The 57671-nt window shown below is 37.4% G+C and carries 45 protein-coding genes (1 of these 45 only partly in view); 22 read left to right on the top strand and 23 right to left on the bottom strand.

Features of this window, described 5'->3' with window-relative positions:
- The first annotated feature begins 5 nt into the window (after positions 1–5).
- The 3 genes from ACYQ0E_RS00410 (at position 6) to ACYQ0E_RS00400 (ending at position 3733) form a co-directional block, all read left to right on the top strand.
- Positions 6–608, top strand: a complete 603-nt coding sequence (locus ACYQ0E_RS00410; RefSeq protein WP_460186293.1) for a flavin reductase family protein — start codon at positions 6–8, stop codon at positions 606–608.
- Between the two features lie 340 nt (positions 609–948).
- The gene (locus ACYQ0E_RS00405) at positions 949–1578 is read left to right on the top strand and encodes a rhodanese-like domain-containing protein (protein ID WP_460186292.1); all 630 of its coding nucleotides are present in this window, start codon (positions 949–951) and stop codon (positions 1576–1578) included.
- A gap of 355 nt (positions 1579–1933) precedes the next feature.
- Positions 1934–3733: a Na/Pi cotransporter family protein gene (locus tag ACYQ0E_RS00400; RefSeq protein ID WP_460186291.1), complete on the top strand. Its 1800-nt coding sequence runs from the start codon at positions 1934–1936 to the stop codon at positions 3731–3733.
- Positions 3734–3934: 201 nt separating this feature from the next.
- Here ACYQ0E_RS00400 and ACYQ0E_RS00395 read toward each other — a convergent pair whose 3' ends face one another.
- On the bottom strand, positions 3935–4276 hold the full coding sequence (locus ACYQ0E_RS00395; protein ID WP_460186290.1) for an ArsR/SmtB family transcription factor: 342 nt from the start codon (positions 4274–4276) through the stop codon (positions 3935–3937).
- Between the two features lie 113 nt (positions 4277–4389).
- On the opposite strand from ACYQ0E_RS00395, the gene ACYQ0E_RS00390 reads away from it, so the two are divergent.
- The 7 genes from ACYQ0E_RS00390 to ACYQ0E_RS00360 all read left to right on the top strand — a co-directional run bounded on the left by ACYQ0E_RS00390 (position 4390) and on the right by ACYQ0E_RS00360 (position 12284).
- The gene (locus ACYQ0E_RS00390) at positions 4390–5325 is read left to right on the top strand and encodes an MBL fold metallo-hydrolase (protein WP_460186289.1); all 936 of its coding nucleotides are present in this window, start codon (positions 4390–4392) and stop codon (positions 5323–5325) included.
- Positions 5326–5334: 9 nt separating this feature from the next.
- Positions 5335–6330 carry a permease gene (locus tag ACYQ0E_RS00385; protein ID WP_460186288.1) on the top strand — a complete coding sequence of 332 codons (996 nt, stop codon included), beginning with the start codon at positions 5335–5337 and terminating at the stop codon, positions 6328–6330.
- A gap of 45 nt (positions 6331–6375) precedes the next feature.
- The gene (locus ACYQ0E_RS00380; RefSeq protein WP_460186287.1) at positions 6376–7017 is read left to right on the top strand and encodes an MTH895/ArsE family thioredoxin-like protein; all 642 of its coding nucleotides are present in this window, start codon (positions 6376–6378) and stop codon (positions 7015–7017) included.
- Between the two features lie 248 nt (positions 7018–7265).
- Positions 7266–8291: an ArsJ-associated glyceraldehyde-3-phosphate dehydrogenase gene (locus ACYQ0E_RS00375; protein WP_460186286.1), complete on the top strand. Its 1026-nt coding sequence runs from the start codon at positions 7266–7268 to the stop codon at positions 8289–8291.
- Between the two features lie 132 nt (positions 8292–8423).
- The gene (gene arsJ / locus ACYQ0E_RS00370; RefSeq protein ID WP_460186285.1) at positions 8424–9608 is read left to right on the top strand and encodes an organoarsenical effux MFS transporter ArsJ; all 1185 of its coding nucleotides are present in this window, start codon (positions 8424–8426) and stop codon (positions 9606–9608) included.
- Positions 9609–9649: 41 nt separating this feature from the next.
- Complete coding sequence (locus ACYQ0E_RS00365; protein WP_460186284.1) at positions 9650–10069, top strand: secondary thiamine-phosphate synthase enzyme YjbQ; 420 nt, start codon at positions 9650–9652, stop codon at positions 10067–10069.
- A gap of 151 nt (positions 10070–10220) precedes the next feature.
- Complete coding sequence (locus ACYQ0E_RS00360; RefSeq protein WP_460186283.1) at positions 10221–12284, top strand: M3 family metallopeptidase; 2064 nt, start codon at positions 10221–10223, stop codon at positions 12282–12284.
- Positions 12285–12457: 173 nt separating this feature from the next.
- Here ACYQ0E_RS00360 and ACYQ0E_RS00355 read toward each other — a convergent pair whose 3' ends face one another.
- The 3 genes from ACYQ0E_RS00355 to ACYQ0E_RS00345 form a co-directional block, all read right to left on the bottom strand.
- Complete coding sequence (locus tag ACYQ0E_RS00355) at positions 12458–13780, bottom strand: porin (protein ID WP_460186282.1); 1323 nt, start codon at positions 13778–13780, stop codon at positions 12458–12460.
- A 72-nt stretch (positions 13781–13852) separates the two neighbouring features.
- On the bottom strand, positions 13853–14341 hold the full coding sequence (locus ACYQ0E_RS00350) for a DsrE family protein (RefSeq protein WP_460186281.1): 489 nt from the start codon (positions 14339–14341) through the stop codon (positions 13853–13855).
- A gap of 37 nt (positions 14342–14378) precedes the next feature.
- On the bottom strand, positions 14379–14837 hold the full coding sequence (locus ACYQ0E_RS00345; RefSeq protein ID WP_460186280.1) for a DsrE family protein: 459 nt from the start codon (positions 14835–14837) through the stop codon (positions 14379–14381).
- A gap of 209 nt (positions 14838–15046) precedes the next feature.
- Here ACYQ0E_RS00345 and ACYQ0E_RS00340 point away from each other — a divergent pair, with 209 nt between their 5' ends.
- The 4 genes from ACYQ0E_RS00340 (at position 15047) to ACYQ0E_RS00325 (ending at position 19979) form a co-directional block, all read left to right on the top strand.
- Positions 15047–15619, top strand: a complete 573-nt coding sequence (locus ACYQ0E_RS00340) for an RNA polymerase sigma factor (RefSeq protein ID WP_460186279.1) — start codon at positions 15047–15049, stop codon at positions 15617–15619.
- 2 nt (positions 15620–15621) lie between these two features.
- On the top strand, positions 15622–16326 hold the full coding sequence (locus ACYQ0E_RS00335; protein ID WP_460186278.1) for a hypothetical protein: 705 nt from the start codon (positions 15622–15624) through the stop codon (positions 16324–16326).
- Between the two features lie 154 nt (positions 16327–16480).
- A complete protein-coding gene (locus ACYQ0E_RS00330; protein WP_460186277.1) occupies positions 16481–17800 on the top strand; it encodes an MFS transporter in 1320 nt (439 codons plus the stop codon).
- A 16-nt stretch (positions 17801–17816) separates the two neighbouring features.
- The gene (locus tag ACYQ0E_RS00325) at positions 17817–19979 is read left to right on the top strand and encodes an AMP-binding protein (RefSeq protein ID WP_460186276.1); all 2163 of its coding nucleotides are present in this window, start codon (positions 17817–17819) and stop codon (positions 19977–19979) included.
- Positions 19980–20083: 104 nt separating this feature from the next.
- Here ACYQ0E_RS00325 and ACYQ0E_RS00320 read toward each other — a convergent pair whose 3' ends face one another.
- The 12 genes from ACYQ0E_RS00320 to ACYQ0E_RS00265 all read right to left on the bottom strand — a co-directional run bounded on the left by ACYQ0E_RS00320 (position 20084) and on the right by ACYQ0E_RS00265 (position 36586).
- Positions 20084–21811 carry a BatD family protein gene (locus tag ACYQ0E_RS00320; protein WP_460186275.1) on the bottom strand — a complete coding sequence of 576 codons (1728 nt, stop codon included), beginning with the start codon at positions 21809–21811 and terminating at the stop codon, positions 20084–20086.
- Positions 21812–21816: 5 nt separating this feature from the next.
- Positions 21817–23952 carry a VWA domain-containing protein gene (locus ACYQ0E_RS00315; RefSeq protein WP_460186274.1) on the bottom strand — a complete coding sequence of 712 codons (2136 nt, stop codon included), beginning with the start codon at positions 23950–23952 and terminating at the stop codon, positions 21817–21819.
- 5 nt (positions 23953–23957) lie between these two features.
- Positions 23958–24983 (bottom strand): vWA domain-containing protein, encoded by a 1026-nt coding sequence (locus ACYQ0E_RS00310; protein ID WP_460186273.1) that lies wholly within the window; start codon positions 24981–24983, stop codon positions 23958–23960.
- Complete coding sequence (locus ACYQ0E_RS00305) at positions 24983–25510, bottom strand: DUF4381 domain-containing protein (RefSeq protein ID WP_460186272.1); 528 nt, start codon at positions 25508–25510, stop codon at positions 24983–24985. Before ACYQ0E_RS00305 ends, ACYQ0E_RS00310 begins: the two co-directional genes overlap by 1 nt.
- A 10-nt stretch (positions 25511–25520) precedes the next feature.
- Positions 25521–26456, bottom strand: a complete 936-nt coding sequence (locus ACYQ0E_RS00300; RefSeq protein WP_460186271.1) for a DUF58 domain-containing protein — start codon at positions 26454–26456, stop codon at positions 25521–25523.
- 107 nt (positions 26457–26563) lie between these two features.
- Positions 26564–27535 (bottom strand): AAA family ATPase, encoded by a 972-nt coding sequence (locus tag ACYQ0E_RS00295; protein ID WP_460188683.1) that lies wholly within the window; start codon positions 27533–27535, stop codon positions 26564–26566.
- 236 nt (positions 27536–27771) lie between these two features.
- Positions 27772–29502 carry a methyl-accepting chemotaxis protein gene (locus ACYQ0E_RS00290; RefSeq protein WP_460186270.1) on the bottom strand — a complete coding sequence of 577 codons (1731 nt, stop codon included), beginning with the start codon at positions 29500–29502 and terminating at the stop codon, positions 27772–27774.
- A 144-nt stretch (positions 29503–29646) separates the two neighbouring features.
- Positions 29647–30774 (bottom strand): PAS domain S-box protein, encoded by a 1128-nt coding sequence (locus ACYQ0E_RS00285; RefSeq protein WP_460186269.1) that lies wholly within the window; start codon positions 30772–30774, stop codon positions 29647–29649.
- 371 nt (positions 30775–31145) lie between these two features.
- Entirely contained in the window at positions 31146–32822 is a 1677-nt protein-coding gene (locus ACYQ0E_RS00280) for a formate--tetrahydrofolate ligase (RefSeq protein WP_460186268.1), read from the bottom strand.
- Positions 32823–32948: 126 nt separating this feature from the next.
- Complete coding sequence (gene glcF, locus ACYQ0E_RS00275) at positions 32949–34160, bottom strand: glycolate oxidase subunit GlcF (RefSeq protein WP_460186267.1); 1212 nt, start codon at positions 34158–34160, stop codon at positions 32949–32951.
- A 15-nt stretch (positions 34161–34175) separates the two neighbouring features.
- Positions 34176–35150 (bottom strand): FAD-binding protein, encoded by a 975-nt coding sequence (locus ACYQ0E_RS00270; RefSeq protein ID WP_460186266.1) that lies wholly within the window; start codon positions 35148–35150, stop codon positions 34176–34178.
- Complete coding sequence (locus ACYQ0E_RS00265) at positions 35150–36586, bottom strand: FAD-linked oxidase C-terminal domain-containing protein (protein WP_460186265.1); 1437 nt, start codon at positions 36584–36586, stop codon at positions 35150–35152. The genes ACYQ0E_RS00270 and ACYQ0E_RS00265 overlap by 1 nt, the downstream gene beginning before the upstream one ends.
- Before the next feature lie 101 nt (positions 36587–36687).
- Between ACYQ0E_RS00265 and ACYQ0E_RS00260 the strand changes: the two genes are divergently transcribed.
- Complete coding sequence (locus ACYQ0E_RS00260) at positions 36688–37803, top strand: pyridoxal-phosphate-dependent aminotransferase family protein (RefSeq protein WP_460186264.1); 1116 nt, start codon at positions 36688–36690, stop codon at positions 37801–37803.
- Positions 37804–37945: 142 nt separating this feature from the next.
- Here the strand turns inward: ACYQ0E_RS00260 and ACYQ0E_RS00255 are convergent, their stop codons facing one another.
- Positions 37946–41908 carry an EAL domain-containing protein gene (locus ACYQ0E_RS00255; RefSeq protein ID WP_460186263.1) on the bottom strand — a complete coding sequence of 1321 codons (3963 nt, stop codon included), beginning with the start codon at positions 41906–41908 and terminating at the stop codon, positions 37946–37948.
- A gap of 367 nt (positions 41909–42275) precedes the next feature.
- On the opposite strand from ACYQ0E_RS00255, the gene hrpB reads away from it, so the two are divergent.
- Together hrpB and ACYQ0E_RS00245 are read left to right on the top strand one after the other, a co-directional pair.
- Complete coding sequence (hrpB, locus tag ACYQ0E_RS00250; protein WP_460186262.1) at positions 42276–44831, top strand: ATP-dependent helicase HrpB; 2556 nt, start codon at positions 42276–42278, stop codon at positions 44829–44831.
- A 136-nt stretch (positions 44832–44967) separates the two neighbouring features.
- Positions 44968–46068 carry an HD-GYP domain-containing protein gene (locus ACYQ0E_RS00245; protein WP_460186261.1) on the top strand — a complete coding sequence of 367 codons (1101 nt, stop codon included), beginning with the start codon at positions 44968–44970 and terminating at the stop codon, positions 46066–46068.
- A gap of 334 nt (positions 46069–46402) precedes the next feature.
- Here ACYQ0E_RS00245 and ACYQ0E_RS00240 read toward each other — a convergent pair whose 3' ends face one another.
- Positions 46403–47374, bottom strand: coding sequence for a helix-turn-helix domain-containing protein (locus tag ACYQ0E_RS00240; RefSeq protein ID WP_460186260.1), 972 nt, complete (start codon positions 47372–47374; stop codon positions 46403–46405).
- A 182-nt stretch (positions 47375–47556) separates the two neighbouring features.
- Between ACYQ0E_RS00240 and ACYQ0E_RS00235 the strand changes: the two genes are divergently transcribed.
- The 3 genes from ACYQ0E_RS00235 (at position 47557) to ACYQ0E_RS00225 (ending at position 50105) form a co-directional block, all read left to right on the top strand.
- Positions 47557–48960 carry an ethanolamine ammonia-lyase subunit EutB gene (locus ACYQ0E_RS00235; RefSeq protein WP_460186259.1) on the top strand — a complete coding sequence of 468 codons (1404 nt, stop codon included), beginning with the start codon at positions 47557–47559 and terminating at the stop codon, positions 48958–48960.
- Positions 48960–49829, top strand: a complete 870-nt coding sequence (gene eutC / locus ACYQ0E_RS00230; protein ID WP_460186258.1) for an ethanolamine ammonia-lyase subunit EutC — start codon at positions 48960–48962, stop codon at positions 49827–49829. Before ACYQ0E_RS00235 ends, eutC begins: the two co-directional genes overlap by 1 nt.
- A 150-nt stretch (positions 49830–49979) precedes the next feature.
- Entirely contained in the window at positions 49980–50105 is a 126-nt protein-coding gene (locus ACYQ0E_RS00225; protein WP_460186257.1) for a hypothetical protein, read from the top strand.
- 473 nt (positions 50106–50578) lie between these two features.
- Here the strand turns inward: ACYQ0E_RS00225 and cmoB are convergent, their stop codons facing one another.
- The 5 genes from cmoB to ACYQ0E_RS00200 all read right to left on the bottom strand — a co-directional run bounded on the left by cmoB (position 50579) and on the right by ACYQ0E_RS00200 (position 56466).
- Positions 50579–51571 carry a tRNA 5-methoxyuridine(34)/uridine 5-oxyacetic acid(34) synthase CmoB gene (gene cmoB / locus ACYQ0E_RS00220; RefSeq protein ID WP_460186256.1) on the bottom strand — a complete coding sequence of 331 codons (993 nt, stop codon included), beginning with the start codon at positions 51569–51571 and terminating at the stop codon, positions 50579–50581.
- Positions 51572–52348: 777 nt separating this feature from the next.
- A complete protein-coding gene (cmoA, locus tag ACYQ0E_RS00215) occupies positions 52349–53086 on the bottom strand; it encodes a carboxy-S-adenosyl-L-methionine synthase CmoA (protein ID WP_460186255.1) in 738 nt (245 codons plus the stop codon).
- Between the two features lie 134 nt (positions 53087–53220).
- Complete coding sequence (locus ACYQ0E_RS00210) at positions 53221–54387, bottom strand: murein transglycosylase domain-containing protein (protein ID WP_460186254.1); 1167 nt, start codon at positions 54385–54387, stop codon at positions 53221–53223.
- 88 nt (positions 54388–54475) lie between these two features.
- Entirely contained in the window at positions 54476–55363 is an 888-nt protein-coding gene (locus tag ACYQ0E_RS00205) for a DNA/RNA non-specific endonuclease (RefSeq protein ID WP_460186253.1), read from the bottom strand.
- Between the two features lie 260 nt (positions 55364–55623).
- Entirely contained in the window at positions 55624–56466 is an 843-nt protein-coding gene (locus tag ACYQ0E_RS00200) for a methyltransferase domain-containing protein (RefSeq protein WP_460186252.1), read from the bottom strand.
- A 128-nt stretch (positions 56467–56594) separates the two neighbouring features.
- On the opposite strand from ACYQ0E_RS00200, the gene ACYQ0E_RS00195 reads away from it, so the two are divergent.
- Positions 56595–56942, top strand: a complete 348-nt coding sequence (locus ACYQ0E_RS00195; RefSeq protein WP_460186251.1) for a putative quinol monooxygenase — start codon at positions 56595–56597, stop codon at positions 56940–56942.
- Positions 56943–57043: 101 nt separating this feature from the next.
- Positions 57044–57671: the 5' portion of a helix-turn-helix transcriptional regulator gene (locus ACYQ0E_RS00190; protein WP_460186250.1), read on the top strand. It continues 338 nt past the right edge of the window; 628 of the gene's 966 nt are visible here — the first part of the coding sequence; it begins with the start codon at positions 57044–57046; its stop codon lies off the right edge, out of view.

Genomic DNA, 57671 nt, shown 5'->3' with positions numbered 1-57671 from the left:
TATTTATGTATATTGAAACCCAAAATGCAACTCCGCCAGAGCTTTATCAACTTCTTACTGGGGCAATAATACCCAGACCCATTGCGTGGATTAGCACGCAAAATTCTCAAGGCTTAAGCAATTTAGCCCCTTACTCTTTTTTTAGTGTTGCTAGCTGTAATCCACCTGTATTAACGTTTACCAACGTACCCTCACGTGATTTATTAACAAAAGATACTTTAGCTAATTTAATGCAAACAAAAGAGTGTGTGGTGCATATTGTGCCAGCAAATCAAGCCGACAATATGAATGCAACTTGCACCAGTTTTACGGCACAACAAAGTGAAATTGATGAGTTAAATATTGAAACTATTCCCAGTCAAAAAGTGAAACCACCTAGTGTAAAAGGTGTCGCTGTTCGTTATGAATGTAAATTGCGAGAAGCGATTACTATTTCAGAACAACCCATTGGTGGTGTGTTAGTTTTATTGGATGTTGTGGCGATATATGTCGATGATAAGGTTCTTAAAGACAATATAATTCAAGCGGATTTATTAGATACCATTGGTAAATTAGGAGGTAATGATTATTGCCATTCTCATGCTGATTTAACACTTATTAGGCCGTAGTAGTTAGATAAATACTTCATATGAAATAGATATAAAAGCAGCCAATTAATGCTATTTTTTTATTAAGAGCCAATCAAAATAATTTAACTTTAATAGAATTTAGTCATTTTGATTACAGTGAATTTTTAACGCTTAGTTTTAATTAATTTACACAGTTTAGTTATATTATTTTATTAAAAAAACACTGTATTTATAACTAAAACACGTTATTTTATATGGTTTTTATCTACAGTATTCATAAAAATCTTTTGCTTAAATAGAAAATTTTAATAAGCTTATTTCAGTATTTGCTAATATAATTGCGCAGAATTTTTGTTATTTAATTAAAGGATTATTTAGAATGAAACGTCAATTATTATCGGCTCTATTCTTGGTGGCAAGTATTGTAAGTACCTCAGCATTTTCTGCTGAAATGCTTGAAGGTGTTAAAACAGATTCAGCTGCAATAGAAGCACAACTTCCTAAAAAGAAATTAACGATAGCTCATCATTATTTAACGCCAAAACAGACTTATAATATTAAGAAAAATGGTGGTAAAAACGTATTATTTGTTGATATTCGTACTCCAGCGGAGTTGCAGCTTATTGGTCATGCCGCGTTAATTGACGGAAATGTCCCTTATATTACTTACGATTATTCTGCGTGGGACAAAAAGAAAAATACCTATAAAGCAGACTTTAATTCTGGTTTTGTTGGTCAAGTGGAAGACTTAATGAAAAAAACAGGAATCAATAAGGGTAAAAATACAGAAATTATTTTAATGTGTCGCTCTGGTGACCGTTCTGCACGTGCCGCTGATATTATGGTTAAAAATGGTTATACCAATGTTTGGAGTGCTTTTGAAGGGTTTGAAGGTGACAAAGCTAAATCTGGTGCACATAAAGGTCAACGTGCGGTAAATGGTTGGAAAAACGCTGGTTTACCTTGGACATATAAACTACCTCAAGATAAAGCGGCTTTTATTTTCTAAATAATCGGTAGATAAATCTACCTCAACCAGCTTTATTTTTTATTAAACCCCGCTATTGCGGGGTTTTTTTTGATTTAAACTTACTTAAAAGAAAAGGTATTTTCTATATAAACCTTTGCTTACCAATTTTGTAACCTTCCAGAGTTATTATTTACTTTTTAATTTGATTTCAGACAGAATTCTTTTTCATCACACCTTTTTAACTTATTTATCTTCTAAAACATCCATCATAATCGCCATTTTTATTTGTTTTTGATTGGTTAAAAGCCCTAAATATTAAATGGTTTATTTGTTTCTGTTAATGGTAGGGTTATTATGTAATAAGTTTATATATTCTAATTTTGCAGGCCTGGTCATGAAGCTTTCTTTTCTTAGTGTTCCTTTTATTATTTGCACAACAATTCTTTACGCTTCAGCAGCCTATTCACAGCAACAAAATATTGCGCAATTAGACTGGTTTACCATGATTATGTGGTTAACGGGTGGATTAGCCATGTTTTTATTTGGTATGGAACAGCTTATCAAAGGCTTGTTAGTCGTTGCAGGGGATCAAATGAAAAACCTGCTAGCTAAGCTGACGACTAACCGCGTAATGGGTGCTATTACAGGGGCAGGGGTAACAGCGGTTATTCAATCTTCATCTATTACCAGTGTGTTAACGGTTGGCTTTGTATCTGCTGGCTTAATGACGGTAGGACAAGCCACAGGCATTCTTATGGGGGCTAATTTAGGTACAACCATTACTGCCCAGGTCATTGCTTTTAAAGTGACAAATTTAGCTTTATTAATGATTGCTATAGGTTTTGGTATTCAATTCTTTGCGAGATTAAATAAAAAAATTGCCATCGGTCGGCTAATAATGGGATTAGGTTTTATATTTTTTGGTATGAATATCATGAGTGATGGGATGTCACCACTGAGTAATTATCAACCATTTTTAGACTTTATGATTGAAATGGAAAACCCGCTATATGGTATTTTGGTGGCGCTTGTTTTTACTGCTTTAGTGCAATCGTCATCTGCAACCATTGGTATTGTTATTGTATTAGCCAGTAATGGTTTTTTAACCTTACCTGCGGGTATTGCTTTGGCTATGGGGGCGCATATTGGAACGACTGTAACGGCAATGATTGCAACAATTGGTAAATCAAGAGAGGCCAAGAGAACAGGCTATATGCTTGTTTTAATCAATGTTTTAGGGGTTTTGGTTTTTATACCATTTATCCCTTATTTGGCTATGTTTGTTTCTGGGGAAAGCAATTTACATGACGCCAGCATTGTGCATTCTACTGTTTATTTAGCTGACAATGTTCCTAGACAAATTGCCAATGCAAATAGCTTATTTAACTTTATTGTTTTGCTTTTGTTTTTACCATTTATCTCTGTATTTTTATGGATAATCCATAAAATTGTTCCTATTATTGATGAAGAAAAAAATTCAGCAGAGTTTAAAACCGAATTTATAGACGATGCACTTTTAAGCACGCCATCTATGGCAATGAATGGCGTTAAGCAAGAATTAGAGGTTTATCAACAGAAACAATCGTTGTTTTATAAACGTATTATTGCTTTAGTAAGTGAACCTAATTTAGATAAACTCTCAAAAGAAGACTTAAACATTAGAAGGTTTAGAAGTTATCAAAGAAAAATATTGTCGTATCTTGGGCGATTAGGTCAAAATGAACTTACACCTGAAGAGCAAAATGAATACTTAAAATTATTAAATGTATTAAATTCGTTAGAAGCTATATTAGAAAGTTTTGAAACAAATATTTTTAATGTTTTACATAATATGATTCAAAATAGTACCAAACCAAGTGAAACAATGCTTCAACTGGTTGGTCAATTATCTAATGAAGTAGGTAAGTCACTTGATAAAGCTCTAATTAGTATTTATAAAACGGATAGTGAATCAGCCATGTCTGTATTAGCAATAGAACCAATTATTGATTTATTAATACAAGATGCTTTAAAACATCAAATTAAAAAATTTCAGCCAACAGAACAAAGATTAACGGTTTTTAGATATGAGATGCAATTAGTAGATGGTTTTAAACAATTGCATACTTTGGCAAAACGTATCGCTCGTTTAGAGTTAATACAAACCACGGTTGAAAATAAGTTACCTAATACTGATGCCGATAAAGTTGATTAAATTTTATAATTTCTTTCTTTTATAAGAAATAATGGCTTTCATTTACCTATGTTGTAGCCATTTTTAGAGCCTAGTTAATATCTTTTATTGTTTTTCTAATAAAAATTGAATAGTGAGGCTGTATTTAGATATTTTTGAGTAATTTATCTGTTTTTTTCTTAATAACCTTACGTAATTAATGTTTTTAGGTTTTGTGCAAAACTAATTTGCTGAACAGAATAAATTCCCTTTTTCTAATTTCTCATTGCCGCTGATAATCTCATCACAGTTTTCTAATTGTGACTTTAATTTTGCCAATTCTATAAATTCAATATTCTCTTTTTTAAGAGAGTAATGCATCCATACACCTTCACGCCAAGACTCAACTAACCCTGAATTCTTCATATAAGCCAAATGTCTTGATACGGTGCTTTGACCAATACCCAAAATTTCAACAATTTCGCATACGCAAAAAGAATCTTTTTTCATTAATAGATAAAGAATTCTTAAACGAATGGGGTCTGATAAAGCTTTAAATAGCTGACTAATTTCTTCGAGTGTCATAATTTTTTATTTTCTCAATATTTTATTTTTAGTTTATAGCTTGTAATTTACCATAATTAAGATAATAATATCAATATATACGTTTATGCGGATTTATACATTTAGGAGTTTATATGAAAATAAAAAGTTTATTTTTTAGCATTATATTATTGGTCAGTTCATTCGTTGCAGTACCTGTAATGGCTATGGATTTTAAATTTAATAAAGTAACAGATAATGTTTATGCCTATATTGGTCCTATAACTGATCGTACACCAGAAAACCTTGGGTTAAATGACAATATTGGTTTGGTTATTACTGAAAAGGGTGCGGTTTTAATTGATTCTGGTGCAGGTATACCATCAGCAAAAGCCTTAAAAAAAGCGGTTGAAGTGGTTACATCAAAACCTATTATTGCAGTTATTAATACAGGAAGCCAAGATCATAGATGGTTAGGTAACGGCTATTTTAAAGACCAGGGCGCTAAAATTTATGCACTTGAAAAAACGGTTAAAACTCAAAAAACGATGGGGGATGACCAGATTGCTAATATGACCAAAGTGTCTAAAAATTTTGCAGCAACCAAACCAGTAAGTTCAAGTGAACCTTTTGCAGGGGATAGTGCATCAATGACGATTGGTGGTGAGGTTTTTGAATTAAAACATTTTGGTGACGCACATTTTCCTGGCGATGCCGTGGTTTGGTTACCAAAACAAAAAGTCTTGTTTTCTGGTGATTTAATTTATGTAGACCGTATGTTAGGCGTACTTCCTTTTAGTCATGTTGCAACTTGGCAAAAAGCTTTTCATAAAGCTGAAAAGTTGCCAGCTAAATTTATTGTGCCTGGGCATGGTCAAGTTTGCAATTGGGATAAAGCGAGACAGGATACAGGTAATTATTTAGATAAATTAGTTACTGTTATGTCCGCTGCGGCTGATGACATGATTGGGGTACAACAAGCAGTGCAAGACAATAAAGATTGGCCAGAATTTAAACACCTTAAACATTATGATTCTTGGCATAAAACAATTTTAAATCGTACCTACTTACAGTTTGAAGAAGGCATGTAGGAGTTAATCATGTTTGAAATATTTACCGTTTTAGGAGATTGGGTTTCTTACGATTTATTAGGTTTATCACCTGAAACTCAAATGGGTTCTGCTGTACAGTTTTTTGTAATGGATACGGCAAAAATCTTCTTTTTACTGATAGCCATTATTTACATAATGGGTATGTTAAGGGCGGCCTTATCAACTGAAAAGATTAGAGATGTGGTTGCTGGTAAACCTAGGTGGGTAGGACGCAGTTTGGCTATCACCTTGGGTTCAGTTACCCCTTTTTGCTCTTGTTCATCTGTACCCCTTTTTATTGGGTTTGTAGAAGCGCGTATACCTTTAGGGATTACATTTGCATTTTTGATTGCCAGCCCAATGATTAATGAAGTGGCTGTTGTTTTGTTGATCTCACTATTGGGTTGGAAAGTTGCCTTAATGTATGTGTTAGCAGGCGTTACTGTTGCGTATATTGGATCAATGATTATTGAAAGATTTAATCCCGAAAAATGGGTAGAGTCCTATGTTTGGGATATTAAAATGAAAGGGCAGGGGTCTGCTGAATCTGTTCGATCAAGCTTTACAGAAAAACATGATTTTGCTTGGAGTGAAGTAAAGGTAATTGTTAAGCGCATTTGGTATTGGGTTGTTATTGGTATTTCAATTGGTGCTTTGTTTCACGGTTTTGTTCCTGAGGCTTGGGTTTCTCAAACCTTAACGGGTGCGGCAAGTTGGTGGAGTGTACCGGCTGCAGTTCTATTGGGTGTGCCACTTTATTCTGATGCTATTGGTGTTATACCTATTATTGAAGCCATGTTATCTAAAGGTGTTCCTTTAGGAACGAGTTTAGCTTTAATGATGAGTATTGCTGCTTTGTCTTTGCCAGAACTATTAATTTTAAGAAAGGTTATTCAGTGGCCAGCTTTAGCCATTTTTGTTGGAGTGTTAGCGGTATCTTTTACTTTAGTTGGTTATATTTTTAATTTTATTCAGTTCAATTTACCAGGCCTGGTAAATCTGTAATTGGTTATTTATTTATCTTTAAATTATCGTTTAAAAGGAGTTTTTATGAAAGGTAATATTATGATTCGCATGATTTCTATCATGATTATTGTGCCAATACTATTAGCGCATTTTACAGGGCAAGTTGATTTACTAAAACCCAACTGGTTATGGTTAACGTTGCTTGTAGGTCTTAATGCGTTACAAGCCACCTTTACAGGTTGGTGTCCAATGAGTGGTTTTTTACCTAAAGACTCAAAAACGGGTGCTTGTTGTATATCAGATACAACGGGTACTTGTTGTGCATCAGAAGAACCAAAATCAACGAATAATGCTTGTTGTGGTGATGATGTTTCACGTGAAACAAATAATAGTGATTGTTGTTCAGATGATAAAAAAGAACCATGTTGTTCGGGTTCTGCTACGGATGAAAATAAAGAGACAGCAACAGCGTGTTGTGGTGGTGAAGGTTTAGAAATTAAAGTGCTTGGAACAGGCTGTAAAACTTGCGCTAACGCGGTGAAATTAATTGAAACAACCGCAACAGAGATGGGTGTAACAGTATCGGTTATTAAGGTTGAAGATATTTCAGAAATTGCTTCATACGGTGTTATGAGTACTCCTGGTGTAGTCATCAATAATAAAGTGGTTCACTCTGGTGGTATGCCAACTAAACAAAACGTTAAAGATTGGTTGTCAGCTAAATAATCTGTATTACCGTTGTGTAAATAATTTTTAAGGGATAAGCCTCGTTATGAGATTACCCTTAATTTTTAAATAGTTTTATTTATTAATACGTTAGTGTCACAAAATCTTAATAAGGCCTTTAAATAAAACTTTATATAATCTTTTTATTTCATTCATACACAATCCCTTTTTAGTAAAAACTAGGGTGAGTTTTAAAAGTTATTAAAAATATAAATAATCAATAAATATTGTAAATTTTAGGAAAAGTTATGACGAATAAAGTAAGAGTCGCCATTAATGGTTTTGGTCGTATGGGCCGTTTGGGTATGCGTGTTGCATTTGATTGGCCCGAGATAGAAATTGTGCATATTAATGAAATAGCAACCGATGCAGTAGGTTCTGCGCATTTACTTAATTTTGATTCAGCACATGGTCGTTGGCACCATGAAGCGATTGAGCAAGATGGCAAAATTGTCATAGGTGATAAAGTCATTGGTTATTCCATGAATAAAGATATTTCTGAAACTCAATGGGGTGATTTAAATGTAGATGTTGTGATTGAATCAACGGGCAAATTTAGAACGATTGAAACCATTCAAGCTTATCTAGATCAAGGTGTTAAACAAGTGATTGTGGCCGCGCCTATGAAAGAGGGTATTAAGAATATTGTGATGGGAATCAATGATGACATTGTTGTACCAGGGCAAGATCCAATTATTACCGCCGCTTCTTGTACCACTAACTGTATTGCACCTGTCATTAAGGTGATGCATGAAAAGTTAGGTATTAAACACGGCATGATAACGACTTTGCATGATCGCACCAATACTCAAAAAGTAGTGGATCATGGGCATAAAGATTTACGCAGAGCGCGAGCGAGTTTTGAATCACTGATTCCAACATCAACAGGTTCAGCCACAGCAATTGGTACTATTTTTCCTGAGTTAAATGGCAAATTAAATGGTGTAGCTGTTCGTGTCCCTTTAATGAATGCATCTCTAACGGATTTAGTATTAGAGATGGAAAAACCAACTTCTGTTGAAGAGGTTAATGGTGTGCTTAAAGAAGCATCAGAAACCTATTTAAAAGATATATTAGGTTTTGAAACTCGCCCGTTAGTTTCAGTAGATTACAAAGGTGAAACCTGTTCTAGTGTGATTGATGCACCATCAACTATGGTTGTAAATGGTACTCAAGTTAAATTATTGGCTTGGTATGACAATGAAATAGGCTATGTTTCACGCATGATGGAATTAGCGGTTAAAGTGGCTAAGGATAATAAATTAGTGAGTTAAGTTGGTAATTGAAGCAAGCAATTTTGATAGCAAACTAAATTAGAATTGCTTATCTATTTGAAATTAACAGGCCTGGTTAAAACGCAATTTTACCAGGCCTGTTTAATATGTAATCTGTAAAAGGTTTTACACATGAACGCAACAAAACAATACGCTATTGTTACTGCAAATTATTGGGCATATACCTTAACTGACGGCGCTTTACGCATGTTGGTTTTATTGTATTTTTACCAGCTAGGTTACTCGCCTTTAGCCATTGCGATGTTGTTTTTATTTTATGAATTTTTTGGCATTGTCACTAATTTAGTCGGTGGTTGGTTAGGAGCAAGATTAGGCCTTAACGTCACCATGAATATTGGTTTGGCATTACAAATCGTTGCCTTGGTGATGCTTACCGTGCCGGATGAATGGTTGGGTGTTGTTTACGTTATGTTGGCTCAAGCTTTGTCCGGTATTGCCAAAGACTTAAATAAAATGAGTGCTAAAAGCAGCATTAAATCTTTGGCGAGCGATACTGACGGAACCCTATATAAATGGGTGAGTGTTTTAACGGGGTCAAAAAATGCATTGAAAGGGGTAGGCTTCTTTTTAGGTGCGGTGTTACTTGAATGGGTAGGTTTTGCTAATTCAATGTGGGTAATGTCTGCCATGTTAATGGTGGCTTTAACTGTTTCACTGTTGTTTTTGGATGGCTCAATAGGTAAATCTAAAAACAAAAGTAAGTTTGCTGAAATGTTCTCAAAATCACCCGCAATCAATTGGTTGTCTGCAGCGCGATTCTTTTTGTTTGGTGCTAGGGATATTTGGTTTGTGGTCGCCTTGCCAATCTATCTACAAGGTGTACTGGGTTGGAGCTTTCATGAAGTAGGCACGTTTATGGCCTTATGGGTAATTGGTTACGGGTTCATACAAGCCACCACACCAAAAATACTGGGGTTATCTAAAAAACAACACAGTAATCCAACAGTAAGTACCGCCATGAAATTGGCTTTAGCTTTAGCTCTAGTGCCTTTGGTTATGGCTTGGCAATTATCAGTCAATCCACAATGGGTCATTATTATTGGTTTGGGTTTATTTGCCCTGTTTTTTGCGCTTAACTCATCCGTGCATTCATATTTAATTGTATCAATGGCCAATGAAGATGGTGCTTCTAAAGACGTTGGTTTTTATTACATGGCTAATGCCGGTGGTCGTTTAATGGGAACCGTATTATCCGGTTATGTGTATCAAACATTAGGTATGGAAGCGTGCTTACTGTTTGCCGCTGTCTTTATTATAATTTCAGCAGGCCTGGTATTACGTGTGTCAAATTCTTAAAATAGTCTAGATCTATTTTTAAGTAAACTGAGGTCCCAGCTATGTGGATTCAAAAAACCATTACCCTAAAAGCACAACCACGAGGATTTCATTTAGTAACCAATGAAATCCTTTCTAACCTACCTGAACTGAGCGGTATTAATATTGGATTAATGCATATCCTTATTAAGCATACCTCAGCCTCACTTACCATTAATGAAAACGCCGACCCATCAGTACGAGATGATTTCGAGAGTTTTTTTAATGATGTTGTATCAGAGAATAAACCGTATTACACCCATATTGATGAGGGTTCAGATGATATGCCCGCACATTTAAAGGGTAGCCTTTTAGGTTTTGATTTAACGCTTCCCATTACCAATGGTTATCCAAATCTAGGAATTTGGCAAGGTATCTACCTTTGTGAACACCGTAATCATGGTGGATCAAGAACTATAGTCGTCACTATTCAAGGTGAGTAATTGTTAACAGAATAATTATTTAAATTTACCAGGCCTGGTAAATTGAGTTGAATTTTCAATAAATAGCCATACAAAGAGTTATATCCCAAATAATTAATCTCTAAAATAGAAATACATACCAATATAACCCAAACACAAAGACCGATACCTTATGACACAATCTTCAACAGCTGTAACTCAAAATCCTTTTTTATCAGATTCACATTTCCCAGAATTTACTGCGTTTCACGTGGAACATATTGAACCTGCCGTTTCACAATTATTGGCTGATAATAAAAAGGTCATTGATGAACTGGTTGCTTCAACAGAAGAACCGACTTGGCAAAATTTTGTAGAACCACTTGAAAGCATTGATAACCGCTTTGAAAAAGTATGGGGGCCTGTTGGGCATTTAGATGCCGTTATGAATAATGACGATTGGCATAAAGCCTATACCAATTGTTTAGAAAAGGTCACGCAGTATTACACTGAGAATGGTCAAAATGCAGGTCTGTATAAAAAGTTTAATGCACTTTCGCAAAGTGATGAATATCAGAATTACAACCTTGCACAGAAAAAAGTCATTGAAAACGCACTGCGAAACTTTAGGTTAAGTGGCATTGCTTTGCCTGCAGATAAACAAGCTATTTACAAAGACCTTAAACAACGTTTGTCACAAAACAGCAGTCAGTTTGGCAATAACGTACTTAAATCAACCCAAGCCTGGTCAAAACACATTGAAGACAAAAATGATTTAGCGGGTCTGCCAGAATCGGCCATGGGCTTATTACAGCAGTTAGCAGAGCAAAAATCATTAAGCGGTTGGTGTGTAACTTTAGATTTTCCTTCTTATTTAGCGGTAATAACTCATGCTGATAATAGAGCGTTACGTGCAGAAGTTTATAAGGCGTTTTCTACTCGTGCTTCAGATCAAGCTGATAATACTCAATTTGATAACAGTGAATTAATTGATATTATTCGTGCTGATCGCCATCAGTTAGCCACGCTATTAGGGTTTAAAAATTATGCAGAATACTCTTTAGCCACCAAAATGGCAGAGTCAACCGATCAGGTTTTAGGTTTTTTAAGAGATTTAGCGGTTAAGTCAAAACCGCAAGCTCAACAAGAATTAGAAACCCTAAAAGCTTTTGCTAAAACTGAATTAGGGATTGATGATTTTCAACCATGGGATGTAACCTATGCATCTGAAAAGTTAAAAAATAAAACTTTATCTTTGTCGCAAGAAAAACTACGCCCTTATTTTCCGGTAGAAAAAGTGCTACAAGGCCTATTCTCAATTACTCAAAAACTGTTTGGTATTAATATCAATGTTAAAAATGATGTTGAAACTTGGCATAAAGACGTGCGATTTTTTGAATTAACCGATGAAACCAATCAAGTTGTGGGGCATTTTTATTTAGATTTATACGCACGTGAAAATAAACGTGGCGGAGCATGGATGGATTCAGCCATTACTCGTTGGCAACATCCTAAAGGCAAATTACAAACGCCCGTGGCCTATTTAGTCTGTAACTTTACGCCACCAATTGGCAACAAAGAAGCGTGCTTAACTCATGATGAGGTGACCACGTTATTTCATGAATTTGGTCATGGTATTCACCACCTATTTACCAAAATGGAACAATTAGATGTTTCTGGTATTGCTGGTGTACCTTGGGATGCGGTTGAACTACCATCACAGTTTATGGAGAATTTTTGTTGGGAGAGAGAGGGATTAGATTTTATCTCTTCACATGTAGAGACGGGTGAAACCTTACCGAGTGATTTATTTGAAGCACTGCAAAAAGGTCGTGGCTTTCAGTCAGCGATGATGATGTTGCGTCAGATTGAATTTTCTTTAGTTGATTTTGAATTGCATACTTTTTATAACCCCGATTCACCTGAAAATGTTTTGGATATTGCTCAGAGAATTAGAAATGAAGTGGCTGTGGTACAACCACCAAAATTTAGCCGACAACTTCATAGCTTTAGTCATATTTTTGCTGGCGGTTACGCAGCAGGGTATTACAGTTATAAATGGGCGGAGGTATTGTCTGCAGATGCGTTTAGTCTGTTTGAAGAAACCGGTATCTTAAACCCAGAAACAGGTATGCATTTTAAAAATACCATTTTAGCAGCAGGGGGGTCAATTGACCCAATGGTATTGTTTAAAACCTTTAGAGGCCGTGAACCTGAAATTGATGCTTTATTAAGGCACAGCGGTATTGCAAGTTAATTGTAATGATCGTTACCGTTTAGCAGACATAAAAAAAGCCCTTACACCAAGAAAGTGTAAGGGCAAGTTGGTTTATCTTAGGCTAAAATGAACCAATACAACGAGAAAATGTTAATAGGCTTTCATCTGTTTTGCAGTGAAAGCCTTTTTTATTTGTGTTTGGTAAGTTTTAATTAAAATACCATCATTAACTGAGCAGAGATGCGGTTGTCTATACCATCTAAAATATCGTGAACTGGTGCACTTGAAGGCGCATCTGGAGCATCTATATTACGAATCTCATAGTTCAAACGGGCAGATGTCTTTTTATTAAAGAAGTACTGAGCACCCAGTGTTGTGGTGGTAAATAAACGATGTTTATCTGCATTTGTGCCAGATTGTGAGTCGTTAGCCGTTGCACTGTCTAATACGTCATAACGAGCATTTAATTCAAGATTTGGTTTAATGCGGTAACCAAGGTCTAATTGGTAAGCGTCCGCTTTTTGGTCAGTAAATACTGTTAAATCATTACCTGCTACACCACCAACTGGGCCACCAAAAATCATACCATCCGCTGTAATGTATTCTGCTGCTACTCGGTATTTACCATCAAAATAAGTCATACCAAGCCCTGCACGATTACGGTCAAAATCCGTGTTGTTGTAGGTACGTTTACCTTGGTCTGACCAGGCATACATTTTTAAGCTGTGACGTCTTGCGCCTTGAGAGTTATCAAAGATTTTTTCTGTTGAAACATATAAATAAAGGTCTTTGCTTTTGTTGTCATCTGAAACAGCTAGGCCATTACCATTTCCGTATTTAATGGCATAACTGTTTTCCCAGTCACCATTTTTAAAGCTGTCAAATACTTGAATACCAGTATCTCGTCCGGCAAAAACACCATCAGTTCTTACGCCTGTACCTACGCCTGTTGTACTGTTATAACTGGTGCTATCATCAATTTTTCGTTCAAGTAATAGGCGGTCTGTTCCACTTGTAAAGTTGATATAGTTAAAAACAGGAATCCCTTTAAACATTTCTTCAGAACCTGGGTTTTTAAATAAACCCACTCTTACACGTGCGCCTTTTATGTGGTTTAGGGTAATACTGGCGTCAGTTAACTGGCCTTGTGAACCATTTTTACCGGTAGTAATCCCGTTATTACCAAATTCCATCATTAAAAAGTAGTTCACATTTTTATCTAATGGGAAGTTAGCTCCTCTAACGCCTATACGCGCACGTTTTACGTCAAATGTACTTGAGCTACTTAACTGCGGTGTAATTTGATTGAATGCTGCAGATTTACCAGTGTTAGGGCCTGCTTGAATTTTTGTATCATCAGTTTGTTGATAATTAATTTGAGCAAATCCCCATAGTTTGGCAGCAGGTGCTTGGTCAGGTTTTTCGGTACCTTGTAACATTAGCCAGTTAGCAGCATGAGCAGCTGGTGCTGCCATAGCGCAAGATAGCGCGATTAATAGGGCTGATTTTTTTAAAATATGTTGTTTGTTGTTCATTGTTAATCCTCTAAGATTATTTGTTTTTTTATTATTTTTAGCTTTATAAATATTTACGTTTATTACTTTTTGTTAAGGTCTAAGGTAAGTAAAACCTTCGCTTTCTAGCAGCGATAATTCCGCAACACCACTTGGTACGATGTCATCTTTATTAACGTCATATAGGTCTTTATTAATATTAATACCTTGGCTTTTAACGGTATTAGCGCAAACATCAAACTTAACGCCTTGTAGTTTTAAGTTATCAATTTTTTGTTTAATCGCTTGGTTTGCATTACCTGCAGAAACATGTGGTAGATGACCTAAAGCATCAGGTTTAACAATAAGTGTTAGCCCTTTACCGTGCATAACCACTCTAACGTCTAGGTGATCTTCGCCTACCGCATTAATATGGTTTTGAATATTTCTTAACGCACTAGATTGTCTTTTAGCGTCATCGTAATTAATGTGATAAACCACTTTTTGTGTGCCGTATCGGTCACTTGAAGCCATGCTTGAAAAAGATTGACCAATAAGTGCTAGAAAAAAGATCAATGGAAAAATGTGTTTGATTTTAGTCATGATGTTGCCCTAAATAATATGAGTTATGGTTTAAGAGTTATGGTTTAAGAATTTGCCAACCAGCGGCATTAAGTTGTAATACTCGGCCTGCACCTGCAGGAGCAATGGCAATGTTTTTTTGTATTTTTGGCGCATAGCCCAGTTTTTTTGCCATGTTGTTGATTGTGTTTTGGCAAGCGGTAAAACGTACACCAGAGTCCATTAAGGTAGTAATACGAGTAGAATTTACATTTCCGTCGAACATCAAACGTACACCAGGGCCAAATGCCACTACTTCAATATCTACATTGTCGGCACCGTAGTAACGTTGCAGATTACCCGCTACGTTTAATATCAATGTTTGTTTAAAAGGATTGCTATCACTGATTTGTAAAACTACTTTATGTTCTGCAAATGTTTCAGGAAGTGGTAGCTCCGTTTGTGCAGCAAAGCTAGGTAGGGCAAATAACAAGCCGAACACAAAAGCTATAACGTTAACTAATTTGTTTTTTTGCATAAATATTTCCTTCGATAATTAGGTTCAAATTTCAGCGCGCTTATCTAGTAAACGTTTGGAGTCTTGAAATTATTCCACTGACTTGAGATGAAAGAATTTATTGCCCTAATAGCCCGGTTAATATCGTAAATTGCTAATATACAAAAGGTTTTACAATTTGGAATTTATCGACTAATATCGAAAAAGGCTAATTTGAATAAGATACAACGATGACATTATCATTAACGGTTACAAACCTGTTTGGTGACAAACATAAAAAAAGACAATTAAATGCTTTATTTGCAGAAAAGCATCTGACATTATATAGATTGGCATATGCCTGGTGTCATCAGGCTTCTCAGGCAGAAGATTTGGTGCAGGAAACTTTTTTAAAAGCATTAGAAAAGTCTAAAGATATTGCAGATTTAGAACATTTAGATGCATTTCTCGTCACAATTATGCGAAATACCTTTTTGGATATTATGCGTTTTAACAAACGTTGGCAGTGGACAAACGAAGATGAAATAGATGAATATTTTGCTCAAAATTGCAGCGAAACAGAGATGATTGCAGAGCAAAAAGCAGACTGTTTATTTAAAGCGATGGCAAGCTTACCGTTTGAGCAAAGAGAAGTTATTGCTTTAGTTGACTTACAAGGGTTTAGTTACCAGCAGATTGCGCAAATTACAGATACTCCAATAGGTACTGTAATGAGCAGAATATCACGCGGCAGAGAGAATTTATTAAAACGTATGAAACACATTGAAAAATATGGAACAAACATTGTTCCTATGCGGAGATAGAGATGAAAGATTCTATTGAAACATATCATTTACACGCTTATTTGGACGGAGAACTAAGTCAAAAAGAATCTTCGGAATTAGAATCTGTTCTAAAAAGTAATAAAGAAATTAATAAAAAACTTCAAGAATTAAAACAACTTAAAGCAAAATTGAGTACGGTTTATACGCACCAGATTCCAAACCCACCGGTTAATAAATCAAAAGAGTCTGTTTCTGCTGTTAAATCAATATGGTCATTACCTAAGGCTGTAGCGGCTTCATTGTTCTTGGGTTTATTGATCGGTGCAGGGGCTTTAAAAGCCTATGAATTTAGTCAACCATATCCTCAGATGATACAACTTTCTTCGGTGGCAAAATCTGATAACTTTTTGGTACATATCGATTCTGATCTACCAGACAAGCAACAGTTAGCAATTAAAGAAATTGAGAGTTTATTAGAAAATTCGCCTGAAAAAGTAAAGGTAGATTTAATTTCAAATAGCAATGGTATCGAGTTACTTGATGTTAATAACCCTAATAGCAAAGAGTTAAATAAGTTATTAAACAAGTATGATAATTTGACCCTTTATGCCTGTAAAAGAGCATTAGCAAGAGCGAGAGCACGTGGTAAAGTAATTAACCTTTTACCTAATGTCAAACACGATAAACCAGCCATTGATGCAGTTGTAGAAAGATTAAATTCGGGTTGGAAATATATAAAAATCTAGATCTATAGATGGATTATTGCTAATTATTTGTATGTATTTGCCATAATCAGGTAAATTTATTGCATTTTTTTCATGCAGCTCACTCTTGCAAAGGGTTCACTAAAGATATTTTATGCATTGAATAATGCAGGTTTTTACCAAAATGAATGCATAAATGATTGATCACTCAATAAAAAAGCAAAGAAGCTTACTACTTAATAAAAGTTTTTACCCTCTGTTTTGGGTACAGTTTTTGGGTGCCTTTAACGATAATCTTTTTAAAAACGCCATGGTGATGCTCATCACCTTTAAATTAACAAATAGTGCGGCTGATACAGGGTTATTAATTACCTTAGCCGCAGGTTTGTTTATTTTACCTTTCTTTATCTTCTCGGCTCTTGCTGGGCAACTTTCTGATCATTATCCTAAAAGTGATTTGATTAAAAAAATCAAACTCGCTGAAATTTTTATTATGTTTCTGGGCGGTTTAGCACTCATTTCTCAAAATCTGTGGTTATTGTTTATTACTCTATTTTTAATGGGTAGTCAGTCGTCTTTTTTTGGGCCAATTAAATATTCTATTTTGCCTGAGATTTTAGATGAAAAACATTTGATTAAAGGAAATGGCTTATTTAGTGGTTCAACCTTTATTGCTATTTTAACGGGTACCATTTTAGGAGGCCTGGGTGTGCTGGTTGACGGTGGCTTATGGATTATGGCAGGCCTGGTCATTTTGGTTGCTATTGCGGGTTATTTATTTAGTTTACGCGTTGAACAAAGCCAACAGTATGATGATAGTTTAGTGATAAATTGGAATTGGTTTCGTAGTACCTATGAAGTGATACAAGAAAGCCGAAAGCATCATATAGCTTTTTTTGCGATTATGGCTATTTCTTGGTTTTGGTTTATTGGTGCGGTGATGTTAAGTCAAATTCCGGCTTTGGTTAAATACGATGTTTTTGCCGACGATAAAGTGGTTATGTTATTTTTAACTTTATTCTCAATTGGCATTGCATTGGGCTCAGGTCTTGTGACCAAAATAATGCCGATTAAGGCAACCCTTAAATGGCATTGGAGTATGGTTTTGGGTATGTCAGTGATGATAATGTTGGCGGTATATTCTATCTCTAGCGTTCACTATCCACTTGCAGTTAACCCCGATGTTTCACATGAAACATTATTAACGATGAGCCAGTTTTTAACGCAATGGCCATCTAATTTATCTTTAGTCTTTTTTTCATTAATGGCAGTATTTGGTGGTATGTATATCGTGCCGCTTTATACTATTTTGCAAACCCATACGCCTGTACACCTCCGTGCTAGAATAGTGGCCGTAAATAATATTGTAAATGCTCTCTTTATGGTGGTTTCTGCCGTATTAATAATGATTGGATTTGCCTTGTCTCTAAGTTTATTAGAGATGTTTGTTGTGCTGGCTTTAGTTAATATTTTAGTCGCCAACATACTGTATAAAAATAGATTAAAAGAACAATAAAAGGTACTAAAAACACATGAAATGGTTGTTTAAATTTGTTGTAAAAAGGCTATTAAAGTGGGTTTACCGAGTTGAGGTAAAAGGGCTAGAAAACTATCAGCAAGCCGTTAATAGTGAGCGTCCATTATTAATTATTGCTAATCATGTGTCGTTATTGGATGGCCCTTTACTTGACTTATTTATACCAGGCGAAACCACTTTTATGGTGGATACATCGCATACTAAAAAATGGCATGAACGCTTTATTTTATCGATGAGTCATTTTTTTAAAGTTGATATTCATAGTCCCTATGCGGCAAAACATATGATTGATGAACTGAAAAAGCACAATCAATGTATGATTTTTCCAGAAGGTCGCATTACTACAAATGGCTCATTAATGAAGGTGTATGAAGGCACAGGATTAATTGCCGACAAAACGAAAGCCGCTGTATTACCTATTTATATTAGTGGTGCGGTTTATAGTCGTTTTTCTTATTTAGATGGGACTAAATTCGCCTTTATTAAACGTATGTGGTTTCCAAAAATTCAACTTCATATTCAGCCACATGCCACTATATCCGTAGAAAAAACACTTAAAAGTCATGAGAAACACAAACATTACAAGCAAGTCGTTTTTAATTTATTACGTGATGCAGGGTTTAATGCAAGCGTAGTTGAACATTCGTTATTTGCGAGTCTTATTGCGGCTAAAAAGCGGTTTTGGGCTAAAGACATTTGTATTGAAGATATAAATAATCAAAAACTTAGCTTAAAAAAATTAACTCAAGCTTCAGTTATTTTAGGTAAAGCGCTACATAAAAATTTACAAGATCAAAAACGTGTTGGTTTGATGTTGCCAAATGTTGCAGGTATGCCAGCCAGTTTTTTTGCTTTGCAAGCTTACGGTTATGTACCAGCTATGATAAATTTTACGGCAGGCCAAGCGGCTATTGAATCGGCTTGTGAAACAGCAGAACTGCAAACCATTGTTACTTCTAAAAAGTTTATAGAGGCTTTTGAAATTGAGGATTTGATTGAAAAATTGTCTGAAAAGGTAAATTTTTTATATTTAGAAGATGTTCGAACTCAAATTGGTCTTTTTTCAAAATTAGCAGGCCTGGTTACTTCACCAAAAACTCTTTTAGGGTACAAAAAAGCATTTGATAGCGAAGCGGTTGTATTATTTACCTCTGGTTCAGAAGGAGTGCCAAAAGGGGTTGTGTTATCGCATAAAAATATTATAAATAACATTGAACAAATTCATGCGGTGTTTAATGTTTATTCTGAAGATAAAATTTTTAATGCATTGCCTACGTTCCACTGTTTTGGGCTAACTGCAGGTTTATTATGGCCTGTATTAAAGGGTGCTAAAGTCTTTATGTATCCGTCACCAGTACATTACGCCGTTGTACCAGAAATGGTGTATCAAACCAACTCCACCTTTATTTTTGGTACCGATACTTTTTACAGTGGTTACGCACGTAAAGCAGACCCATTTGATTTTTATAGTGTAAAAGCGATGGTTGCTGGGGCAGAAAGGTTGCGCCCGGAAACCAGAGAATTGTATGCAAATAAGTATCATCAGCCTATATTTGAAGGTTATGGGGTAACTGAAACAACGCCTGTTATTTCTGTTAATACGCCTATGGGATATAAACATGGTTCTGTTGGACCTCTAGTCCCAGCAATAGAACATCGTCTTGAACCCGTGCCTGGTATTGAAGAAGGGGGACGCCTATTTGTTAAGGGCCCTAATATTATGATGGGATATTTATTACCTGATCAACCCGGTCTTTTACAACCACCTAAAGATGGATGGCACGATACGGGTGATATTGTTGATGTGGATGAAGATGGGTATGTTTGGATTAAAGGACGTGCAAAACGTTTTGCCAAAATTGGCGGAGAGATGGTGTCGTTAACCGCAGTTGAAACTTATATTAATTTAGCAAGCCCAGAAGGGCATCATGTTGTTGTTGCTGTACCTGATGAACGTAAGGGTGAACAATTAGTATTGGTGACTGACGATGTTACCTTAAGCCGTAAAACGGTTACTGACGCAGCTAAAGAAAACAAGGTGTCAGATTTAATGATTCCTAAAACAGTTATTTTAGTAGAGCAAGTACCTATTTTAGGAACAGGTAAAACTAATTATCCTGAGGTACAAAAATTGGCAGAAAGACATTTTTCAAGCTAATCTTTAATGTATTTTTTTCATTAACTCTTTTTTGGAGTTAATGCAGCAGAAATAAAAAGGCACTCTACTATGAGTGCCTTTTTTATTAGTGCATCTTTTATTTATTAGCCATTGCGATAAAGCGAGTTTAATTCACCTTTTTTTAGTATGGTTGCATTTGTTTGGGTCACCATAGATGCCCAGTTATCACATATGGTTTCTATTGTTTTATAGGGTAAGTCTTTATTTGCAAATAAATGCGCTTCTAAATCAAATATGGCTGTGCGTAAATGCGCATTATTAATTGAATCAACACTTTTAATATTAAACTCATCATGTAATTGACGTAAAAGTTCTTTATAGAACTCCGGCAAGGGCATGTCACACCATTTATTATTAAAAGTCTTAGGGTGAGCATTTGTTTGTGTATTTATGGCTGTAGCAGGCCTATTTTGCAGTTCTTTTAGCTGTTTACGTGTACGCATAAGCACAATAAGTGTCAGTAACAAAATAGATAAGATAACAGCGATAATAATTGGCCAGACCCAAGCAGGAATAGAGAATATTTCGTCTAGGCCGCCAGTAGTTTGATTAGCTTTAGCTTGATATGGTTTAGTAGAGTGATTTGGTTTTAATGGCGTTTTTGCATTGTTACTAAAATCTGTAGTAGCAGGAATCGCTTGATTTTGATTACCATCAGCAGGCCAAACGGTAATAGGCTTGCTTTTTAAAACAGCGGTTTCAAATTTTTTGGTAGCAGTATTCCACCAAGTAATCGTTTTATCCGGTAAGTGAATGGTGCCTGCTTTGGTAGGTACAATAGCCTGAGAAATTATTTTAATGCTTTGTACGCCCTTGTCTGAAAGGGTTTGACTAGATTTTGCTTCATCAGCATAAACTTTAAAGTTATCGTCACCTTGGCTAGTAATATTAGGGAGCTGAGAAGCTTTTAAGCCTTTAACCGTTAAAGTAATAATACGACGAAGGCTGTCACCAACTTGAATGGTTTTTGGGGTATTTTCCCATTTTTGGGTAAGGGTAACATCTTCGGCTGGTAACCAATAAGGCGCGTTGCTTTTTTCAGCGGGTAATACATTTACAACCGTTGATTTGGCTGCGGCTTGTACGCCTTTATCTTTACCACGCAATTGAATTAATCCGGTAAAGGTTGGGCCATTAATCGTTAATTGACCACTAGATTGTGGAAAAACAGCATACTGCCATTCGTATACCGTATATTGTTGGCCATTAATGGTTTTGCCATATACAGACTGTTCTTTTAGAGATTCTTTTAAGGAATTTTTAAATTCTGGTGGACGTATATTACCGTTAATCAGGCTACCTTTATTGTAAAAACGTAAGGTGTAAATGAGCTGTTCTTGAACATGCACTTGTTTTTTATTGGCTTCTGCTTCTAAAAAATAGGGGGCATTACCATCTAAATATTCGGCTTTTTTTACAGTAATTGAGTAAGGCTTACTTTTAATACCATCAATGGCAATAGGTGGAATGGTTAAATTACCAATCTCCTTAGGTAAAATTTGAATTTGCCACTCTGTAAAAGAAGAGTATTTACCATTAATAATTTGAATTTGATTACTTTGTTGTTGGTTTAAAACAGCAAAATTTTGTTTTAAACCCGTAAGGTCTAAAGCACTACCTTTGGCCTGAAAGTCTGTTTTAATAGAAAGCGTTATGATGTCACCCATTTCTACATTTTGACGATCTGTTTGAACACTGACGGTATTAGCTAAAGCAAGCTGGCTAAATAATACAAGGCACAAGGTTAAAATTATTGAGCCTAATAAATTATGTTTTTGCACGTCTTTTAAATAAAGAGGTCTTGTATTCATTTTATCTACCACTGCTTTTCTGTTGGGTCATTTTTAGACGGATTTTGTTGAAATTGATACTCAAATTTTCGTTTTAAAAATAGGCCTGGTTGATCTGGAATCTGTTTTAACCAAGATTGTTGAGCCTGCTCTTTTTCCGTTAATTTTTTATTTGGTTTGGCGCCATCACCTTGGCCTATTGTTTTATCAGAATGTGGGGTGTCCATTAATTTGCTAGGGGCAGCATCCTGTTTATTCTCTTTAGAATCTTTAGGTTTATCATTCGCGCCAGTATTGCCCTCTTCAGCAATATTGTCGTTTAAATCATTTTTGTCTTTGTTATTCATAGAGGATTGAGATGAGTTATTGGCCTGATTGTTAGGTTGTTCGCCTGATTGACTGCCAGCATCTTGGTTATCCTTTGATTCAGATGGCTTTTGTTGATTGTTTGAATCGTTATTGCCACCTTGATCTTTTTGCGCCCCATCTTGTTTCTGGTTATCAGCCTGCTGAGGATTTTGGCTTTTATCTTCACTGCCTTGATTTTTTTGTTCATCACCAGATTTATCAGAATTTTTTTCATCATTTTTCTGGTTTGTTTGCGAATCATCAGCTGGATTTTGTGATGGTTTATCTTTTTTGTTTTCTTGATCAGGATGGTCTTTTTTAGAATCTGATGGGTTTTGTTGATTCTTGGGAGATTGCCCTTTTTGTTCATCTTTTTGCGGAGGCAACTCTGGTTTTTTGGGTTTTTGTGCCAGTAGTTTGTTTATAACCGCTAAGTTATCTTTAGCCTGGGTAAAATCAGGTTTCAATTTGAGGACATGTTCATAAGCTTTTTTAGCTTCTTCAAGCTTATTTGTGAGTGCTAGGGTATTGCCATAATTATAGTAGCCCGTTGGGGTTTTATCTAAGGCATAAATTTTAGCGGCTTGAGCATATTTACCCTGTCGATATAATGCACTGGCTTTCCATTGTTGGTTTTCAAATAGCGCTTCAGCCGCACCATATTTTTTATTTTCCCAGGCCTCATATCCTTGTTGGTCAAGAGATTGAAATATTGAGGGTAATTGGCCCCAATAATCCATTGCATAACTGGTTTTTGGTGTAAGTAAACCAATGGGCAGTACAGTAATAACCACAAGGCTTAGCAAAGTACCTCGTCTAAATACCAAGGCCACAATTGGTAATAATAAGAAGAGAAAGTAAGCACCAATATCTAAAGGGTGATTAACCTCTTTAGCGTGTTTTGATTGTGCAAGTTTGTCTGTGTTTGCCATATCTGGCGGAAGTAAATTTTTAACGCCAGTATCTTCAGGTTTTAAATCTATCCATTTAATATTCGTCTTTTTTTCAAGCTCGGCAAAACGCTCAAAAGGGACTTTAGGCATAATTAATTTTTCATTATTATCTTTTAATAAACCATAATTTGGCACTTGTACCACACCACCTTTAGTGGTTCCAACCGTCATAACGGTAACGCTATCGTTATGATCGTTTAACCAAGTAGTAATAGGTTGTATTTGATTTTTTTCAATATCATCAGTAATCCAGACAATGTGACGGTTGGTAATTTGTGCTCCATCAAAGAGTTTTTGCGCTAATTTTAAGCCTTGCAAAGGTTTTGAACCAAATTTAGGCATCATTACAGGATTTAAACTAGGTAACAGGCCTAGTAAAGTTTGATTGTCTTCAGAAATAGGGCTAATTGTGTGTGCAGTACCAGCATAGACCACCATCCCTGTTGCATATTGTGGGTATTGTTTTAATAGATCTGTCAGTTTGTATTTTACTCGGGAGATGCGATTTGGTGATAAGTCGTCAGCCAGCATTGAGAGAGATAAATCTAAAACAATGACCACGCCTTGTTGTGATTTTTCGGCAGGAATATCAACCGATTTTACCCAAGGACCAGATAGGGCTAATACAGCAAAAAACCAGGCAATGCTTAAACCAAGATAGCCTATTTTTTCATTGGCGCTCGCACCTGTTGTACTGTTTTCACCTAATAATAAATGCCTAAATTTAGGGGCAATGACTTCGTGCCAAGCGCCTTGTTTACGGCTAGTTTGCCAAGCCTTCCATATAATCCAAATAACAGGAAGTAGGGCTAAAAACCATTCTGGTCTTAAAAAATGAAGATTATTTAAAAGCTCAAACATTGTTATTAAGCTCCCATCTTTCTAAGTTGTGACCAGGCCAGAAGCAGGCTAAGAATTAAGGCTAAACCGAGTGGCCAAGGGTAATATTCAGTGCGTAACCGATAATTATATACATCATGTTTTACGGATTCTAACTTGTTAATTTCTTGATAAATACTGGCGAGTTGTTTGGTGTCATTGGCCTGAAAAAACTGACCTCCTGTAATACTGGCTATTTTGGTTAGAGTGCCAATATCCATATCCGATTTATTGGTCATAAAAATATCTAAACCATTTCTTGATGTTACTTGACCTACGCCCACCGTGTAAATTTTTAAGCCCATTTCTTTGGCTTTTTCTGCAGCATCAATAGGGTTTACTTTACCTGCTGTATTAGAACCATCCGTTAATAAAATTAAAACAGCACTATGACCCGTTTTAGATTTATATAAGTGTTTAAGAGTTAACCCAATGGCATCACCAATGGCCGTATTATTGCCGGCCATACCAATCTGTGCTTCTTTTAAAAGGGTATTAACGGTATTTAAATCGTAGGTTAAAGGGCTTTGTAAAAAGGCTTGGGTACCAAATACAATCAAGCCCATACGGTCGCCTTTTCGGTGAGAAATAAAGTCAGAAACAACCGATTTAACCGCCACTAAACGATTTACATCATTGCCATCGAGGTACATATCTTCTTTTTGCATTGAACCTGATAAATCAACGGCCAAAATAATCTCTTTACCACTGATTTGAAAAGGCGTGCTGTCGGCATAAATAACAGGACGAGTGGTGGCGATGATTAGTGCAACCCACATCAAGATAGCTAAAATGGGCATTTTTGAATGGGATTGGTTTGCTTCAATGAGGTTTTCGGCCGGAAGTTGATCTTCAATACGTGAAATAATTTGCGGGGCTAGTAATGGAGTATGCTGTTTTTGCATAGGTTTAATCACGCGACTGATAATCCAAGGCAAGGGCAAAAAGGCAATCATCCAAGGCCAAATAAAGCTGATATTGCTTAGGGTTTCAATAAGGTTGTGCCACTGCATTATTGATGATGTCCTTTAATCCATTTTTTGGCGTATTCTTGCCAAATTCTAACGGCTTGTTTGGATGAAATGGTTTGAACGGTATCCTCCATTTCATTAGCCTCATTTTCTTTATTCGCCTTATAGGCATAATTTAAAGCGTCTTGAAGGTGATCCGGTTGCGGAATATAACTTGCGGTTTCGGATAAAAATTTTAACCAGGCCTGGTCATGTAACGAAGCGGTGATTAAACGACCGTATGCCGTTAAGGCGACTTGTTTAACAACGGCATTTATAGCTGAAATTTTGTCATTATCACTTAGGTCGTTTTGCTGCATGATTTCATCAATGTGATCAATTGCCGTTCTGCGATAGATATTACGTCGTTTAAGATCAAAATAGTACCAAGCAATACCAATGACAATTGAGGTGATACTGAATATTAATATCCACCAACTAAAAGCCAATGGCCACCAACCAATTGGGTCGGGCAACTGTATGTCTTTTAGTTGTTCAAGAAGTGGGTTTTGGGGTTGTAAATCTTTCATAAAGACACTCTTACTGAATCAGTTTATGCTGAATTAAACTCATTAACGGCTCTTGGTGTGTGCCTATTTCAACCAGTGGAATCGTGAGTTTTGAAAAGACATTTTGAGTTTCTTGCCACTGGTCTTGATACAGTGTGTGATAAGCATCGCGAGTTTTGGATCTGAAGCTATCCAGTTTGACGAGCCTATCACTAGCAAAGCTTTTGGTCATACTTAACCAGCCTAATTTAGGTAGGTTTTTTTCTAAGTTATCGTAGATATGAATAGCCGTTATATCGGTGTTCTTTTTTAGTTTTTTTAACAAGGGTGAAGCATATTTAACAAGCTGAATCATATCACCAACTAAAAAGATTTTATTGCCCGGTTTACTTGCTTTAAGAAGTTGTTGCAGGGTTTCTACCCAGGCTTGGGTATCTGGTGCAGTGGGTTTATTAATTTGGCTTTGCATCTCAATGCTTTTTTGCAGTAAATGCAAAACAGTTTGTTGATTGCGTTTTGGCGGTATCCATAGGTTTTGTAGATGATTAAAACTAATGCCACCCACACGTTCATTGTGTGCAAGTGAAACCCACGCCAAAATAGAAGATATGTTTAAGGCTTGTGCAATTTTTAAGCGCACTTGCGATCCAAAAAAAAGATGGGGTGTTTGTTCTGTAACAATAATGGTTGGGCGCTCAAGCTCTTCTACAAATACTTTTGTGTGAGGTTTTTGAGTACGAGCAGTTACTCGCCAATCAATATAGCGTATATCATCACCTGGTTGGTATTGACGTACTTCGCTAAAAGTCATCCCTCTACCTTTACGCACAGCAAGGTGATTACCGCTATTTGTGGCTATGGTATTTTGCTGGTGACTGAGTTTTTTTTGCTTCACGTGAAACCGAAAAGCCACTAAGTCTTTTAGTTCGCTGTAAAGGTCAGCGTTTTCTATAAGATTATCTGACATCGCTAAAACTTTGCTGAGTCACCAGGCAAAAAAGGGTAAGTGTGACGTTAATTTGCATTGTAAAAACTCTTATTTTAATTCAATACTGATTAATTAGCTTAAGCAGCTTAAGTAGCAGGCACAAAATTTAAAATTTGGTCAATAACATCATCGGGTGTAATGCCTTGCGCTTCAGCTTCAAAATCTAGAATTAAACGATGTCTAAATACATCGTGAATAACAGCCTGTACATCGTCAGGGCTTACAAACGTTTTACCACTTAACCAAGCATGGCTTCTAGCACAGCGTGATAAGGCAATAGTGGCACGAGGGCTAACACCAACACCAATACAACTATCTAAAGAATCCGCATAACGTTTAGGCTCACGTGTTGCCATAACCAATTCAACAATATAGGTTTTGATTGATTCAGCCATGTGTAAGTTTAATACGGCGTCACGAGCGGCAAATAAATCGTCTTGGCTCATAGCGGTAAAAACTGGTTTTTGACTTTGCTGACGCGCCTCGTTTTCGACCAACTCTAAAATTTTATGCTCGCTTTCTGAGTTAGGGTAATCCACATTTACATGCATCATAAAACGGTCTAATTGCGCTTCAGGTAAAGGGTAAGTACCTTCTTGTTCCAAAGGGTTTTGGGTAGCCATAACCATAAACAGTTTTTCCATAGGTAAACTACGTTTACCAATACTTACTTGCCCTTCAGCCATGGCTTCTAATAAGGCGGCTTGAACCTTAGCTGGCGCACGGTTAATTTCATCTGCCAAAATAAGATTATGAAAGATAGGGCCTGACTGAAAAACAAATTCGCCAGTTTCTGGGCGATAAATATCGGTGCCTGTAATATCAGAAGGCAGTAAATCGGGGGTGAATTGAATGCGGTGAAAGCTTCCTTCTAGCATTTCTGAAAGCACCTTAATGGCTTTGGTTTTTGCCAGGCCTGGTGGGCCTTCTACCAATAAATGGCCGTCTGATAATAGGGCAATGAGCAATCGCTCTGTTAAGTGGGTTTGACCAATAATGTGTTGGTTTATTTGCGTTTTTAGCGCTTGAAACTGAGATGCTAACTGGTTAGGTGCTATTTCAGACACAGTAATATCCTTTCGATATTTAATTTGAACGATATCTAAACATATTTATGAGTTTTTTGACAAAATTCAGACGATTTTTAATTACTTTTATTTGTATAGTGACTAGCTGCGAAGCTTTTAAATAATCGTAATTAAACAAATAAACCCCCTAAGAGGGGGCTTGTAGTCTAAAAAGTCAGTAGATTATTACTGAGGCAGGATGTATGAAGTTTATTACGTACTAACCTTTACAAATTCTGCCCTTCGTAATCAATCAATTCATTAAGCAATGTTACCACCTTATCACTCTGTTTATCCATTGCATCAATTGAAGTTTCAAGTGTTTCGTAATCATCGATACGGAATGCATCCATGATTGTGCCAATTAGTTTATGCATTTGCATGTGTTCATCACCTAATTGTTTCATCATGGGCAGATGCATTAACTGTTGACCACTACCTTGGTAATACCATTTACCTAATGCACAGGCGGTATGGTCAGTAGCCGTTTCTTGGCTCATGCCAATATCGGCACCATCAATAAAGCTACGAATTTTCTTTTTCCAACCTAAGTGCGCGTTTATCATTTCACTGTATTGATATGCGGTACCTGAACTTTCTATAATTTTTTTACGTCTGGCAAGCACAATCGAACTACTAGAGGTATTTGGATTAATATTATAAGAACGCAATGTTTGATTGATGTAGTCAATATTTAATGGTTTTTTAATAATGCCATTCATTCCAGCTTGTTCAATGGTTTTTTGATAAGAATCAGAATGCCCTGTGTAAGCAAGAATTGGATGACTATAACCGCTTTGACGCAATGCTTTAGTAGCTTGTAAGCCGTCCATTTCTGGCATTTCAATATCCATTAAAATAGCAACAGGATGATAACGTTGGCACTGTACAATGGCTTCTCTACCATTCGTTGCCGTTTTAGTATCATAGCCCGATTTTTGCAAGAACATACTTGCTACTTTCAAGTTAGAAATATTATCATCTACAACTAAAATCAGAGAGTTGCTTGACTGAGTTTGGTTTGATATCTGAGCTTCTGTAAGCTCCCCTAACTCAAATGCACCTACCAAGTTATCCATACTTTCTGCCACTTCACTTAAGTAGTCAGCTAAAGATGAGTTTTCCATTACCAGTGTTGAGTTATGGTCTGCTGCTTGATTTAAAATGCGAACCGTTTCATTGACCTCTTCAATTTGCTGAGATTGAGATTGTGCATTTTCTGCAATGCTAGAAATGTTTTCTGACATTTGATGAACTTGCTTAATGATTTCTTGTAATGAATCACCGGTATTTTGCACTTTAGTTGTACCGTGAGCAATCTTGCTTGCAGTTGTATCAATAAGGCCTTTAATTTCCTTAGCGGCTTCTGCCGATTTTTGCGCTAGATTACGAACTTCGCCTGCTACTACGGCGAATCCTCTACCATGTTCACCCGCTCGTGCGGCTTCTACAGCCGCATTTAATGCCAATAAATTGGTTTGAAAGGCAATACTGTCAATTAGGGTAACAATTCCTGTAATTTGTTGACTTACCTGTTCAATTTCTTGCATGGCCAAAATGGTTTCTTGCATACTTTGATTACCCAACTCAACGTTATTTTGAGTTTGTAATGCCAGTTGATTAGAAACGGTGGCTTGTTGCGCAGTATGTGTAACGGTTTCTGTTAAAGAGCGCATAGACGAAGAAGTATTAATCAGTTCTCGGCTTTGCTGTTTAATCGATTCAGCTAAATCCTGGTTACTCTGAGCAACGTGTTCTGCTGATTGGGTAACTTCATTGGCTTGGTTATTGACACTGAAAAAGGATTCACGAAGTGATTGAATACCACTTACTAAGTTTTTAATTGTCCAACCATATTGCCCTCGATGTTCGTCTTCAGGCATAACGGTTAAATCTTTACCTGATAGTCCACCAATTAAAATGGATATATCTTTTAAGGTGTTTTGTAGACCATCCATTAAGTGGTTAATGTTTTCTGCCAGTTCCTTATAAAAGCCTTCTAGTTGTGCTGTATTTACTCTTGAATGTAAGCGACCATCACTGGCATCATCAACTAGTTTAGCAATACTTTCTTGTACATAAATTTCTTGGAAAATATCCTGTCACTCAATAACAATACCCAAAGAGCGCTGATTTTTATCATAAATAGGCGTGAGCAATAATTGTAATTGCGCTCCAAAAAATTCAAATTTAAAGGTTTCAGCTTGATCCATAGAGATTAGCCTTTCCATAATGTGTTTGTTTTTTGCAAATAAACAAGCCACATTTTTACCTAATAGTTTTTCAAGATGAAAATCGGTAATTTCTTGCTGAATTTTGGGCTCAAGTTCTTTTAAATAGTCTTTTAAGGACTCATTAAAGTAAGTGATAGTTCCAGTTTGGTCTGCCAGCATAATATTGGCATTAAGATTGTCTAAACCAGCCTCTAAACGAGTAGAACGTCTTGCGGTTGTAATCACTTCGTTTTGTTGTGCACCTAGGCGAATTTGCAAGCTTTTAATACGTCGGTTAACCACCCCCGAAGAGTTGGCACCATGTGTATTAATATGGCCTGTTAGGTTACCTGAAGATATTTCATCAATCGCATGGATAGCATGTTGAATTCGGTTTAAGAAATACATCACATGTACGGTAGATAACAGGGCTAAAAAGATAACAATATTGTTTAACCAGCCTGGACGATAGCCGTAAAAAACAGAAAATATTTCAGTGGCAATAGCGAATATAGTGGCAGGGATTAATGTAATAAGCGGTGGCCAATGAGCAAATGGATTAAATCGTTTCCAAAGGCTGTCGGCTTCACCATGGCGTAGTTTAATTTTTTTATCTGCAATGGCTTTATAGGCAAGTTCCGCTTGTTTTACTTGTTCACGTGTAGCCGGCGTACGCACACTCATATAGCCAACAATTTTTCCGTTTTCAAACATAGGAGTGGCATTGGCATCTACCCAATAGTGGTCACCATTCTTGCATCTATTCTTAACAATCTGATTCCATGGTCGGCTATTTTGAATACTATTCCAAAAGTCGGCAAAAACTGACGGGGGTACATCTGGATGTCTAAGAATATTATGTGGTTGCCCCATGATTTCATCATAAGCATAGCCACTTGCCTCTACAAACGCTTCATTGGCATAGGTAATATTACCTTGTAAGTCGGTATGAGAGACTAATAGAGCATCATCAGGGAGACGGTGTTCTTTTTGGGTAACGGGTTGATTGTTACGCATAACGGAGTCCTGTAATTTTGGATAGTTTTATGGAACTAATTTTAAGTAAAAATATTCTAAGCAATCAAAATGCCAACACGCAGTGTTATCTCTTTAATTTATTTAGTAAAAATAATTTTTAAGATAAAACTTTTAAGTGTCCATCATGCTAATAAACAGGCAGTTAAAGCTTTATGAGTTTATGAACGTGGTCGACAAGCCCTTATTAAGAATAGGGGTATATAGACATGATTATACGTGTTTGGGAGTTTATGAATATATGAAATTGGTAAGGACGACTTCTTTAAGATAGAAGTTCTTTATATGGACGGCAATATATGATTGGTAATGATTACCTTAAATTGCCGCCCTAATAATGGCATTATTGTGTTTTAAAACAACCCTGTGATTACGCCTGAATCGTCAATATCAATGCGTTCTGCAGTTGGTACTTTTGGTAGGCCTGGCATTGTCATCATATCGCCAGCAATGGCAACAATAAAACCAGCACCATTTTTGAGTTTAATGTCACTGATTTCAACAATATGACCACTTGGTGCGCCTTTTAAGTCTGGATTGGTTGAAAATGACATTTGGGTTTTGGCCATGCAAATAGGCAAGTGGCCGTATTGTGGTTGAATACGGTCAATTTCTTCTCTTACTTTAGAGTTTGCACTAATGCCCTTGGCGCCATAAGTTCTCATTGCAATGGTTTCAATTTTTTCCCAAAGAGGCATTTCACTGTCATACAGATATTCAAATCCAGAATGAGAGTTTTCAGCGACTTCTACAACCGCATGAGCGAGTTCTTCGGCACCTGCGCTTCCTTCAGCCCAGTGTTTTGAAATAATGCATTTTACGCCCAAAGCTTCTACTTTTTGAATCAGTAATTCTGTTTCAGCATCCGTATCAAAGGTGAAATGGTTAATACATACTACCGCTGGTAACTTAAAGTTTTCGGTTACGTTGTAGAGGTGTCTTTCAAGGTTTTCAAAACCTTTATCAATCGCGTCTAAGTTCTCTTGATTTAAATGGTCAAGCAGTACGCCACCGTGGTATTTAAGTGCGCGTATTGTGGCAACAATTACCACTGCAGAAGGTGATAATTTAGCCGATCGACATTTAATATCTAAGAATTTTTCTGCACCTAAATCTGCACCAAAACCTGCTTCGGTAACTGTATAATCAGCCAGTTTTAAAGCAGTTTGGGTAGCGGTAACCGAGTTACAGCCGTGTGCGATATTGGCAAATGGGCCACCGTGAACAATCGCAATATTGTTCTCTAATGTTTGCACAATATTTGGTTTAATGGCGTCTTTAAGTAATGCGGCCATAGCGCCGTGTGCTTTTAAATCGCTGGCATAAACAGGGGTTACACGGTCTGTTTTATAAGCCACAATAATACGACCTAAACGCTCTTTTAAATCCGCTCTGTTAATGGCTAAACATAAAATAGCCATAACTTCAGAAGCAACAACAATATCGTAACCGTCTTCACGTAAATAACCATTAGCAGGGCCACCTTGTCCAACGGTGATTTGGCGCAAGGCACGGTCGTTCATATCGACAACACGGTTCCATTTAATACGACGTGGGTCAATATCTAAGGCATTACCGTGATTAATATGATTATCAATCATGGCTGACAGTAAATTATGCGCAACACCAATGGCATGAAAATCGCCAGTAAAGTGCAAGTTTATGTCTTCCATTGGCACTACTTGCGAATAACCACCACCAGCGGCACCGCCTTTCATACCAAAACATGGGCCTAATGATGGTTCACGTAAGCACATAATGGTTTTTTTACCAATACGGTTTAACGCATCACCCAAGCCAACCGTGGTGGTGGTTTTACCTTCACCGGCTGGTGTAGGGCTAATGGCGGTAACCAGTATGAGTTTACCTTGTTCAGTTTTGTGAGATAAGCTGTCTACATATTCTAAAGAGAGTTTAGCTTTGTAATGACCATAAGGATCTAACTCAGTGGCAGGTATGCCAAACAGTTTATCCGCTAGGTGAATGATGGGCTTCATCTTGGCATTTTGTGCAATTTCAATGTCAGACATGGTGGAGCTTCCTTTAATTTATTGTAGCCGTCTATCCGGTTAAATTTTTCAACTAGTTTATAGAGATGCTTTAACGAATGGTTTACATCTGTTTATGATGTTTATAGTGAAAAGTTATGAACCTTGTTAAGAATCAACTGTGAGAAGTTCAATCCAATGTTTAACAGGTGTTTTAGTCCCTTTTTGTAAGTGCATTAAACAGCCTATATTGGCGGTTACAATGAGAGGGGGATTGGTTTCAGTTAAGTTTTTAATTTTGTTATCACGCAATTGTTTAGACAAGGTTGGTTGAAAAATAGAATACGTACCTGCTGAACCGCAACAAAGGTGTGAATCGTTAACATGACTAATTCGGTAACCTAAACGGCGTAATAAGTCTTCTACCAGGCCTGGTAATTTTTGTCCGTGTTGTAAAGTACAAGGTGAGTGGAAGGTGACCTTTTTGTTTTTATAGCTGGTAAAGAGCGATAAATCTTGTTTGCTTAAAAATTCAGCAATATCAAGCGTATGTTCGGCCACTCGTTTGGCTTTTTCAGCGTATTCGCTATCTTCACGTAATAAATGCGGGTAATCTTTAACCATAACACCACAACCGCTGGCATTAGAGATAATGGCCTGAACACCTTGGTCGAGGTATTTAATCCAAGCATCAATATTGATTTTTACTTGTTTAATGGCATCTGCATTACCCGAAAGGTGATGGTCTACCGCGCCACAACACTGACTTTGAGGGGTTTCTAAAACATTTAACCCTAAACGGTTTAATACTTTAATGCTCGCTTGATTTATATTGGGCGCTAAAGCAGGTTGTACGCAACCAGACAGCAGTAATACACTGGATTTTAATGCGTCTTTTTGGTCTTTTAATGTTTGCTGTAAGGCCAGTTCTTCTACGGTAAATTGCACCGCTTTAGAGTGACGTAAAAATGGCATGCTTTTAATCACTAAATTAAAATACCAAGGTGTGGTTAAGGCTTTGCGAATGGCATAACGGGTTGTTTTTTGAAAAAGGCTACGATGACCTTTTTCTTCGGCCATTTCGCGACCAATATCTAATAAATGACCATATTCAACACCTGAAGGACAAGTGGTTTCACAAGAACGACAGGTTAAACAGCGATCTAAATGCGATAAGGTATCGTTGGTAACTTCATTACCCTCTAATACACTTTTAATTAAGTAAATGCGTCCACGTGGTGAATCTAGCTCATCACCTAGTAACCCATAAGTTGGGCAGGCCGATAGACAGAAACCACAATGTACACAAGAGCGTAAAATTTTGTCGGCAGTTTGCCCGGTTTCAGTCGCTAATAAATCTTTAGGTAATTGAGTTTGCATAGTTAAATGTATCGCTTATAAATCTTTAAAAATGTGGTGTGGGTCAAAAACATCTTTTAAGCCCTTTTTAATGCGTTGTACGCAAGGCTTGTCGTTGTTACGTGGGGCAAAACGAGCTTGCCAAAGCGTTACATAAGGGTGGTTAGGTTTGTTTTTACTGGCCACCCAGCGGCGCGTACCACCCATACCCACGGCTATGGTGTTTTCAATAGCTGGGTTGGTACTTTCAACATCTAAACGCCACAGTTTTTCGCCTGGTTCAAGCTGTGGTTGAAACGGGTTTAAGGTTTTCCATATATCGTTAGTGCATTCACTGACTTCAACACGGTTATCTTGTTCTGGATGTTCGCCAGCGACACGATAATAAAACTTACCGCCAATGTAAGCACAGCCTGTGAGTGGTAAAGCTGTGCCTTGCATTTTATTCATTAATAAAATAGCTTCACCCTCAGGCATGGTAATGCAGTAGGTGCGTTCTTCAAGTAGGGGTAAGACTTTTAAACTTAGTTCGGTAACTAAAGCTAAAGAACCTTTTGAACCACATAACATACGTGATACATCATAACCGGCTACGTTTTTCAGCATTTTACCGCCAAAACGCATTTCACGACCTTGCCCATCAATGAGCTGTGTTCCTAATACAAAGTCACGCAAGCCCCCTCTAAAAGGGCGAGAAGGTCCTGTTAAAGCACAAGCATAAGTTCCACCAATGGTTGAGTTGCCATATTCTGGTGGTTCAAAACCAAGCATTTGATTATGTTCGGCTAAAGCGGCACTTAAATCCGCTAGTGTCGTACCTGCCTTAACAGTAACCACTAACTCAGAAGGGTCGTAACTTACAATTCCAGTGTGATCTGAAATGCTAAGAAGTTCGGCATCATCATAAATGGGAACTTTACTTTCATTACCCGCTATTTGTAGCAGTTTATTCTCAGAATAAGCTTGTTTTATTTGCTCGGCATAGTGCGAAATTGAACTTTCTGTGGACATTAAAACCGCTCCAATTCAGGGTGAGGCAATTGGTTGTTATGAACGTGCATGTGACTTAATTCGGCACAACGGTGTAAGGTTGGAATGGCTTTTCCTGGATTTAGTAGGCCTGTATTATCAAATACATTTTTAATGCCGTGAAAAATTTCCAACTCGGCTTCTGGATATTGATGACACATAGAATCGAGTTTTTCGACTCCCACGCCATGTTCACCAGTAATGGTACCGCCCACATCAACACATAGTCTTAGGATTTCAGCGCCAAACTTTTCGGTCTCTTCTAGCTCGCCAGGTTTATTTGCATCGTATAAAATCAGTGGGTGTAAATTACCATCACCCGCGTGAAAAACATTGGCCACTCTTAAACCATATATATCGGATAAACGAGAAATTTCATCCAATACAAAAGCTAATTTGCTACGAGGAATCGTGCCGTCCATACAATAGTAATCGGGTGAATAACGACCTACTGCTGGAAAGGCGTTTTTACGACCTTGCCATAAAGCAATACGCTCAGTTTCATTTTGAGAAACGCGAATTTCATAAGCGCCATTATTGGTTAAAATATCGGCCACACGTTTACTATCAACTTTAACCTGATCGTTACTCCCATCCACTTCACACAGCAATAATGCTGCCGCATCTACAGGGTAACCCACTTTGGCAAAGTCTTCAGCGGCTATAATCGAGAATTGATCCATCATCTCTAAACCAGCGGGAATGATGCCTTGTTTTAAGACGGTGGTCACGGCATCAGCGCAGGCGGTTACCGATTTAAACGCGGCCATAACTACTTGAGCGGCTTCAGGTTTGGGTATGAGTTTGAGTTTGATTTCAACAATAACACCAAGTAATCCTTCGGAGCCATTTAATAGGGCCAGTAAATCTAAGCCATCGTCTTTTTCATCAAAGCGAATAATCTCGCCATCCATATCCAAAACGGTAAGAGAGGTAACATTGTGAACAGTCAAACCATATTTTAAACAATGCACTCCGCCCGAGTTTTCGGCCACATTACCACCAATAGAACAGGCTACTTGCGATGATGGATCAGGCGCATAATACAAACCATATTTAGCCGCCGCTTCAGAAACCGTGACATTTCTCACGCCTGGTTGCACAATGGCGGTACGCTGTAATGGATCGATATTAATTATTTTGTTGAGTTTTGATAAACCTAAGATTACGCTGTCTTCTAAAGGTAAAGTACCACCAGCGAGACCAGTACCTGAACCTCGAGTAATAACAGGCGTATTGTAGGTTTTGCAAATTTTTAAAACTTGCTTAACTTGTTCTACATCCTCTGGAAGTGCTACCGCTAAAGGCTTTTGGCGGTACGCAGATAAGCCGTCGCACTCATAAGGGCGGCACGCTTCTTCACTAGAAAGAATACAGTTTTTATTTAAGGCTTCTTCTAAAGCTTGAATAACATCCATTTTTAACCTTGTGTATTACACGGGTTTGACACTATAATTGTGAAAAACTTGATTTGAATCAACTTTGTTTAACCTAACATTATTAAAAAAAGGTAACCAATATGCAATCTTTTAATCCACCAATTCGTACTTTGATGGGTCCTGGACCTTCAGATATTCACCCAAGAGTGCTTTCAGCTATGGCTCGCCCAACTATTGGACACCTTGACCCAGCATTTGTTGGCATGATGGATGAGATCAAAGAACTTCTAAAATACGCTTTTCAAACAGAAAATGCACTAACAATGCCTGTTTCTGCTCCAGGTTCTGCGGGTATGGAAACATGCTTTGTGAATTTAGTTGAACCAGGCGACAAAGTCATTGTATGTATTAATGGCGTATTTGGTGGTCGAATGAAAGAGAACATCGAACGTTTTGGCGGTGAAGCCATTGTGGTTGAAGACGAATGGGGTACAGCAGTTACGCCTTCTAAAGTTGAAGACGCTTGTAAAGCACATCCAGACGCTAAAATTGTTGCTTTTGTTCATGCAGAAACTTCAACAGGTGCATTATCAGATGCCAAAACCATTTGTAAAATTGCACAAGACAACGACTGCTTAACCATTGTTGATGCGGTAACATCACTTGGTGGTGTTGAACTAAAAGTGGACGAGTGGGGCATTGACGCGATTTACTCTGGTACTCAAAAATGTTTATCTTGTGTACCTGGTTTATCGCCAATTAGCTTTAGCGAAAAAGCTTTAGACAAAGTTCGTAACCGTGAAAGCCGTGTTTCAAGTTGGTTTATGGATCTTAACTTAGTTATGGGTTACTGGGGTAAAGGCGCAAAACGTGCCTACCACCATACGGCACCTGTTAATACCTTGTATGCGTTACATGAATCTTTGGTGATGTTAAAAGAAGAAGGCCTTGAAGCCGCTCATGCTCGTCACGCCGCTGCACACCAGCAGTTAAAGGCAGGCTTAGAGCCAATGGGTATCAGTTTTGTTGTACCTGAAAATGAGCGTTTACCACAGCTTAACTCAGTGATTATTCCTGAAGGCGTAGACGATGCTGAAATTCGTGGACGTTTACTCAACGAATACAACCTTGAAATCGGTTCTGGTTTAGGTGCTTTAGCAGGTAAAGTTTGGCGTATTGGTCTTATGGGCGACAGCGCAAGACCAGAAAAGGTATTATTTTGCTTAGCGGCACTTAAAGAAGTATTAGCAAAGTAAATTATTTGAGTTAAATGCTTCTGTATAGAAGGTTTTTATTCAAAGTTAAAACGTCTTATATTCATTGAATATAAGGCGTTTTTTATACTTTAAATTTCTTTTTAAGAATTACCAGGCCTGGTAATTTATGCGCAAAACCCGATTAGAGTTCGTTTTGTATCGTTTTTAAAAGAGAATCTAGTTTTAGACTATTTATCTTGAAAAGCGCTAATAATTTAGAGGTTTCATTTTCATTTTCAAGTGATTTAGATTCAATGATAAGATTGCCAATTCTATGAATTTCTTGGTGAAGAAAATCTATTTTTTGATAATTTTTATCATTTAATATTTGTTTACCTTCATTAATTAACCATAAACCAAATTCGCAGTTTAGATATGAGCTTATCGTTATTGCTTCCTTCTCTTGGGCAAGGAGTTTGTCAAATTTATTAATCCATGAAATATGTGCTAAACGAGCTTTTAAAAGCCTTTTTTCAGCAGCAGAAATTTCAGTTAATGTTTGCCAATAAGGGTTTGTTTGCCAGGTTTTTAACCAACGATTCATTTCTGATTGTGGCATAGGTTTAGCAATGGCGTAACCCTGTACAGATTCAATACCCAACTGCAATAACAGTTCAATGTGTTCATTGGTTTCTGCACCCTCGGCAATAATCGATAAATTAAAGGCCTCAGCCATTGATTTAATGGCTTCGATAATACTTAAACTGTTGGTTTCAGAAAACATCTCACGAATAAACTCTTGATCTATTTTAACTTCGTTAACCGGTAAGTTTTTTAAATAGGTTAAAGAGGCATACCCTGTACCAAAATCATCAATAGAAAATCTAAACCCTTCTGCCTTTAATAGATTTATTTGTTTAGCAATTTTTTCTACTTTACCTAAAGAGGCACTTTCTAAAATTTCAAGCGTCATCTGTTCAGGCGAGATTTTAGGATTGTTTTTAAACAATGTCACAAGTTCATCTACAAATTCTTTATGCAGTAGGCTGTTACCTTGTATATTTAAGCTAATTCCAATTTTATTTTGTCGATTATGGTTAAGGCTTTCTAAATATTGAACGCCTTCTAAAATAACAAATTTACTTAACTGATCCATAAGATCAAATTGTTCGATATCTGTTAAAAACTCAATAGGACTAAGAACGCCTTTAACAGGATGATTTAAGCGTATTAAGCCTTCTAAAGAGGTAACTTCACCCGTTTTACAATTCACTTTTGGTTGATAATAAAGTTCAAATAGTCCATTTTTAAATGCATTAACAAGTTCACTTTTGTTTTTAATGTTATCCCATGCGTAATGTTGAATTTTATTTTTACCACGTTGTTTAGCGGTATACATCGCTTGATCTGCTAAGCGTAATAACTGTTCAGAACCTTCGTCTTTACCATAATTGTGGCCGTAATAAACCACGCCAATACTGCTTGATACTTGTAATTTGTGATTTTCATAATCAACAGGCGTTGATGTTTCTTTAAGAATACGTTGTTCTATGGTGGTAAATTCATGAGGGTCTTTAGTACCCGAAATAACAACCACAAATTCATCACCACCAATACGGGCAACCGTATCTGTATCGCGAACGGAATTTAATAGGCGTTTGGCCAGTGTTTTTAATAAAACATCACCCGCTTGGTGTCCATAAGTATCGTTAATCAGTTTAAAACCATCAAGGTCAATAAACATTATGGCAATCATTTCTTCATTGCGTTGCAAGGCATGAATGGCCTGGGTAATGCGGTCAGAAAGTAAAAAGCGGTTAGGTAAGCTTGTTAGGGCATCAAAATGTGCCATTTTTTCTAGCTGTTTTTGATGCTCTTTTTCATCGGTAATGTCAGAAAGAAGGCCGATAAAATAGGCCGGTTTTTTGTTATGGTCCAAAATAGTCGTAATTTTTAATTGTTGTGGATAGAGGTCGCCATTTTTACGGCGATTCCAAAGCTCTCCTTCCCAACTACCGTTTTGCAATAGGCTTTGCCATAGGTTTGTGTAAAACGTTTTATCTTGGCGGTCAGAACTTAATATGTTAGGGTTTTTACCAATTAATTCAGATTCTGAGTAACCAGTGATTTGTTCTACCTGTTTATTGGCTCTTAAAATTAAATTATTTTCATTACACACCAAAATACCTTCATTGGCGGATTCAAATACAGATGCGGCCTGTTTGATTCTGTTTTCAGCTTCTATTTGTTCAGTAATATCGGTAATAAGTCCATCTATAGACATTAATGTATCGTCTTCATAAACGGCGTGTTGGTGAACAAGAATGGTTTTGGTTTTATTTTCGGGTGTATAAAACGATAAGGTAATGTTGTCTTCAGATTTTTGACGTAAAACGATTGAATTAACACTTTTAGTGGCCGTAACAATAGAATCAGGATGCCAGTCAATTTTACTAAACCAAGGAAGGTTCAATATCTGCTCTACAGGCTGTTCAAAGATATTAGAAAATCCAGCAGAAACATAGGTTAATATGCCATCTAAACCACTATGAGAAAAGACCATATACTTTTCACCTAGGTCATCCAGCAGTTGTTGATAAGTGTTTTTCTGAACAATAATTTCTTGGTTGGTACGGTTACCTTTAATAACACGCCAAATTTCATTAAGAACAAGTTGAACAACATTGATATCTTCAATTTGGTAATCGCTTTCTCGGTTTCCTAAGCAAGCAATAAGCGTTATTTGATTGTGTTCTATAACCGGGAGTACGGCCATTCTATTGAACACGGAATGACAATCAGGTACATGTGGGGAATGTTTGTGCTCAAGAAAGTTATTCATAATGACGGCAGTTTTGTTTGCCATCATTTCAGAAAAAATACCAAATTCTTGAATAGGATAACTTTTCTTATAGAGATCCACATTATTAGCCTGTTTAAGTGCATTATGCGACAAGGCGATAAGTTGTATTTCCTGTTTAATATTATCAACAGAGTAGATAAAACTGACTGAACTTAATGTAAGTTGTTCAAGTTGGTCCAATGCGTATTGCAAGAGCTCGCTTTCAGTATGGTTTTCAGCATATTTAGGTAACTCTAATAAAATTTCATCAATTTTATTCTGTTTTTTTAAACGTTGTTCTTGGCGAGAAATGAGAATTTTACGTTTTTCAGTGAGTATAAGTAAGCTCACAATAAAGATAAGTAAAAAGGCAAATAAAAGAATGGTATTTCTATATTGTTTCCACAATGCCGACAGTGAAATTTCTGGTTCAGCATCATAGGGTTCTAATTTTAAGGCTCTTAACATATTTTCAAAAGGTAGATAGTCACGTGGCGCTACAAAACCTGCTATTCCAGCCTGTTTGGCCGCAGGGTTGTCTGATCTTAATGCAAACAGAGCAACGGCAATATCACGATTTAGATTTTCATCTAACCCAGGCAAAATAATAAATGGCCACTCTGGAATGAGTTCAGTAGAAAGAAAATGTGGAAAGTGATTTTTTGATTGTGGATTGATGATTTTTATCTCATCCCTTTTTAGTCTGTGGCTAGCCAGCCATTTTTCAAGAATACCAGTACGCACAAAACCAACATCCGCTTTGTCAGATAAAACGGTTTCTATAACCGAATCATTGTCACCAACCGACAAAAAATGGATTTTTTTATAATTGATTTTAGCTTTATAAAGCTCATATAAAGGAATCCTATAAGCACCAGTATTGGATTTTGAAGGTATTGCGATGCGCTGTGTTTCCAAATCACTAAGTTGGTTAATATGGGTATTGTGGCTTTTAGTAAAAATTACCCCACCTAAATGATCTAAAGCTCGTGCTTTATAAAGTATTTGTTGTGTCGCTGTAATACCGTTTAGTTCTACTTTGGTTCTTAAAATTTCATATAAATTAGGGTTTACTAAAAGCAGTTGAATTTGCTTGTTTTGTAGGGCGGTAAGCAGCTCTTGTTGAGTATAGACTTTAAGTTCAATCTCATAATTAGGTATGGATTTATTAAGATAGTCAGCAAAGCCTTGATATTGCTTTTCCACACTTGCTTTTGATTGATATTGGTACACACCTAAAACAATTTTTTTGCTAGCAAAAGACTCTTGAGAAAACACAAGAGAAATCAATAAAATAAGGATGATTTCCAGGTAATTTTTCATGTAGTGTCAGTGCTGTAATTTATAGAATTAGGAGCCATTTATTGATGTATTTATTTATTGCAAATGCCCATTCATATTAGTCACTAATTAAATTAAGTAAAGATTTTAATGTGATGATAATCATTAACATTAGCAATACTTTCTGAATTTTATGAGAGGATTTCGTTTTTAAAAGTACTAAAAATAATTTGTATTATTTAAAGTAATGAATATTCTTAAGTCTTAACGGTATGATTTAATGAAGCTATATCACCAAGCGACATTACAATAGGCCTTTTACAAATCGTATTGAAGGCTTATTTATATACGGTTTAAATCATTCCCATACTTTATTTAATATTATTAGCTAATACTCAAGTTGTTACAATTGCAAAATTTACCCATTACCCCATATTTACCGCAAATTCTACAAACGTTACATCAGCAAGATGTATTAGTGCTTCAAGCCGATCCAGGTGCAGGTAAATCTACCGCAGTACCATTGTATTTATTAGAAAATTTAGTAAATACATTCGGTGAGCAAAGTGGCAAAATTTTAATGTTAGAGCCACGCCGTTTAGCCGCAAAATCCATTGCAACGTATGTGGCTAAACAACTTAATGAACCCGTGGGGCAAACGGTAGGTTATCAGGTAAGAAATGAATCTAAAACGAGTAAACACACTCGCCTAGAAATTATTACCGAAGGGATTTTAACCAGTCGCATTCAAAGTGATCCAGAGCTCACGGGTGTAAGTTTGGTGATTTTTGATGAGTTTCATGAGCGTTCTATTCATGCTGATTTAGGATTGACGTTATGCAAAGATATTCGCAACGGTTATAACGAAGCACTTAAATTGCTAGTGATGTCAGCCACTATAAATACCCAACAAATTAGTGGCTTTTTAAATAATGCCCCCGTTATTGAATCTGAAGGACGTTGTTTTGAGGTTGCTACTCAGTATTTAACCAGGCCTGTTAAATCGTCTTATGCCAATGATTGGTTGCCAGAGTTAATGACGCTTATTCATATTGCCTTACAAAAAACACAAGGCGATGTTTTGGTGTTTTTACCAGGCCAGGGTGAAATAAAACGTTGTCAAAACGCATTACAACAGCAATTAAACCACTTAAATGTTTTGGTATTACCGCTTTACGGAGCTTTAAAAGCAGAACAGCAGCAGCAGGCTTTACAAAAGGATAAAACGGGGCGACAAAAAGTCGTGTTAGCCACCAATATTGCCGAAACCAGCTTAACTATCGAAAACATCTCAGCAGTGGTCGATTCTGGTTTTGAACGTGTTTCAACTTACGATGTCACCAGTGGCATGAGTCGTTTGCAAACACAGCGTATCTCATTAGCCTCTGCAAACCAAAGAAAAGGTCGAGCTGGGCGAGTGCAAGCTGGGCATTGTTATAGGCTATGGACTGAGAGCCAACAACAAGCTTTAAAACCTTTTGCGGCAGAAGAAATTACCACCACTGACTTAACCGCCTTGCAGTTGTCTTTGGTGCAATGGGGTGTAAAAAACTATTTAGAATTAGACTGGTTAACACCACCACCGCAAGCACATATTGATGCGGCCAAAAATCTATTACAACGTTTAGAGCTTTTAAATACACACAATGGCCTAACAAAAAAAGGCCAAAAAGCGGTTAAAATCGGATTAGAACCCCGTTTTTCTGCGTTGTTGGTTTCACTTGAAGATGAGTCAGATTCCATTAAATCCATGGCCTGTGATTTAGTGGCCGTATTAACCGACAGTCATTTTTTACACGCACCTAATGATGCCGATTTAATGACACGACTACAAGCTTTACAGGTTTATAGACAAAATCGTCAACAAGCACAAAAACAATACCGTATCAAACCTGCCACTGCCGAACAGGTGCTAATTAATGCCAGTAAGTTAGCTAAAATTATGAATGTAAAACAACCTGTTTTGCACTCATTAAGCGATTTACAACGCTTTTTGGGACAATTGGTTGCACAAAGCTACCCAGATCGTATTGCTAAACGCCGTGGCTCAAGTGACACCGATAACCGTTATTTACTCAGTAATGGCAAAGGAGCGGTGTTACCTGAATTGAATGAACTTAAAAGTAGTGCCTGGTTAGCCGTAGCAGATTTAGATGGTCAACGCAGTGATGGGCGTATATATTTAGCCACAGAAATTGACTTGCAAACATTACAAAACACCCTTGGGTTTGAAACCACGGCACAATATGGTTATAACGCGCAAAGCCAAAAAATAGTCGGCAAACAACAAACCAAACTGGGGGCGATTTTAATTAGTGAAACAGAACTTGCCAAACCCGATAAAACGCAACTTAAAGCCTGTTTAAAACAAGCCATTATAGACAGTGATTTAAGTTTATTAACCTGGTCTAAAAGCCTTAAAGCTTGGTTAAATAAAGTCCGTTGGTTAGTATTACAAAACCCGCAACAAACCCAAGATTGGCCCGATTTCACTTTACCAGGCCTGGTAAATTCATTAGAAGAATGGTTGATTCCATATATAGAAAGCATTGATTCCATACAGACATTAAAACGCGTTGATATAACGCCTTTAATACAAACACGTTTACCTTATGAGTTTATGACGGCAATAGACAATCAAGCGCCTGATTTTTATGTGACACCGAGCGGTAAAAAGATCAAAATCGATTATTCTGGCTCATTGCCCAAGGTATCGGTGGTATTACAAGAAATGTTTGGTGAACTCAGTTCGCCAAAATTAGCGTGGGGCAAAATTAACCTAGCGTTTGAACTGCTTTCTCCTGCTCAAAGGCCTATACAAACCACCAGCGATTTACACCATTTCTGGCAAAACTCCTATTTTGAGGTAGCTAAAGAAATGCGAGGTCGCTACCCAAAACATCGCTGGCCTGAAAAACCATTACAAGAAAAAGCAGGGCGGTCTATTAAGCGTAAACCTCAATAAATAAAATAAGTTTAAATTCGACGATCTTAAACTTGGTTTAGGCACATTTTGATCTATTTATGAGTATATTTAATTATTACATTTAATATTTTGTGATATAAAAGAACCATTCTTGTTACTTTTTTAAGGGGGAGACGTGAAGCATAATTATCAGTCAATTACTGAGGAGCTTTTCAATCTTCACGATTCACTTAGAAAAGAATGGCCAGGGCTCTGCAGAATTGCTGTAGCGATTTATGACGATGAGACTGGTTATATTCATACCTTTATCAAATCCAGTCTTGATGAAGCATTACTTAACCATTATTCTGCCCCTTTAAAAGAGATTCCCTCACTCGTCAGTATTGCCGAATGTAATCAGCCAAGACTTATTCAAGATTTATCCATATTACAAGATCACAACAACGTTCATTCTAAAGCCATCAGTCATCACTTTAAATCAAGTTATACAGAACCATTTTATTTGGGTGATACCTTAATGGGCTTTGTTTTTTACGATGCCGATGAGGTTGATTACTTTAGTGACGAATTATTAGAAAACTTAGATACCTATTCGCGTTTAGTTGAATCGCTTATTATTTCTGCGATTTTGCCACTTAAAACCCTAGTTGCTTTAATGGCAACCACGCAAGAAATCACCAATTTACGTGATTCAGAAACAGGTGAGCATCTTGTAAGAATGGCGCACAATATGGAAATTATTGCCAGAGAACTCGCCGAACAATATGACTTAACCGACGAACAAATAGAATATATTTGGTGTTATGCCCCCTTGCATGATATTGGAAAAATTGTCATACCAGACAGTATATTATTAAAACCAGGCAAACTTACCGAAGCTGAAACCAAAATTATGCAAACGCACGTCACTGAAGGCATAAAAATGATTGATAAAATGTTAGGCAACTTTCATTTTCAAGACTTTCACCACACTCACCTATTAAAAGACATAGTTGGCTGTCACCACGAATGGTATAACGGCAAGGGCTACCCAAATGGGCTTAAAGGCGAAGAAATTCCGATTGTAGGGCGTATTGCTGCCGTAGCCGACGTATTTGATGCCCTGATCTCAGATAGAGTTTACCGCAAAGGCTGGCCTTTTGAAGAAGTGGTTAAGTACCTACAAGCAGGAAAGGGCAAGCAGTTTGATCCCGATTGTGTAGATGCCCTGCTTAAAAATGAAGCAAAAATAAAAGCGCTTCTTAAAAAATGCAAAGACACAGCAGTAAAGCAGTAAAATTGTAAACAATAAAATTACCAAAATTCAATTTTACCAGGCCTGGCATGCCCTGTGGCAAACTAAACTTTGTGAGCATAGGGTAATTTTAAAATTAACCCTATCATTTCGAACGTCGTGAACCAAATCCATAACTGACATCAAAATACCCACTAAATTGTCATGCCTACGGCTCGCAATGACGTGAAAATTGAGATGGCTTTCAACGATATTGATATTCGATCAAACCCTAAACCGTCATCCTCTGGCCTGACCAAGTGATCTTGCTTCAGTCAAGAGAGGTTTTTGGGTTAAGCTCAATAATGATGAGGTTGATTAAAAGATTTTCTTTTAGTTATTCAGCGAAGCTTCTATTTTTCTGTGTTTTATGCAAGGTTTGAGAGGGAAGTTCACCAAATAGTTTTTTATAATCCGTACTAAATTGCCCTGCATGGGTAAAGCCCCAGGTTTCAGCGACTTCAACCACGGTCGTTTCTTCAGGAGCATTTTTTAAAGCTCTTCTAACGTGATTAAGTCGTGTCATTCGTAAATATTTAAGTGGGCTGTAGCCCAAAATACTTTCAAAGCTGTACTGCAAAGTTCTTCTGCTAACGTAAGCGATTTGGCAAAGTTCAGTCATGGTAACGGGCTGTTGGTGATGTTCTTCAATATACTGTTTTACTCTTTCTACCACTTGTTTACGATGCTGATAACTGGGTTTGGGTTGTCTAGCGTGAAGCTGTTGAGGTAATGTATTTATTAAACTTGAGATTAGGATATCTTCTTTTATTGATGAAGCCATTTTGCTAGAGTTTTCACCAACAATTTCACCTAAAAAATATCTAAACTGATCCAGTTTGTTTTGCTCCAACTCCATAATAGGAGCATGAAATATATCCATTTCTCTTAGCTCTAACCCTTGTAATTCAGCAATGCTATTAAGAAAGTTGTTTTCTAACACCACACCATAAATTGTAAAGTCCTTAGGGGTAACTAATTCAAATTCATGGTCTCCTACTTGGCTTGCAAGACTATTTTTTATTAAGTTTTGGCCATTAATATGAAGGTTTTCATTGTTTTCTAACGGAATGCCAAGCCAAACGGCATCAGGCCAAATTTGGCATTGTTGATGTAGCTCTTGGTTACTGTACTCTCTAAAAACGTGTAGGTTATGGCTAATCAATTTATCAACGGTGCCATAGAAAGGCCCATCGCTCATTTGATCATACTCTTGCGACCAATTCGTTAAATTACCAGCCTGCTGATCGGGATCATCCGTTTTTAATATGCACCGTTGAAGTGCATTTTGTTCATTTTTAAACTTCAAAATATGACCAACTCTATTGTTGAAATTGATAAAAACGTTATTAAACCACTATAACTAATTGTTTTAAAACAAATTTAAAACATTTGCCAAAATTCGATATTCGCTCGGAACATAACTCGCTTTACATTCAGATAATAATTTAAGCAACTTTTATTCCCTGTTATTAACCCATGCGAGTACAAATGAATTCAAATTATCACTATTCATTAGGCGGTTATCGCTATCAATTTAAAGACCTTGGCGACTTGCTTGCCAAAGCAACGCCTGCACGTTCGGGAGATCGGCTAGCGGGTGTCATTGCGGAATCTTCTGTGCAACGAGCTGCAGCACAGATGGCTTTAGCCGAGTTGCCGCTTAAGACTTTTTTAAATGATGCCATCATCCCTTATGAAACAGATGAAATCACTCGATTAATTATAGATGAGCATGATTTAGAAGCATTTAAAAGCATTTCACACTTAACCGTGGGTGATTTTCGTAACTGGTTACTTAGCGATAAAGTGAATTCTGAAACGCTTAAGCAAGTTCGTTGGGGAATTACGCCAGAAATGGCGGCGGCGGTGAGCAAAATAATGCGTAATCAAGATTTGATTATGGTCGCCAAAAAATGCAATGTTACCACCGCTTTTCGCGATACTATCGGTTTACCCAACCGTTTAGCAACCCGTTTACAACCAAACCATCCCACCGATGATGTAAACGGTATTGCCGCCAGCCTTTTAGATGGTTTAATGTATGGAAATGGCGATGCAGTCATTGGTATTAACCCAGCCACAGATAATGTTTCACAAGCCATTAAACTTATGAAATTAATGGATGAGGTGATTCAAACTTATCAAATTCCCACACAATCTTGTGTACTTACTCACGTAACCAATACCTTAGAAGCGATAGAGTTAGGAGCGCCAGTAGATTTGGTGTTTCAATCTATTGGCGGTACAGAAGCAACAAATAGCAGTTTTGGTTTTAACCTTAATACGCTTAAAGAAGCGCATGAAGCGGCATTATCACTTAACCGAGGTACGGTTGGTAACAATGTTATGTATTTTGAAACAGGTCAAGGCAGTTCCCTTTCAGCCAATGCCCATCACGGTATAGACCAGCAAACCTGTGAAACAAGAGCCTATGCCGTTGCTAGAAAGTTTTCTCCGTTATTGGTTAATACCGTAGTGGGGTTTATTGGCCCAGAATACCTTTTTGACGGCAAAGAAATTACAAGGGCAGGTTTAGAAGATCACTTCTGTGGCAAGTTATTAGGGCTGCCAATGGGGTGTGATGTTTGTTACACCAATCATGCAGAAGCAGATCAAAACGATATGGACAACCTACTTACCTTACTTGGTGTGGCAGGCTGTACGTTTGTTATGGGGATTCCTGGCTCAGATGACATTATGCTTAATTATCAGACCACCTCATTTCACGATGCCCTTTATGTCAGAAGAGTATTAGGCCTTAAACCATCACCAGAATTTGAAAAGTGGTTACAAGAAAGGGCGATTTTTGAAGATGTAGATAAGTTTATCTTGTCTGACGAGATGCCAAGTTCTTTTGCTCATTCATTAAATTCATTACCAGGGAGAAGGTAATGAATTCAAATAACTCATTAGAAGATAAAGACTTTTCAAAAGCAAAAACAACCGCCGATGTGATTGAAAATCCATGGCAAAAATTACGTGAATACACCGATGCACGTATTGGATTAGGTAGAGCGGGAGTGAGCTTACCTACTCATGAACTGTTAGCGTTTCAGTTTGCTCACGCACAAGCCAAAGATGCCGTACATATGCCTTTAAGCGTTGTGTCATTAAAAGAACAACTCAAAGTTTTACAGAACACTCAGCCACTTCCTATCTACGTTTTACATAGTCAAGCCACAGACCGTTTTCGATATTTACAGCGTCCAGATTTAGGCAGACGTTTAGATGATGCATCGCAACAAAAACTTAATTCGTTAAGCTCTGATACCCATAAAGAATATGACTTAGCCATTGTTATGGTTGATGGGCTTTCTTCAAAAGCCGTTCAACAAAACGCCGTTCCGTTTATAGATACCTTATTAAACCATTGTGCTTCTGACCCTGCTCTTAATGAATTAAGTTTGGCTCCACTTACCATTGTAGAACAAGGGCGCGTGGCTGTGGGTGACGAGATAGGCGCATTGCTCAATGCCAAGATTGTTTTAGTGCTAATTGGTGAACGGCCAGGTCTGAGTTCACCAGACAGCTTAGGTTTATATCTAACGTGGAACCCTAAAGTAGGCAGAAACGATGCGGAAAGAAACTGCATTTCTAATATACGCCCAGCAGGTCTTTCTTTTAAAGAAGCAAGTCAAAAAGCACTGTATTTAATTAAAGAATCGTATCGCCTAAAACTTACAGGCGTTAATTTAAAGGATCGAAGTAATGAGAAATCAATAAGCAATCAAATGAATGACACTAACTTTTTAATTGAATAAGAGCCCTTTGCTCGACACAAAAAACTCGGTTTTTCCGAGAACCGATAAACGTATAAAAATGGCGATAAATCTAAAGAATTCTATCTCGTTTTTCTTACGCCACTGACTTGCGCAAAGGTCTTAATAAGTTTAGCTATGGAGGCTAGAAAAATGGAAACAAAAGCAAATCAAGAATATTACGCCAAACGGCAACTTAAAAAAGGCACTGCAGGCTGGTTTTTATTGGCTGGGCTTGGTGTGTTTTGTGGCAAACTAAACTTTGTGAGCGTAGGGTAAATTGGTTTTCACTCTGAAATCCAACCCCGTCATTATCGGGCTCGACCCGATAATCTCTCTTTGTCCACAAAAGATCCCCTGGTCAAGCCAGAGGATGACGGCTTGTGGTTTTACTTTATTTTTATGTATTTTCACAGGCCTGGTATGTATTGTGAAAAACAAACGAACTAGGCAGACGTTTAAATCAAAAAACTTCGTGGCTTCGTGTCTTCTCGGCTCTGCAGCCGAGTTCTTCGTTTGGTGGTTAACCTTTATCTCACCTGTCATTGCGAGCAGAGGATAAATTGGCTTTCAACCTGAAATCCAACCCCGTCATTATCGGGCTCGACCCGATAATCTCTCTTTGTCGAAAAAGATCCCCTGGTCAAGCCAGAGGATGACGGCTTGTGGTTTTACTTTATTTTTATATGTTTTTACAGGCCTGGTATGCCCTGTGGCAAACTAAACTTTGTGAACAGAGGATAAATTCAAAATTATTTCGGTTTATTACACACCATTACGGCTCGTAGCGGAGCAGGGTAACCTTCTATGGTTTTGTTGTGGTCTTCTGGATCTAAAAAAGTTTCTAACGAGTTCCAAGTCATCCAATCGGTAGTGCGCTGTTCTTTAATGCTGGTTTGGTCAATATCCACACAGCGTACATTTTGCATGCCGCAACGTTCTAACCAATGCGTTAGTTCTTTAACTGATGGCAAAAACCATACATTTCGCATTTGCGCATAACGATCATCAGGCACCAATAATTGCCCATAATCTTGCGGCACAACAAGGGTTTCTAAAACCATTTCACCACCAGGTAATAACTGATTTTTCAGTTCATATATATGGTCAATAGGGGAGCGACGATGGTATAGCACGCCCATAGAAAATACCGTATCAAACGCGCCACCTTTTTTAGAAACGGGCAGTTGTTCCAATGTTAGCGGTAAAAAATAAGCGGGCACTTTTTCACCAATAAAGTGTTTAAGCACTAAGAACTGATTCATAAACAATAAACTTGGGTCAACGCCTACGGCTAACTCAGTGCCTTCACCTGCCATACGCCAAAGGTGATAACCACTGCCACAACCAATATCTAATATTTTACGGTTTTTTAAATCCGCTAAATGGGGGCGAACACGAACCCACTTCCAGTCAGAATGCCATTCGGTATCTATAAAAATATCATGTATCTCAAACGGGCCTTTACGCCAAGGATGAAACTCGCGTAATGCATTTTCTAACTCAAGTTTATCAGCGTCATTCAATGGACTGTTTTGGGCAACGGTTACCGCCGCTTGATTAAGGTCAAATGGCCTGTTTGCATCAAAATTTTGCACACGTTTAATGGCATCTAACCAACGCGGTAAATTGCCATTACCTTCTGGGTGTAATGCGGTATCAATTAATAAAGGAAGCTGCTCTTTCCACTCATTAAAACGTTCGTCTTCTAATTGAGCCCAAAATGTATCGTAATGTTGCTTCACGTGAAACCTTGTTTGTTAATGTTTGTATTAATCTTAATTGAACCACGAAACGAAGAACTCAGCTGCAGAGCCGAGAAGTCACGAAGGCACGAAGAAATTTAAGTTTTTATCTCATTGCGAGACGCAGACTTGGCAATCTTTAGCAGGCATTGTGATTTTAGCCATGGATTATTTCACTACCTTCGTGTCTTCGTGTCTTCGTGGTTAACCTTAATCTCACCTGTCATTGCGAGCAGAGGGTAAATTTGTTTTCACTCTGAAATCCAACCCCGTCATTATCGGGCTCGACCCGATAATCTCTCTTTGTCCACAAAAAATCCCCTGGTCAAGCCAGAGGATGACGGCTTGTGGTTTTACTTTATTTTTTATATGTTTTTACAGGCCTAGTATGGCTTACAGCAAACTAATTCAACTTCATGTCATTGCGAGCCAAAGGCGTGGCAATCTACAGCGGGTAAACCAAAAAAACCTTCGTGCCTTCTCGGCTCTGCAGCCGAGTTCTTCGTTTCGTGGTTAACCTTAATCTCACCTGTCATTGCGAGCAGAGGGTAAATTTGTTTTCACTCTGAAATCCAACCCCGTCATTATCGGGCTCGACCCGATAATCTCTCTTTGCCCACAAAAGATCCCCTGGTCAAGCCAGAGGATGACGGCTTGTGGTTTTACTTTATTTTTATATGTTTTTGCAGGCCTGGTATGGCTTACGGCAAACTAATTTCTGTGAGTAACGGGTAAACCAAAAAAACTTCGTGCCTTCGTGTCTTCGTGGTTAACTTTCTATTTAATCGCTAAAAAAGAGGCAAAATTATACGCTTGAAACCAAATACCTGCTGAGGTAAAGCCAGCATTATTCAGCCGTTTAATATGTTCTGCTTCTGTGTCTGAAATCAGTACGTTTTCTAAAGAGCTGCGTTTTTGACTTATTTCTAATTCAGAATAACCGTTGGCACGTTTAAATTGCCAGTGCATTTCTTGTATGGCAGTTTGCAGTTTGTCATCTTCAAAGTGAATTTTTTCAGACAAAATCAATACACCGCCAGGTTTTAAGCCTTGGTAAATCTTTTTAACCAGCTCGTCACGTTCTTCGGGGTCAATAAATTGTAGGGTAAAGTTAATGACAACAACCGAGGCGTTTTCAATCGGCATCTCTGTCATATTGGCACAATGCAAATTAACGGGGATATCTGAATGGTAAGCGTGTAAATATTCTTCAGCACGCTTAATCATCGCTTCTGATGTGTCAATCGCCTCAATTTCACAACCATTAACCGTTAAATTACGGCGCATGGTTAATGCCGCCGCACCTAATGAACAGCCTAAATCATAAAGTTTGGTATTGGATTGGGCATAGGCTTTAGTGAGTTCGCCAATACCTGTCAAAATAGTTTGATAACCAGGAACAGAGCGCTGGATCATATCTGGAAACACTGCCACTACCGATTCATCAAATTGAAAAGCCCCAATGGCTTCATGAGCTTGGGCGTAAATCGTGTCTTTTTGGCTGTTTTTTAGCATGATGCACTCTTTAAAATGATTTAGCAGTGTTGGTAATGGTAATGGCGCTATTTTATTGAATTTTTGAAAGATTTACGACTTACCATGAATTTATTTTAAATAAATGGTCATTTAAAAATGGTTTATGTCAAAAATTAAGTATATTTACGTTTATTTCGAGTGACTTTTTGCACGTAGTTTCGAGCTTCGGAGCTTGATAAGTGTTTGACCAAATGGGCATAAACTTGGCTACTAGAAAGGCGGTTAATTTTAGTGACTGCTCGGTCTCTATTGCTGTCAAATGCTTTTAAAACATTGCCACTGCCTGTGTTATAAGCCGCAATTACACAGTATTCTTGCGATTGTTTATTACGTATATTTTTAAGATAACGGGTAAATAAAATAGATAAATAGGCCGTGCCATATTCAATATTGCGGGCAGGGGTAAACAGAGTGGTTTTTGAGGGCATTCCATCACGATTATGTAGTAATCTGTGCGCATCACGTCCAGCCGTTGAAGGTACGATTTGCATTAAACCATAGGCTGGAGCAGAGCTTACTGCATAGGGGTTAAAACGGCTTTCGGTTTCCATAATGCCATAAACCAAAGCGGGCTCAAGATTAAAGCGTTTACACTGTTTTAAAACATCAAACTGATAATGTCGTTTTTGTTGGTTTTGGTAGTCATTGACCATACTAAAGGTCACAGCATGACGGGTTTTACCTTTATCAGAAAAGGTTTTGTAGCGTGTTTTAATTAAATAATCAGCAAATCGATTGGCTCGCCAAGCATAACGTACAGGTTTTTTATCTTGATCTCTTACAAGCTCTAAAAGAAAGGGTTTTGAACCTTGTGGCGGTGTTTTAGCACTAAATAAATCAACTTGGGTAGGGTCTTCTGGTGTTAGCAATGTTTGCACAATAGCCTGTTTAAGCGCCGCTTTAGGATTATTTTTTGTGATGGTCTCAACTTGAATTTGACCACTATTAAAGTCAATAATCGCTCTGCTTTGATAGTTGTCTGTGTATTTAACATAGGATTTGGGCGAGGCTGTTTTTTTGTCGCTCCAATTTTTGCTGATTTCATCCAAAAATAGGCTGATTTGTTTACGCACAACACTATCAATTTCAGGAATCCCCACACCAGGTACTTGCGCAGAAATGGCCTGAGAAACATTGCCATTATAAAGCTGACGACTGCTGGTAATACCACGACGAATTTCAGTGACGGTACAACCACTTAAACCCAAACCAGTTGTGCCCAAGCTTAATAAGCCTAAATGAGAGAGAAATTTTCTGCGATTTAATGGTTTATTTGTCATAGGCTTTTATGCTGTTTTTTATTGTGTATTGGGCAGTGGGTTTAATATTGATAACAAACTCTATTTTATATACTTTGAGCCTGCACCTCTAATACCGAGATGGTCGGTTGGCAACCTTTTGCAATTGCCAGGCTTCCGGTGTGTTACTGGCTTCTAATCGGTCTTCAAAATCATCTTCTAAATTAGCAAAAAAATCTATGCCAGTTAAGCGTTCAATTTCATCAATTGTGGTGGTAAAACTCATTAAACTGGCATTAGCTTTGGCATTTTGCGGAAAAATAAACGCCAACGCTTTAGCCGGCGTTTGTGGGGTTGAGGGTTTAATTAAAATTTTATAAAACGCTTTAGGAATTTTAACGCTCGAATTTTTAAGTGTTTTTGGATTTGCGTCAAAAATAGGGCCAGTGGTTACCCAAAAGTCACCATTTTGCTCAGAAAAATCATTGGCAATCACTTCTTCTAAACGCTGCCAAGATTTTTGATTTAATTTCGGTTTTTGCGGGGTAATATTGGTCATTAAAAAGGTTTCTTTTTGTGCCGAAACGCCATAACGACTGGCAATAACGTAATTAGGCGCCATGTGGCCACGGTCGTACCCCGAATGAGTGTAATCGGTATGCTTTACTTGTTGATAAGAACGCCAGTCACTGGTAAAACCAGAGGGGCGTTTACCGCTTTTATATTTTGCCTTGGTGACTTTATAGGTAACCCAAAGCGGATTTTCTAAACTTTCAGAATATTCAACCATAAAACCTTGGTTGCGCAAAATATGTGAAAGGCCTGTTCTAATTCCTGTTTGCGGTGGGGTAGCATTAACTTGCGGTACGCCCATATAAGCCATGGCAGGGCGGGCAACAAAAACCTCGTAGCCATACCAAAGCCCAGCAATAAGTGGCACTAAAATTAAAAATTTAGGGCGTTTTAGTAGTAAGTAAATTAAAGGTTTTGCAAGTTGTTTTAAAGCGGATTGTTTCATGTAGTTTTAATCTATTTTTTAATTATTTAATGTTGTTAAATTGGGTTTTGATTTTTGGTATTACGTTCTTCTCACAAAACCTAGGCTCACCAAATCCTATGCCCACAACGTTTAGTTTGCCACGGAGCATACCAGGCCTGTAAAAAACAAAGTAAAACCACAAGCCGTCATCCCCTGGTCAAGCCAGGGGATCTTATTTTGGCCAAGTAAGATTATCGGGTCAAGCCCGATAATGACTAGGTTGGAGGGCATGAAGGTTTTTAGCCCTGTTTTTTAGCTAAAATATGAATATAACGCGCCATATTGCGGTAAGTCGGTTCGCGGCAATAACGGTACTCCATTGCCAATAACTCTTCTTGATTAGTTTGTTCCATTGCCTCTGGAGTCATATAGTCGTGAAACACTCTAATGCCAGTATGCACTTCTATTTCAAAGCCCCAATCTTGTAACCATTGGCCAACGTCTTCTGGGATTTGTGGATTAGGTGGCGTGAGTTTTTTGCCTTTACCCATATAATCATCTTTTAGCAGGCCTGGTAAACGCCAAGCGCCTTTTAAAGTATTGCGAATCACCACTGAATTACGGTTATAAAACAATAAGGATAAATGTCCGCCAGGTTTAACTTTACTTGCAACCCTTTGCAAGGTTTCTTTGGGCAAAGCTAACCATTCCAAAACCGCGTGAAATAACACTAAATCAAATTCTGGCAAAGTTGGGGCGATTTCTTGAGCAGGGCCTTCAATAAAGGTAGCGGTTAATTCATTTTCTGCAAAATTCTGTTTGGCTCGCATTAACATTTGGTGTGATAAATCACACAAAGTTAAATCATGTCCAGCTTGTGCAAACCACTGGCTAATTTGTGCAAAACCACAACCGGCATCCCAAACAGACAATGGTGCATTTTTAGATTTTACCAGGCCTGGTAAATTACTGTTTTTTAGTTGATTGGGCGAATGATTTAAAGGCTGATTACGCAAAGAACCCAAATCTTCTTTAAGCAGTTTTAAACGCCATTCGCCCTTAATGGTGTCATACACCTTGGCTTCAAATTTATCGACTAACTTATCAAAGTTGCGGTCTTGTAATGGTTTGCGATTATTCATAACCTCGTATTATAAGTTTTACCAGGCCTGGTAAGTTAGATTTTGATTGGTGTTTCAATAACTAATTGATTGACCCGTTATAATCATGGCTCTAAACTTAATTTTTACATTTCAAACGAGAACCGAACATGTCATCTAAAGTCTATTGCGTTGCCCAATTTCAACCAAAACCCGGTAAAGAACAAGAACTGTTTACCGTATTACAAAACCTAGAACCCAATACATTAAGAGAAGACGGCTGTATTCAATACCGCGTAACACGCCAAATACAAAGCCCATTTGCAGAAGGTAACAGCTTTCCATTTGTCTTTAACGAAATTTGGGCCAATATGCCCGCCTTTGAAGCCCACTGCCAACGCAAAGAAATAGTTGATTTCTTTAACACCTACTGCGCTGCCAAAGACGGCCTAGCCGCCGACTGGAACGTATGCGTATACAGCGACGAGCCAGAAAATTACGATGCCCCAAAGTTATAAAACGAATCATTAAAATAAACTTAATGAATACGTAATTCTATATATTTATGGATTTTAGATGTTATATTGAAATCCATTTATAAATGGAGTTTGTAATCGCCGTGAATAAAGAAAAAAGGCAACGATTTTTAATTGAAAAAATCAGTCAAATTCATCAATCAATTCAAATTATTGAACTTGCCAATGATTATGAATGCTCTGAAAAAACCCTCAGAAGGGATTTACAGTTCTTAATCGAAGAACGTAATGCACCCTGGTTTATTCACAATGGACGCCTTCACAAAGACCCATCAAAAACACACTCTGTTGAAATTCACGGCTACTGGTTTAACAAACAAGAAATCGAATCGCTTTTTGCCCTCAATCAAATCATAGAGCAGCTCTCTCCTGGAGGGCTTAAAAAACAATTACACCCTTTACAAAACAAACTCCAACAACTTCTTAAAACAGAAGTAACAGGTAAAAACCTTACCCAATTTGTCAAACTCATAGAAATATCAGATAGCAAACTATCAGAAACTGTTTTTCAAACAATCACTCAAGCTCTTGCAGAGCAAAAACAGCTCAAAATGACCTATTGGATTAGAGAGCGAGACGAATATTCAGAACGAACCATATCACCACAACAGCTTGTACGCTACAGAGATAATTGGAAACTAGATGCCTGGTGCCATTCAAAAAATAGCTTAAGAACCTTTGCATTAGAAGCCATTAAAGACCTCAAAATAC

Source organism: Thiomicrorhabdus hydrogeniphila (assembly GCF_054656895.1).
The sequence above is the reverse complement of the archived record's forward strand: the minus strand, read 5'-3'. Positions and strand labels throughout refer to the sequence as shown.

What these genes read in the sequence shown, in the direction of transcription:
- ACYQ0E_RS00200 (WP_460186252.1), bottom strand. Translation starts at nt 56,466, where the DNA reads ATGAATAATCGCAAACCATTACAAGACCGCAACTTTGATAAGTTAGTC.
- ACYQ0E_RS00365 (WP_460186284.1), top strand. Translation starts at nt 9,650, where the DNA reads ATGTGGATTCAAAAAACCATTACCCTAAAAGCACAACCACGAGGATTT.
- arsJ (WP_460186285.1), top strand. Translation starts at nt 8,424, where the DNA reads ATGAACGCAACAAAACAATACGCTATTGTTACTGCAAATTATTGGGCA.
- ACYQ0E_RS00315 (WP_460186274.1), bottom strand. Translation starts at nt 23,952, where the DNA reads ATGTTTGAGCTTTTAAATAATCTTCATTTTTTAAGACCAGAATGGTTT.
- ACYQ0E_RS00305 (WP_460186272.1), bottom strand. Translation starts at nt 25,510, where the DNA reads ATGAAAGATTTACAACCCCAAAACCCACTTCTTGAACAACTAAAAGAC.
- ACYQ0E_RS00260 (WP_460186264.1), top strand. Translation starts at nt 36,688, where the DNA reads ATGCAATCTTTTAATCCACCAATTCGTACTTTGATGGGTCCTGGACCT.
- ACYQ0E_RS00330 (WP_460186277.1), top strand. Translation starts at nt 16,481, where the DNA reads ATGATTGATCACTCAATAAAAAAGCAAAGAAGCTTACTACTTAATAAA.
- ACYQ0E_RS00290 (WP_460186270.1), bottom strand. Translation starts at nt 29,502, where the DNA reads ATGGATGGTCTACAAAACACCTTAAAAGATATATCCATTTTAATTGGT.
- ACYQ0E_RS00205 (WP_460186253.1), bottom strand. Translation starts at nt 55,363, where the DNA reads ATGAAACAATCCGCTTTAAAACAACTTGCAAAACCTTTAATTTACTTA.
- ACYQ0E_RS00410 (WP_460186293.1), top strand. Translation starts at nt 6, where the DNA reads ATGTATATTGAAACCCAAAATGCAACTCCGCCAGAGCTTTATCAACTT.
- ACYQ0E_RS00375 (WP_460186286.1), top strand. Translation starts at nt 7,266, where the DNA reads ATGACGAATAAAGTAAGAGTCGCCATTAATGGTTTTGGTCGTATGGGC.
- ACYQ0E_RS00400 (WP_460186291.1), top strand. Translation starts at nt 1,934, where the DNA reads ATGAAGCTTTCTTTTCTTAGTGTTCCTTTTATTATTTGCACAACAATT.
- ACYQ0E_RS00225 (WP_460186257.1), top strand. Translation starts at nt 49,980, where the DNA reads ATGGAAACAAAAGCAAATCAAGAATATTACGCCAAACGGCAACTTAAA.
- glcF (WP_460186267.1), bottom strand. Translation starts at nt 34,160, where the DNA reads ATGCAAACTCAATTACCTAAAGATTTATTAGCGACTGAAACCGGGCAA.
- eutC (WP_460186258.1), top strand. Translation starts at nt 48,960, where the DNA reads ATGAATTCAAATAACTCATTAGAAGATAAAGACTTTTCAAAAGCAAAA.
- ACYQ0E_RS00360 (WP_460186283.1), top strand. Translation starts at nt 10,221, where the DNA reads ATGACACAATCTTCAACAGCTGTAACTCAAAATCCTTTTTTATCAGAT.
- ACYQ0E_RS00385 (WP_460186288.1), top strand. Translation starts at nt 5,335, where the DNA reads ATGTTTGAAATATTTACCGTTTTAGGAGATTGGGTTTCTTACGATTTA.
- ACYQ0E_RS00255 (WP_460186263.1), bottom strand. Translation starts at nt 41,908, where the DNA reads ATGAAAAATTACCTGGAAATCATCCTTATTTTATTGATTTCTCTTGTG.
- ACYQ0E_RS00310 (WP_460186273.1), bottom strand. Translation starts at nt 24,983, where the DNA reads ATGCAGTGGCACAACCTTATTGAAACCCTAAGCAATATCAGCTTTATT.
- ACYQ0E_RS00395 (WP_460186290.1), bottom strand. Translation starts at nt 4,276, where the DNA reads ATGACACTCGAAGAAATTAGTCAGCTATTTAAAGCTTTATCAGACCCC.
- ACYQ0E_RS00210 (WP_460186254.1), bottom strand. Translation starts at nt 54,387, where the DNA reads ATGACAAATAAACCATTAAATCGCAGAAAATTTCTCTCTCATTTAGGC.
- ACYQ0E_RS00325 (WP_460186276.1), top strand. Translation starts at nt 17,817, where the DNA reads ATGAAATGGTTGTTTAAATTTGTTGTAAAAAGGCTATTAAAGTGGGTT.
- ACYQ0E_RS00390 (WP_460186289.1), top strand. Translation starts at nt 4,390, where the DNA reads ATGAAAATAAAAAGTTTATTTTTTAGCATTATATTATTGGTCAGTTCA.
- ACYQ0E_RS00380 (WP_460186287.1), top strand. Translation starts at nt 6,376, where the DNA reads ATGAAAGGTAATATTATGATTCGCATGATTTCTATCATGATTATTGTG.
- ACYQ0E_RS00280 (WP_460186268.1), bottom strand. Translation starts at nt 32,822, where the DNA reads ATGTCTGACATTGAAATTGCACAAAATGCCAAGATGAAGCCCATCATT.
- ACYQ0E_RS00320 (WP_460186275.1), bottom strand. Translation starts at nt 21,811, where the DNA reads ATGAATACAAGACCTCTTTATTTAAAAGACGTGCAAAAACATAATTTA.
- ACYQ0E_RS00285 (WP_460186269.1), bottom strand. Translation starts at nt 30,774, where the DNA reads ATGCGTAACAATCAACCCGTTACCCAAAAAGAACACCGTCTCCCTGAT.
- ACYQ0E_RS00350 (WP_460186281.1), bottom strand. Translation starts at nt 14,341, where the DNA reads ATGACTAAAATCAAACACATTTTTCCATTGATCTTTTTTCTAGCACTT.
- ACYQ0E_RS00195 (WP_460186251.1), top strand. Translation starts at nt 56,595, where the DNA reads ATGTCATCTAAAGTCTATTGCGTTGCCCAATTTCAACCAAAACCCGGT.
- cmoA (WP_460186255.1), bottom strand. Translation starts at nt 53,086, where the DNA reads ATGCTAAAAAACAGCCAAAAAGACACGATTTACGCCCAAGCTCATGAA.
- ACYQ0E_RS00335 (WP_460186278.1), top strand. Translation starts at nt 15,622, where the DNA reads ATGAAAGATTCTATTGAAACATATCATTTACACGCTTATTTGGACGGA.
- ACYQ0E_RS00405 (WP_460186292.1), top strand. Translation starts at nt 949, where the DNA reads ATGAAACGTCAATTATTATCGGCTCTATTCTTGGTGGCAAGTATTGTA.
- ACYQ0E_RS00345 (WP_460186280.1), bottom strand. Translation starts at nt 14,837, where the DNA reads ATGCAAAAAAACAAATTAGTTAACGTTATAGCTTTTGTGTTCGGCTTG.
- ACYQ0E_RS00235 (WP_460186259.1), top strand. Translation starts at nt 47,557, where the DNA reads ATGAATTCAAATTATCACTATTCATTAGGCGGTTATCGCTATCAATTT.
- ACYQ0E_RS00355 (WP_460186282.1), bottom strand. Translation starts at nt 13,780, where the DNA reads ATGAACAACAAACAACATATTTTAAAAAAATCAGCCCTATTAATCGCG.
- ACYQ0E_RS00340 (WP_460186279.1), top strand. Translation starts at nt 15,047, where the DNA reads ATGACATTATCATTAACGGTTACAAACCTGTTTGGTGACAAACATAAA.
- ACYQ0E_RS00270 (WP_460186266.1), bottom strand. Translation starts at nt 35,150, where the DNA reads ATGTCCACAGAAAGTTCAATTTCGCACTATGCCGAGCAAATAAAACAA.
- ACYQ0E_RS00300 (WP_460186271.1), bottom strand. Translation starts at nt 26,456, where the DNA reads ATGTCAGATAATCTTATAGAAAACGCTGACCTTTACAGCGAACTAAAA.
- ACYQ0E_RS00265 (WP_460186265.1), bottom strand. Translation starts at nt 36,586, where the DNA reads ATGGATGTTATTCAAGCTTTAGAAGAAGCCTTAAATAAAAACTGTATT.